Origin of the sequence: Citrobacter sp. Cc139 (genome assembly GCF_030334645.1) — a bacterium.
In the GTDB taxonomy this organism is placed as follows: domain Bacteria; phylum Pseudomonadota; class Gammaproteobacteria; order Enterobacterales; family Enterobacteriaceae; genus Citrobacter; species Citrobacter werkmanii.
The window spans coordinates 1-40842 of the sequence record NZ_JAOWDM010000070.1 but is presented as its reverse complement, the minus strand read 5'-3'; the positions used below and the strand labels follow the sequence as shown (position 1 = coordinate 40842).

The 40842-nt window shown below is 49.1% G+C and carries 56 protein-coding genes and 1 tRNA gene; 35 read left to right on the top strand and 22 right to left on the bottom strand.

Features of this window, described 5'->3' with window-relative positions:
* A partial coding sequence (locus tag OGV69_RS07090) for a DUF4113 domain-containing protein (RefSeq protein WP_286469218.1) occupies window positions 1-157 on the top strand: 157 nt, incomplete at its 5' end.
* Here the strand turns inward: OGV69_RS07090 and OGV69_RS07085 are convergent.
* The 11 genes from OGV69_RS07085 to rluE form a co-directional block, all read right to left on the bottom strand.
* A complete protein-coding gene (locus tag OGV69_RS07085; protein ID WP_286469217.1) occupies window positions 150-821 on the bottom strand; it encodes an SOS response-associated peptidase in 672 nt (223 codons plus the stop codon). The two genes, OGV69_RS07090 and OGV69_RS07085, sit on opposite strands and share 8 nt — an antisense overlap.
* A gap of 166 nt (window positions 822-987) precedes the next feature.
* The gene (locus tag OGV69_RS07080) at window positions 988-1497 is read right to left on the bottom strand and encodes a redoxin family protein (RefSeq protein WP_069325360.1); all 510 of its coding nucleotides are present in this window, start codon (window positions 1495-1497) and stop codon (window positions 988-990) included.
* A gap of 107 nt (window positions 1498-1604) precedes the next feature.
* Complete coding sequence (locus OGV69_RS07075) at window positions 1605-2483, bottom strand: helix-turn-helix domain-containing protein (RefSeq protein WP_069325361.1); 879 nt, start codon at window positions 2481-2483, stop codon at window positions 1605-1607.
* A gap of 30 nt (window positions 2484-2513) precedes the next feature.
* Window positions 2514-3470 carry a hypothetical protein gene (locus OGV69_RS07070; RefSeq protein WP_069325362.1) on the bottom strand — a complete coding sequence of 319 codons (957 nt, stop codon included), beginning with the start codon at window positions 3468-3470 and terminating at the stop codon, window positions 2514-2516.
* Window positions 3471-5447: an inverse autotransporter beta domain-containing protein gene (locus OGV69_RS07065; protein ID WP_286469216.1), complete on the bottom strand. Its 1977-nt coding sequence runs from the start codon at window positions 5445-5447 to the stop codon at window positions 3471-3473.
* Window positions 5448-5524: 77 nt separating this feature from the next.
* Window positions 5525-6364, bottom strand: coding sequence for a ZirU family protein (locus tag OGV69_RS07060; protein ID WP_069325364.1), 840 nt, complete (start codon window positions 6362-6364; stop codon window positions 5525-5527).
* Between the two features lie 921 nt (window positions 6365-7285).
* Complete coding sequence (gene purB / locus OGV69_RS07055; protein WP_038639900.1) at window positions 7286-8656, bottom strand: adenylosuccinate lyase; 1371 nt, start codon at window positions 8654-8656, stop codon at window positions 7286-7288.
* A 3-nt stretch (window positions 8657-8659) separates the two neighbouring features.
* Window positions 8660-9301 carry a high frequency lysogenization protein HflD gene (gene hflD, locus OGV69_RS07050; protein ID WP_032940122.1) on the bottom strand — a complete coding sequence of 214 codons (642 nt, stop codon included), beginning with the start codon at window positions 9299-9301 and terminating at the stop codon, window positions 8660-8662.
* A gap of 34 nt (window positions 9302-9335) precedes the next feature.
* A complete protein-coding gene (mnmA, locus tag OGV69_RS07045; RefSeq protein ID WP_069325365.1) occupies window positions 9336-10442 on the bottom strand; it encodes a tRNA 2-thiouridine(34) synthase MnmA in 1107 nt (368 codons plus the stop codon).
* A 53-nt stretch (window positions 10443-10495) separates the two neighbouring features.
* Window positions 10496-10957: an NUDIX hydrolase gene (locus OGV69_RS07040; RefSeq protein WP_038639907.1), complete on the bottom strand. Its 462-nt coding sequence runs from the start codon at window positions 10955-10957 to the stop codon at window positions 10496-10498.
* A 9-nt stretch (window positions 10958-10966) separates the two neighbouring features.
* Window positions 10967-11590, bottom strand: coding sequence for a 23S rRNA pseudouridine(2457) synthase RluE (rluE, locus tag OGV69_RS07035; protein WP_069325366.1), 624 nt, complete (start codon window positions 11588-11590; stop codon window positions 10967-10969).
* Between the two features lie 201 nt (window positions 11591-11791).
* Here rluE and icd point away from each other — a divergent pair, with 201 nt between their 5' ends.
* Together icd and OGV69_RS07025 are read left to right on the top strand one after the other, a co-directional pair.
* Entirely contained in the window at window positions 11792-13042 is a 1251-nt protein-coding gene (gene icd / locus OGV69_RS07030; RefSeq protein WP_038639915.1) for an NADP-dependent isocitrate dehydrogenase, read from the top strand.
* Window positions 13043-13158: 116 nt separating this feature from the next.
* On the top strand, window positions 13159-13986 hold the full coding sequence (locus tag OGV69_RS07025) for a putative phage abortive infection protein (protein ID WP_069325367.1): 828 nt from the start codon (window positions 13159-13161) through the stop codon (window positions 13984-13986).
* 36 nt (window positions 13987-14022) lie between these two features.
* Here OGV69_RS07025 and OGV69_RS07020 read toward each other — a convergent pair whose 3' ends face one another.
* The 11 genes from OGV69_RS07020 to OGV69_RS06970 all read right to left on the bottom strand — a co-directional run bounded on the left by OGV69_RS07020 (window position 14023) and on the right by OGV69_RS06970 (window position 20123).
* Entirely contained in the window at window positions 14023-15150 is a 1128-nt protein-coding gene (locus OGV69_RS07020) for a site-specific integrase (protein WP_069325368.1), read from the bottom strand.
* Complete coding sequence (locus OGV69_RS07015; protein ID WP_042063986.1) at window positions 15131-15376, bottom strand: excisionase; 246 nt, start codon at window positions 15374-15376, stop codon at window positions 15131-15133. The genes OGV69_RS07020 and OGV69_RS07015 overlap by 20 nt, the downstream gene beginning before the upstream one ends.
* Before the next feature lie 42 nt (window positions 15377-15418).
* Complete coding sequence (locus tag OGV69_RS07010) at window positions 15419-15721, bottom strand: hypothetical protein (protein ID WP_069325369.1); 303 nt, start codon at window positions 15719-15721, stop codon at window positions 15419-15421.
* The gene (locus OGV69_RS07005) at window positions 15718-15891 is read right to left on the bottom strand and encodes a hypothetical protein (RefSeq protein ID WP_176722633.1); all 174 of its coding nucleotides are present in this window, start codon (window positions 15889-15891) and stop codon (window positions 15718-15720) included. The genes OGV69_RS07010 and OGV69_RS07005 overlap by 4 nt, the downstream gene beginning before the upstream one ends.
* A 1-nt stretch (window position 15892) precedes the next feature.
* Window positions 15893-16291 (bottom strand): hypothetical protein, encoded by a 399-nt coding sequence (locus OGV69_RS07000; protein WP_069325370.1) that lies wholly within the window; start codon window positions 16289-16291, stop codon window positions 15893-15895.
* The gene (locus OGV69_RS06995; protein ID WP_069325371.1) at window positions 16288-16491 is read right to left on the bottom strand and encodes a hypothetical protein; all 204 of its coding nucleotides are present in this window, start codon (window positions 16489-16491) and stop codon (window positions 16288-16290) included. Before OGV69_RS06995 ends, OGV69_RS07000 begins: the two co-directional genes overlap by 4 nt.
* Window positions 16488-17036 (bottom strand): hypothetical protein, encoded by a 549-nt coding sequence (locus OGV69_RS06990; RefSeq protein ID WP_247672855.1) that lies wholly within the window; start codon window positions 17034-17036, stop codon window positions 16488-16490. Before OGV69_RS06990 ends, OGV69_RS06995 begins: the two co-directional genes overlap by 4 nt.
* On the bottom strand, window positions 17020-18060 hold the full coding sequence (locus OGV69_RS06985; RefSeq protein WP_069325372.1) for a ParB-like helix-turn-helix domain-containing protein: 1041 nt from the start codon (window positions 18058-18060) through the stop codon (window positions 17020-17022). The genes OGV69_RS06990 and OGV69_RS06985 overlap by 17 nt, the downstream gene beginning before the upstream one ends.
* Complete coding sequence (locus OGV69_RS06980; protein ID WP_247672854.1) at window positions 18060-18419, bottom strand: hypothetical protein; 360 nt, start codon at window positions 18417-18419, stop codon at window positions 18060-18062. The genes OGV69_RS06985 and OGV69_RS06980 overlap by 1 nt, the downstream gene beginning before the upstream one ends.
* A 344-nt stretch (window positions 18420-18763) precedes the next feature.
* Window positions 18764-18840 (bottom strand) — tRNA-Arg (locus OGV69_RS06975).
* Between the two features lie 623 nt (window positions 18841-19463).
* Window positions 19464-20123: a LexA family protein gene (locus tag OGV69_RS06970; protein WP_072284236.1), complete on the bottom strand. Its 660-nt coding sequence runs from the start codon at window positions 20121-20123 to the stop codon at window positions 19464-19466.
* 92 nt (window positions 20124-20215) lie between these two features.
* On the opposite strand from OGV69_RS06970, the gene OGV69_RS06965 reads away from it, so the two are divergent.
* From OGV69_RS06965 to OGV69_RS06810, 32 genes are all read left to right on the top strand, one after another.
* Complete coding sequence (locus OGV69_RS06965) at window positions 20216-20413, top strand: Cro/CI family transcriptional regulator (protein ID WP_032207801.1); 198 nt, start codon at window positions 20216-20218, stop codon at window positions 20411-20413.
* A 25-nt stretch (window positions 20414-20438) separates the two neighbouring features.
* On the top strand, window positions 20439-20903 hold the full coding sequence (locus OGV69_RS06960; protein ID WP_032207800.1) for a YmfL family putative regulatory protein: 465 nt from the start codon (window positions 20439-20441) through the stop codon (window positions 20901-20903).
* 240 nt (window positions 20904-21143) lie between these two features.
* Window positions 21144-21356 (top strand): DUF4222 domain-containing protein, encoded by a 213-nt coding sequence (locus OGV69_RS06955; protein ID WP_061549227.1) that lies wholly within the window; start codon window positions 21144-21146, stop codon window positions 21354-21356.
* Entirely contained in the window at window positions 21313-22296 is a 984-nt protein-coding gene (locus OGV69_RS06950) for a phage replication protein O (protein ID WP_069325374.1), read from the top strand. The genes OGV69_RS06955 and OGV69_RS06950 overlap by 44 nt, the downstream gene beginning before the upstream one ends.
* 2 nt (window positions 22297-22298) lie before the next feature.
* Window positions 22299-22742: a hypothetical protein gene (locus OGV69_RS06945; RefSeq protein WP_069325375.1), complete on the top strand. Its 444-nt coding sequence runs from the start codon at window positions 22299-22301 to the stop codon at window positions 22740-22742.
* Complete coding sequence (locus OGV69_RS06940; protein ID WP_069325376.1) at window positions 22742-23410, top strand: MT-A70 family methyltransferase; 669 nt, start codon at window positions 22742-22744, stop codon at window positions 23408-23410. The genes OGV69_RS06945 and OGV69_RS06940 overlap by 1 nt, the downstream gene beginning before the upstream one ends.
* Complete coding sequence (locus OGV69_RS06935; RefSeq protein ID WP_069325377.1) at window positions 23397-23615, top strand: hypothetical protein; 219 nt, start codon at window positions 23397-23399, stop codon at window positions 23613-23615. Before OGV69_RS06940 ends, OGV69_RS06935 begins: the two co-directional genes overlap by 14 nt.
* Before the next feature lies 1 nt (window position 23616).
* Window positions 23617-23937 (top strand): LexA family protein, encoded by a 321-nt coding sequence (locus OGV69_RS06930; RefSeq protein ID WP_069325378.1) that lies wholly within the window; start codon window positions 23617-23619, stop codon window positions 23935-23937.
* Window positions 23934-24302: a RusA family crossover junction endodeoxyribonuclease gene (locus OGV69_RS06925; RefSeq protein WP_008323290.1), complete on the top strand. Its 369-nt coding sequence runs from the start codon at window positions 23934-23936 to the stop codon at window positions 24300-24302. The genes OGV69_RS06930 and OGV69_RS06925 overlap by 4 nt, the downstream gene beginning before the upstream one ends.
* Window positions 24303-24411: 109 nt before the next feature.
* On the top strand, window positions 24412-25203 hold the full coding sequence (locus OGV69_RS06920; protein WP_069325379.1) for a KilA-N domain-containing protein: 792 nt from the start codon (window positions 24412-24414) through the stop codon (window positions 25201-25203).
* Between the two features lie 7 nt (window positions 25204-25210).
* Window positions 25211-26200: a DUF968 domain-containing protein gene (locus tag OGV69_RS06915; RefSeq protein WP_069325380.1), complete on the top strand. Its 990-nt coding sequence runs from the start codon at window positions 25211-25213 to the stop codon at window positions 26198-26200.
* A 14-nt stretch (window positions 26201-26214) separates the two neighbouring features.
* The gene (locus OGV69_RS06910) at window positions 26215-26793 is read left to right on the top strand and encodes a DUF1133 family protein (RefSeq protein ID WP_069325381.1); all 579 of its coding nucleotides are present in this window, start codon (window positions 26215-26217) and stop codon (window positions 26791-26793) included.
* Between the two features lie 142 nt (window positions 26794-26935).
* Entirely contained in the window at window positions 26936-28327 is a 1392-nt protein-coding gene (locus tag OGV69_RS06905) for an ATP-binding protein (protein WP_069325382.1), read from the top strand.
* Between the two features lie 93 nt (window positions 28328-28420).
* Window positions 28421-28807 carry a phage holin family protein gene (locus OGV69_RS06900; protein ID WP_003833974.1) on the top strand — a complete coding sequence of 129 codons (387 nt, stop codon included), beginning with the start codon at window positions 28421-28423 and terminating at the stop codon, window positions 28805-28807.
* Window positions 28794-29075, top strand: coding sequence for a phage holin family protein (locus OGV69_RS06895; protein WP_074458562.1), 282 nt, complete (start codon window positions 28794-28796; stop codon window positions 29073-29075). Before OGV69_RS06900 ends, OGV69_RS06895 begins: the two co-directional genes overlap by 14 nt.
* Complete coding sequence (locus OGV69_RS06890; protein WP_069325383.1) at window positions 29075-29692, top strand: glycoside hydrolase family 19 protein; 618 nt, start codon at window positions 29075-29077, stop codon at window positions 29690-29692. The genes OGV69_RS06895 and OGV69_RS06890 overlap by 1 nt, the downstream gene beginning before the upstream one ends.
* The gene (locus OGV69_RS06885) at window positions 29689-30228 is read left to right on the top strand and encodes a DUF2514 domain-containing protein (RefSeq protein WP_069325384.1); all 540 of its coding nucleotides are present in this window, start codon (window positions 29689-29691) and stop codon (window positions 30226-30228) included. Before OGV69_RS06890 ends, OGV69_RS06885 begins: the two co-directional genes overlap by 4 nt.
* Window positions 30229-30257: 29 nt before the next feature.
* Complete coding sequence (locus OGV69_RS06880; protein ID WP_069325385.1) at window positions 30258-30482, top strand: hypothetical protein; 225 nt, start codon at window positions 30258-30260, stop codon at window positions 30480-30482.
* A gap of 96 nt (window positions 30483-30578) precedes the next feature.
* Window positions 30579-30941, top strand: a complete 363-nt coding sequence (locus OGV69_RS06875; protein ID WP_069325386.1) for a hypothetical protein — start codon at window positions 30579-30581, stop codon at window positions 30939-30941.
* Window positions 30942-31051: 110 nt separating this feature from the next.
* Window positions 31052-31255 carry a hypothetical protein gene (locus OGV69_RS06870; protein ID WP_069325387.1) on the top strand — a complete coding sequence of 68 codons (204 nt, stop codon included), beginning with the start codon at window positions 31052-31054 and terminating at the stop codon, window positions 31253-31255.
* A gap of 383 nt (window positions 31256-31638) precedes the next feature.
* Window positions 31639-32184, top strand: coding sequence for a terminase small subunit (locus tag OGV69_RS06865; protein WP_000453624.1), 546 nt, complete (start codon window positions 31639-31641; stop codon window positions 32182-32184).
* Entirely contained in the window at window positions 32159-34081 is a 1923-nt protein-coding gene (locus tag OGV69_RS06860; protein ID WP_048220759.1) for a phage terminase large subunit family protein, read from the top strand. The genes OGV69_RS06865 and OGV69_RS06860 overlap by 26 nt, the downstream gene beginning before the upstream one ends.
* The gene (locus tag OGV69_RS06855) at window positions 34081-34287 is read left to right on the top strand and encodes a phage head-tail joining protein (RefSeq protein ID WP_003034782.1); all 207 of its coding nucleotides are present in this window, start codon (window positions 34081-34083) and stop codon (window positions 34285-34287) included. Before OGV69_RS06860 ends, OGV69_RS06855 begins: the two co-directional genes overlap by 1 nt.
* The gene (locus tag OGV69_RS06850; protein WP_003826190.1) at window positions 34284-35876 is read left to right on the top strand and encodes a phage portal protein; all 1593 of its coding nucleotides are present in this window, start codon (window positions 34284-34286) and stop codon (window positions 35874-35876) included. The genes OGV69_RS06855 and OGV69_RS06850 overlap by 4 nt, the downstream gene beginning before the upstream one ends.
* On the top strand, window positions 35857-37194 hold the full coding sequence (locus OGV69_RS06845) for a S49 family peptidase (RefSeq protein WP_048220760.1): 1338 nt from the start codon (window positions 35857-35859) through the stop codon (window positions 37192-37194). Before OGV69_RS06850 ends, OGV69_RS06845 begins: the two co-directional genes overlap by 20 nt.
* A gap of 9 nt (window positions 37195-37203) precedes the next feature.
* Complete coding sequence (locus OGV69_RS06840; protein WP_048216148.1) at window positions 37204-37536, top strand: head decoration protein; 333 nt, start codon at window positions 37204-37206, stop codon at window positions 37534-37536.
* A 68-nt stretch (window positions 37537-37604) separates the two neighbouring features.
* The gene (locus OGV69_RS06835) at window positions 37605-38630 is read left to right on the top strand and encodes a major capsid protein (protein ID WP_003034798.1); all 1026 of its coding nucleotides are present in this window, start codon (window positions 37605-37607) and stop codon (window positions 38628-38630) included.
* Between the two features lie 45 nt (window positions 38631-38675).
* Window positions 38676-39080, top strand: a complete 405-nt coding sequence (gene gpFI, locus OGV69_RS06830; protein ID WP_069325476.1) for a DNA-packaging protein FI — start codon at window positions 38676-38678, stop codon at window positions 39078-39080.
* 11 nt (window positions 39081-39091) lie between these two features.
* A complete protein-coding gene (locus tag OGV69_RS06825) occupies window positions 39092-39445 on the top strand; it encodes a head-tail joining protein (RefSeq protein WP_048216150.1) in 354 nt (117 codons plus the stop codon).
* Window positions 39446-39454: 9 nt separating this feature from the next.
* Window positions 39455-40009, top strand: coding sequence for a phage tail protein (locus OGV69_RS06820; protein WP_003034808.1), 555 nt, complete (start codon window positions 39455-39457; stop codon window positions 40007-40009).
* Complete coding sequence (locus tag OGV69_RS06815; RefSeq protein WP_003826202.1) at window positions 40006-40404, top strand: phage minor tail U family protein; 399 nt, start codon at window positions 40006-40008, stop codon at window positions 40402-40404. Before OGV69_RS06820 ends, OGV69_RS06815 begins: the two co-directional genes overlap by 4 nt.
* Window positions 40405-40411: 7 nt before the next feature.
* Window positions 40412-40842: phage tail tube protein (locus OGV69_RS06810; protein ID WP_286469215.1), on the top strand; the 431-nt coding region annotated here is incomplete at its 3' end.

The following is a 40842-nucleotide window of genomic DNA, read 5'->3' as shown; positions in this document are numbered from 1 at the left end:
GAAATTGATGGAAGTTCTGGATCATCTGAATGCAAAGGAAGGAAAGGGGGCGCTTTATTTCGCCGGACAGGGGATCCAGCAACAATGGGCGATGAAGAGAGAGATGCTGTCACCACGATACACGACCCGCTATGAGGACCTGCTTCAGGTTAAGTAACAGGCTTAATTAAATCTGCTCCCTGATTTTTCACATTCCCGACAGCACGCGTTACGGCATGCCATATAAATTTATCAGCCGACACGGAACCGTCGGCCGCAATTTCCGCAGCTTCTTTCCCTCCAGTATCCTGACTCATCCATTCGCGAGCGGCTTCTGGTGAAAGTACCAAAGGCCGCCTGTCGTGAATATCTACCAGCCCTTTGTCGGCCGCAGCTGTCACTATCAGGAAACCTTCTGCTTCATCTCCACGTTCGAATGGTGTGCTACCGATCGCCGCCATAAAAATCGGCTGACCGTCTGCCCGGTGAATAAAGTAAGGTTGTTTCTTGTCGCCTTCCTTTTTCCACTCAAACCATCCATCAGCAAAGCAAATTGCGCGGCCATGCTGCCAGAGTGGTTTAAACATTCTGCTGGTGGCTGCAGTTTCAGTCCGTGCGTTAATGAGCGGCGGTTTATCCCACCAACCGGGGGCGTATCCCCAGATAACTGGATCAAGATGCAACTGCTCATCACGTTCGCTCAGAAGCAGAACTTTTGTTCCTGGTGCTACGTTGTATCTTCCGATGGGTTCTGGATCGTATGGAATGTCGCGTTCTGATTCATTAGCGAGCAAGATAAGATAATCTTCACGCGTCATTGACTGTGCAAAGCGTCCACACATAAAAACCTCCAGCCACATGTCAGACTGAAAGTATAGAGGAGATATACAAAAGAGCCCGCAATTTGCGGGCTTTAAAGTGATAAAAACACCAATAGGGGGATCTTTCATGGTTACCATATCTACCATGAAAAAAAGTCCGTAATCGGTTTATTTCCGTGCGCCAAAACTACGGAAGCCAGGTGATATCTTTAGGTACGGAGACGCGAGTTACTATATTCAATTCATCGCATTCTATAATAGCTCGTGCGAAAATACTGAGCTCATTGATTTTCAGCCCTGACTGCTCTAGGAATTGGCGATTGGCGTAATCTGAAACGAAGATGATTCCAGGATGTGGTTTATTCTCACGGATAAATCGTGATTGGGCAAAAGGGGTGTCCATGCTTAAAACATATAACTCCAGTTCTTCATTTTGTCCCGCTTTTAGTTCCTGACTCAGAGCATTAACCTGCCATTCACAAACTGGTGTGTCGAGGGATGGAACAATAACGATTCGTTTCTTGACTCCACTTATGCAATAACCCGAAGTTAAATCATGTGCGACTAACCCCTGCGTATTAGGTAGAATATTTCCAACAAACATAACGCCTGGTTTTAGTGTCAGGTTGACTTCGCCAAAACTGACTGAGTGTTCATGGCCAAAATTAATATATTCTTTTGCTTTTTTAGGTGTCATTATAACTCTCCATATTTATTGCGAACTAACCCCAACAGTGAAGGTGATTTTGATTCTGTAGTTGAATAACAGGAATAACCAATGTGGAGTGTGAGTTTTATTGTTAGTTAGGCTGTATTTTTAACTTTTTGTAATGTCACAGGTACATAGTATGTCATTGACAACGTATGTTTTTCGCTATCGTTTAAATTCCCTCCATAATGGAAATGTTCAATATCCTCCCCCGCGCGCCTTAGTATATTATTTTGAGGAAGCACGGCCATATAAATTTTCTGAGCAAATTTACTATATTCATCTTGGTTACCATTAAATTCAAATTGTGCGTATAGTCCTCCAGAAACAACTTTTTTCATAGTAAACTCACTCTTAGTGTTATCTTGTTCCGTTGTACCTACAAACATTTGAACATTTAACATCATATCCTGTTGTTTACAGGGTAAAAATTCATATGCACAAATAATATCTCTACCAATATCCTGAAGTTCTGTTTGGATGCTCTGCCAGCGTATGGATTTTTGTATGATGGGTAGAGAGATCAGCGATTTCTGATAGTTCACACAATAACCATAAAGTACTTGCGAAGGTCGTTGGCACAAGGTAAATTTAGGTGGTGATTCCCTCAGTTCATCTTGAGGAATTAAAAGTCCTTTCAAATCCCATTCTTCCATTTGACGGTATGTTCGAGGGTTTACGCCGAACAATTTGCTAAATTCCCGACTGAAACTCTGAACTGAGTCAAATCCTGCGTCTAGAGCAATATGGGTGATACTTTGTGACGACAAACGGACCCTAATTGCAGCTCGCCTTAATCGACGAGTGCGAATATATTTACCAGGCGTCATTCCTACAACTTTTCTAAAAATAGTATGGAGGTGGCGTTCAGTATAGCCAGCTTTGGCAGCGATATCGGCCACAGTCAGATTCTCATCAATATTATTCTCGATATGTTTCAAAATAGAATGAACAACACTAGTAGCAAGTTTCATAAAATTCAATACCTGGGATTCTTATTTTGCTTAGTTGACCTTGAGCATAACAGACTTATTCCATAAATATCCTAGGGTAGATGAAATGTAATATGGGGACGAAATGTAATGTATTCTTAGATTGCTTGTTGATATCTGTATCTTGATCGAGTATTCATTATTATTTCTTTCTAAATCTGATACGATAACACCTTCTGTCGTATGGTTTTTGTGCTTAGAAAATATTAGTGTATTTTTTAATTCATCTGGTAGTTTAAATCGCAGGTAACCTGTTTCGCCGTTCTGCATTCTAAAATCAGAACGTTCAGCGCCATCCACGGTTAGTACCGGTGTTATAGAACCCTTGAAAGATGAAGAAATTACCCGGTCTGTTTCGAATTCCCAAAAAAGGCTTTCATCTGGTAACATATTGTGGCCAGACTGTGTTTTTCTTCTAAAGACAAACCTTAGACGGTAATTTATATCATCGGTTGAAACGTAATAATAAGGTGAGTTATCTTGCTTAACTTCCCTGTCCTGTTCACCTGCAATCGGGAAAATATTACCACTATCATCAATCCGAAATATGGAACGAAGATTAATTACGGTTTCTTGGTCATCCATTGCAAGAAATTTATTGTCAGGATCGCTGTTGGGAGAATTAACTGTTGTGCCTGGAAATAACCCAGGGAATAGAGGTAGATTATAGCCTTTGTAAGAATCTGGACTTACCCCATAGAAATCTGTGTCATCTGCGCGTAGGACATAATTGAACCTTGGTGCATTGGGACGATGTCCGACACTAGGGTGCATAGTCTGAGCAATTACCAGACCAATATTTTCAGCGCATACGTTAGATGCAAAACTTACATTGAATGATAACAGAAGCAACCCTACGACGCGTTTCATATTGCAACTCTTTTTATTAATTAGCCCTATATTGATAGTTTTGACCGGAGATTGGGGTGTGATAAATCCCTCTGCTTTGAATGAGTCTTTTCTCAACATTTAAATATCCTTTTCCGCTGTAATCCGTACACGAATCAATTTGTTTTGTAGAGACTGTCCTTCATAAGTAGCTGGCAATTGCCATAAGCTATCCGTGGCACCTTTCACACTCGTCCACTGCAAACCATCTACCGAAAACTCCCACTGGTATATAAAATCCGTCTGGCATGCTTTTTCCGCTTCGCACACAGGGCGAGCTTTAAGTACGGAGCCGATAACGGGGGCCTCTGTGCTACCGTTAAGTAAGATTGTTCCCGGTGTAAAGTCGATGCCGAGGTGAGTTATCTGAGAAATTCCAGTTTTTTTCTGAGTGATAAGGACAGAAGTAGTAACGTTGTCTCGCCCATTCAGACCAGTAGCACTTATATCTAAAGTAAAATCTGCGCGAGTGGAGATAAGCTCTTCCTGGGTGGTCAGTTTTACGCGCTCCACCCAGTGACCATCGTGTTCCTCTCCTCCAAGTGAACGAACAGATACGGTCGGGTCACTGGATCTGTAACTAACTGATTCAGGCTTTAGAGAGATCCACTCTTTTTCTGAGCGCTCACGAACATAATGCCATTCAACTACAACAGAAGAAGACTGCTGCGTTAACGGTGTGCCTAGAATGAACTTGCCGTTCTGATAACTAGTATCTGGGTTAATCACATTGATGTGATTGCGATAGCTGGTAGCATCAGGAAGTACCGTAACCGGGATTCGCTCCGAAGTGGCAGTACTTCCACGATTATCGGTGACTCGCAAATAAAGACTTAGCTCCTGACTTTCCGTGGCACTCAACGGTAAGTTAGGCAGTTTCAGTCCGCTGTTGGCTGAAGTCGGATCTTTAAGACCGCCTAATAACTCGGTATCCCCAATCCACTCCACGCGGGTTATCGGATAACGGCTGTTGATTGTGGCGGCGAGACTAACGACGCTGCCGGCTGTACCAACTACCGGTGGTGCTGAAATGCGGATTCGGCTGGCCTGCTCTCGATATTCCATGACCATGTTGTAGTTTCGATCAACAAATGCAGCCCGGTTGAGGCTCGATAACGCAGGACGAACCTTTGTCGTATCTAATTGCTCGGACAACGGTGTGCCGAAGGTATAATTGATCTGAAAACCTCCGTCTGCCTGAGTTCCACTATTGCCTGCGTCACGGTAGCCACCACGAAGCTCGAACAGCGGGACCGGACGCCATGACAGTGCTCCTCCAATAGCTGAAGGGTTTCGACCTAACGTATCGTTACCCAATATGTCTACCTTATTCCCAAAGTATTGCTCATAGCTGAGCTCAGCGGTGAACCACGGGAAGTCGGGTAACGTTCCTTTTGCCCGGAGATCAAAGCCTCGGGCGGGGCGCTCATCATGCAGCTTGAGGGAATCTGACGACTTCCATCCAGTCAGCGGGAAGTAATAGTTGCTGGAGAGCGATAACGTTTCATGCCCGGTCTCCACTCCCAGACTAGCCCGCATATGATTATGAGTAATATCCGCATCGATAAAGGTATTAATACCTGATAGCAAATATCCAGTCTGGTAACGATAACCTATCCCGGTGCTTACGAATGTGCGGCCATTAAAGCTGCTACTATCATGATCGCGCAGACCAAACTGCCCGAATAGTAAAGAGGATGTACTGTGTCGTAACGGAACCAGAAGATCCAATTCAGCGGAACGATAGCGGGTTCCGTCTTCAAGGCTAATACCTCCACGTAACTGACTTTCGGGAAACGCGGCAGATAAAGTCCGCTGGATCGCCTGATTGGAAAATTCTTGTGGAATAGCCTGTAGTTGTGCGCGTGCGTAGTCATTCAGAGTCCCCTCTTGTAATGCAGGGGCCAGAGAACTGACAGTGCTAGCAAGCCAGCGGTCACGATCTAAAATTTCACGGTTTTCAGATAATGGTGCCGTTGCCATCGCGGGAAATGCTGCCTGGGCAATAACAGGAGCCCAAGCGACCCTGCGCATCAGATGGTTGGGTCTGGTAGTCACGTAGTGCCTCCTTTTAGATTAACAACCCCGACATCCTGACGGGGTTATGATTAACGAGCGGGTGTATCCAGAGCGGTTTAGCGGCGAGTCCGCTCTTTGGATGCTGGTGGAGTGGTTACCTTCGGTGACACTTCTACGCGGAATAGCTTGTTTTGCTGGTTTCCCTGAACGACATGCTCGTGTGCGTCGCCGCCAACAGGGGTGAAATCAGTCCATGAATTGCTGCCGTTGTCGGCGATCTGCCATTTAAAGTTGTAGCTATCTGGAGTACAGGCTTTCGCATCCACAGCAGCTGGGCAGGTTAGTTCTGCCGTAATTTTTTTACCAACAATTGGAGTGCCCTCTGTCGTTGTACCGTTCAGATCAATGGTCGGGGTTCCCTCAGTTTTCAGAACAACTGACGTCAGTTTTCCTGCGATCGTGCCATCTGAGCTGCCTGGGCCTTCCACTCCAGATGTAGTGGTAGTCAGCAGCACGATAGTCTGGTCCATGGCTTCAAAAGGGAGTGTGGTCTTTTTGTCAGTAAGAATGCGGTAGCGGACCTTAATTTTTTTTCCTGTCGCGGTGCCTGGAATAGTGAATGTCAGTCCTTTCCCGATTGCTGTAGTAAGTGCGGTACTTTCGTTATCGACAATGAACCACTCAATATCGGCTGCCATCGAGGCAAGATCCAGTTTCGCCTCATCGCCGGCGTCTGGGTCAGTAAAGAACACATCTGTAATTCTCAGTGTTTCTCCTGTAAGCAAAGTGCCGGTAACGCTTAGTTTTTTATCCTGTGTGGTAGCGACAGGACGGTGGCCTACTGCAGCGATTGTTGCATCTGAAATCAGGCTATTTGCCCTTGGGGCCGCCATCGTATTAAGTGACACCATTGATGTCAGAACAGAAATAGCCAGTAATGTCTTTTTTAGGTGCATAAGATCCCCTCCGTGTTATTTTTATAAATTCCGACGGATAAATAAGTTTATTTTTAGTGTTCAGAAACCGTGTTAAAACAAAGCGCACATATAGTCTTGAGGAGCCTATCTAAAAAATAACCACCTAAACCAGGTGCGTTGGTTCCTGATGAGGTGATCTTAAGGTTTTGCAAACTGCAAAACTTAGCTTTTTCTGAAATTGGTAGATTTTGTATTATTTACCATTGTCATTATCACGATAAGGTCGTAATTGAAGGCATAGGCAGTGATGACTGATAAATTGAACTGTAAATATTGCCACGGGAATTATAATCGTACTTATTATATTCAGCCGATCTTGAAAAATTAATATATTGAGATATCTTTCATTGATGTTTCCCTTACTCGGTTATCAACGTAAAAGTACATAGATAATCATTGAGTTAAGAAGCATTAGTTGCCAGTAAAATATATGTAACCTGTTAAGTTTTTAGTTCTTTACCAACTGCTTGTAGTTAAATTTCTCATCAGCTGATGCGCGAGAGGGTTAGTTCGAACCTGTTAATCAGAACGTAAAAAAGATTTTGAGCACAACTTTACCCACCATTTATTTTTTACATATTTGGGGGCAAATTTGGGGGCAAAAATCAGTCAGGGGCATGATTTGGGGCGATGAAATGGCCCATATTGACCGCGATTGTCCAAAACGTTTTTTTATTAACTGATTGATTTTATGATAATTAACTGTATTTACTGAATTTACAAAATCAATTTTATAGTTTAACGCTGATTATGTGGCTGTGGGGATAAACATTTAATAAACCGGGGGAAGGGAGGCTATCACTGGCGAAAAAAGCCGGAAGGCGCTGACGCTTATCCGGCTTCAATATAACATCATCTGGAGGCCGGAACTGACGAAACCGCCGTCCGGCACAAACCCGATTACTTCAGTTCATCAACCATGGTGATGGCGCGACCAATATAGTTGGCTGGTGTCATCGCTTTCAGGCGAGTTTTCTCGTCTTCCGGCAGGGCCAGGCCGTCGATAAACTGTTTCATACCTTCGGCGTCAACGCGCTTACCGCGCGTCAGCTCTTTCAGCTTCTCGTACGGTTTTTCAATGCCATAGCGACGCATTACGGTCTGAATAGGTTCGGCCAGCACTTCCCAGTTATGGTCCAGTTCATCAAGCAGATGCTCGCGATTGACTTCCAGTTTGCTCACGCCCTTCAGCGTGGACTGATACGCGATCAGCGCATAGCCAATACCGACACCCAGGTTGCGCAGAACGGTAGAGTCCGTCAGGTCGCGCTGCCAGCGGGAAACCGGCAGTTTGCTCGCCAGGTGTTGCAGAACCGCGTTAGACAGACCCAGGTTACCTTCGGAGTTTTCGAAATCGATTGGGTTAACCTTGTGCGGCATGGTGGAGGAACCGATCTCACCGGCGATAGTTTTCTGTTTGAAATGGTTCAGTGCCACGTAACCCCAGACATCGCGGTCAAAGTCAATCAGTATAGTGTTGAAACGGGCGATGCAATCAAACAGCTCGGCTATGTAGTCGTGCGGTTCAATCTGCGTGGTGTAAGGGTTCCACTGGATGCCCAGCGACGTAACAAACTCTTCGCTGAACTGATGCCAGTCTACTTCCGGGTAAGCGGCGATGTGGGCGTTATAGTTACCGACGGCGCCGTTGATTTTACCGAGAATTTCGACCTGGTTAAGCTGGCGGTACTGGCGCTCCATACGGTAGGCCACGTTCGCCATTTCTTTGCCCAGCGTGGATGGGGTGGCGGGTTGACCGTGGGTACGGGAGAGCAGAGGGATATCGCGATACTGTACGGACAGATCTTTCACTGCGTCGATAAGCTTACGCCAGTACGGCAGGACCACTTCGTCGCGAGCGGTTTTCAGCATCAGCGCGTGAGACAGGTTGTTGATGTCTTCTGACGTACACGCGAAGTGAATAAACTCGGAAACGGCATGCAGTTCCGGGATATCAGCCACTTTTTCTTTCAGGAAATACTCAACTGCCTTCACATCATGGTTGGTCGTACGCTCAATGGTTTTGATGCGCGCAGCATCTTCTTCATTGAAGTTAGCGACGATCGCATCAAGGAAACCGATTGCGTCGGCAGCAAAAGCAGGAACTTCCTTGATCGCTGCGTGCGCGGCCAGTTTTTGCAGCCAGCGTACTTCAACCTGTACACGGAATTTCAGCAAACCGTATTCGCTGAAAATCCCGCGCAGCGCGCTGACTTTATCGCCGTAGCGTCCATCGACAGGGGAAACGGCGGTCAGTGAGGATAATTCCATAGATCACAACTCCGGGGTTAAATGAGCAAGAATTTGTTTTGCCTGAGTCGTCAGGCGATTACGAGAAAACATGAGTTGCAGACGGCCTCCACCAACCTGATGCCAGAGCACTGCTGCACGAATGCCAGCCAATAGCGAAGCGCGTACTTTGGCCTGAACCTGCGGGCTCTGAAGGATGGCAGGAGAACCCGTAACCTGAATACGCGGGCCGAGTGGGCTGATGACGTCAACATAAATGCCGGCCATTGCGCTCATCAGCGTTTCTGACTGCAAATCAAAATGGTCCAACTGGCGCTGCAAGCCGTTGATACGGTCGCCCAGCGTGTCCATAGCGCCTTTGGCAGCTGACAGCTTACGCTCCAGTACCATCAGGCTTAACGTGTAGCGGGTGAGTTCCGCATTCAGCCCCTGACGACTGCTGGCGTTGAGCACGCCGAGCAACGTTTCAAGGCCAAGTCGCAGGTTAGCTTCACTCCCGCCAAAAACCCCAAGCGTAGAGCTGGGGTTCATGTCGATGATACTGTTGAGCGAAACGTGTAACGCATCGGCATCACAATGCCCCTGGTGCGCCAGTTCTTGCACCAGGCGTGCCGACTGGCATATACCTGCCAGGGCGAGAGTGATGTCATAATAATTCTTTGCCACGTTCACTGCTTCCTTGTATCAAATGTGTAAATAATTAGACCGGCAAAGGCAGGCGTTGTTCGATAATTCCGCCGCCGAGGCAGACTTCGCCATTGTAAAAGACAGCCGACTGACCCGGCGTTACCGCCGCGACAGGTTCGTCGAAAATGACTTCAATACGTTCAGTATCCAGCGCTTTAACGGTGCACGGAATGTCGGTCTGACGATAACGGGTTTTCACCGTGCAGCGCATTGTGCCGGTGAACGGTTCGCGATCGACCCAATGCAGCTGTTGCGCCACCAGCCCAACGGACATCAGACGTGGGTGTTCGTGACCCTGAGCGACAACCAGAATGTTGTTCTCAACGTCTTTATCCACCACATACCATGGATCTTCCGTCCCTTCTTTTGTACCGCCAATGCCCAGACCTTTACGTTGGCCCAGAGTGTGGTACATCAGCCCCTGGTGCTGGCCAATCTCTTCACCGTCAACGGTGATGATTTTACCTGGCTGAGCGGGCAGGTAGCGACCAAGAAATTCGCGGAACTTGCGTTCGCCGATGAAGCAGATACCGGTGGAGTCTTTTTTCCTGGCCGTAATTAGTCCGAGATCTTCGGCAATTTTACGCACCTGTGGTTTTTCCAGTTCGCCCACCGGGAACAGGCTTTGCGCGATTTGCTCATGGCCGAGCGTGTAGAGGAAATAGCTCTGGTCTTTATTGCCATCGAGCCCTCGCAGCAGGCGGCTTTTTCCGTCGACATCCGCGCGGCGTACGTAGTGACCGGTGGCGATGTAATCGGCACCTAAATCTTCGGCGGCAAACTCAAGGAAGGCTTTAAATTTGATTTCTTTATTGCACAGAATATCCGGGTTCGGCGTACGACCCGCTTTGTACTCTTCCAGGAACAGTTCAAAGACGTTGTCCCAGTATTCTGCAGCAAAGTTAACGGTATGCAATTCAATGCCGAGTTTGTCGCAAACAGCCTGTGCATCCGCGAGGTCGGCAGCCGCTGTGCAATATTCCTCGCCATCGTCCTCTTCCCAGTTCTTCATGAACAGGCCTTCTACCTGATAACCCTGTTGTTGCAACAACCAGGCAGATACGGAAGAATCGACACCGCCGGACATGCCGACGATCACTTTTTTTGGGCTTTCAGACATAGGAATACTCACGACATTGAACTTCAAGGCGGCATATTCTAGCACGCAGCCCTTTACTTGACACCCTCTGTAAACGGCCAGTTAAATTCGCCGATCGTTGCCAGCGGATAGCGCTCTCCACTCTGGTAACAGAGAATGCTCTCGGCAACCAGCGGCGAGCGCAGATTTGGCGCTGAAAGAATCTCTTCTGCGCTGACCCAGCGACAGCAATCTATATCACTGTCATGAGGTTCAGTAGCGCACATATTGGCAAGTTCTATAGAAAACAGAAAACGCAAAAAGGGCGTTTTGTCCGGCGCAATCCATTGATGCATTCGAATGAAGTGCTGCGGTTGCGCGTTGATGCCTGTCTCTTCCCATAGCTCACGAGCGGCGGCCTGCACCAGGGTTTCGTCCGCTTCCAGGTGCCCGGCAGGTTGATTCCACAAAGCTTTGCCGTTGATGGTTTCCTCAACCACTAAAAATTTATCTTCTGCATGCACAATGCAGGCGACCGTGACGTGTGGTTTGAACATACAGCTTCCTTATACAGTTGCATCCCGCCATTCGCCGTTAGCGAGATTTTCCAGTGTGTAATCGCCCATGGCATAGCGTATGAGGCGCAGCGTAGGAAACCCAACATGCGCCGTCATCCGACGTACCTGACGGTTGCGGCCTTCATATAAGGTGACTTTTAGCCAACTGGTGGGAATATTCTTCCGTTCACGAATGGGTGGGTTTCTCGGCCACAGCCAGGCAGGTTCTTCTACCATTTGAATTCCTGCGGGCAGTGTAGGGCCATCGTTGAGCGTTACGCCAGTGCGCAGGGCTTCCAGCGCTTCGGGCGTAGGTTCTCCCTCAACCTGAACATAATAAATTTTCCCCGTGCGCTTGCCGGGCTGCGTTAACCGCGCCTGTAATGCGCCATCGTTGGTCAGCACTAAAAGCCCTTCACTGTCCCGATCCAAACGACCCGCAGCATACACGCCTTGCACGGGAATAAAATCTTTTAACGTTTTGCGTCCCGCTTCGTCAGTAAATTGTGGCAAAACATCGTAGGGTTTATTGAACAAAACCACGCGTTTTGGCTGGTTTTCTTTACGCTGTTTAGTGACTTGTCGTGAGCTGAATCGCTTAACTTGGTGATTTCTAAAAGAAGTTTTTTGCATGGTATTTTCAGATTATATCAATTGCCGCATTATAGCCTAAGAACGAGTGTCTTTCATGGCGACGAACAATAGGGTAGTATTGACACGCTCATTACAAATCATTAACAAAAAATTGCTCTAACGCAGTCGTGCAGCAGGACGCCAATGCACATGCAGCGCGATGACAGACGAGCAAACCAGAAGCGCTCGAAGGAGAGGTGAATGGAAAGCAAAGTAGTTGTTCCGGCGGAAGGTAAGAAGATCACCCTGCAAAACGGCAAACTCAACGTTCCTGAAAATCCGATTATCCCGTTCATTGAAGGCGACGGTATCGGCGTTGATGTAACCCCACCGATGATCAAAGTTGTCGATGCTGCTGTCAAGAAAGCCTATAAAGGCGAGCGTAAAATCTCCTGGATGGAAATCTACACCGGCGAGAAATCTACTCAGGTTTATGGTCAGGACGTCTGGCTGCCTGCTGAAACCCTTGATCTGATTCGTGAATATCGTGTTGCCATCAAAGGCCCTCTGACCACGCCAGTTGGCGGCGGTATTCGCTCTCTGAACGTCGCTCTGCGTCAGGAACTTGACCTGTATGTCTGCCTGCGCCCGGTGCGTTATTACCAGGGTACGCCAAGCCCGGTAAAACACCCTGAACTGACCGACATGGTTATCTTCCGTGAAAACTCCGAAGATATCTATGCGGGTATCGAGTGGAAAGCGGACTCCGCAGATGCTGAGAAAGTGATTAAATTCCTGCGCGAAGAAATGGGCGTGAAGAAAATTCGCTTCCCGGAACATTGCGGTATTGGCATCAAGCCGTGTTCTGAAGAAGGCACTAAGCGTCTGGTTCGTGCGGCGATTGAATACGCCATCGCGAACGATCGTGATTCTGTTACCCTGGTACATAAAGGTAACATCATGAAGTTCACTGAAGGCGCGTTCAAAGACTGGGGTTACCAGTTAGCGCGTGAAGAATTCGGTGGCGAATTGATCGATGGCGGCCCGTGGGTGAAAATCAAGAACCCGAAATCCGGCAAAGAAATCGTGGTTAAGGACGTTATCGCCGATGCATTCCTGCAACAGATCCTGCTGCGCCCTGCTGAGTATGATGTGATTGCGTGTATGAACCTGAACGGCGACTACATCTCTGATGCGCTGGCAGCACAGGTGGGTGGTATTGGTATCGCGCCGGGCGCGAACATCGGTGACGAATGTGCGTTGTTCGAAGCGACTCATGGTACTGCGCCGAAGTACGCAGGCCAGGATAAAGTGAACCCAGGTTCCATCATTCTGTCTGCTGAAATGATGCTGCGCCACATGGGTTGGGTTGAAGCAGCTGACTTAATTGTTAAAGGTATGGAAGGCGCAATCAACGCGAAAACCGTGACCTATGACTTCGAACGTCTGATGGACGGCGCTAAGCTGCTGAAATGTTCAGAGTTTGGCGATGCGATCATCGAAAACATGTAATCCAGATTCTGGGTTGTATGAGAACGGGAGCTTAACGCTCCCGTTGTTTTTGGATAGACTGCTAACGGTTAGCAAAATTTTATCAAAATAATTTATCAAAATTTCATGGAATGATCATGGTACGATTTTTATTAACAGCAATAGGTGGTGTAGTTGTAATCTGTGCTTTATACGTTATTGGAATCCTAAATAGTCCTCGAATATTCGGTGAGCTAGAATTTACGCAAAGCGGCACTTTTGGCGATTCATGGGGGGCATTAACTTCAGTCTTTTCTGCGTTGGGATTTTGTGGTGTACTTTGGACACTGAAGACTCAAAATGACTCTATACGGAAGGTAGAGGATGAGAATAGTAGAAAAGAAATTAATGAGCTAAAGAGGGATTTTGAGAATTCATTTTTTAATATGCTGAATTTGTTGCAAGTAATTATTAACGATATGAAAGTGGTTAATAAGAACACCAAAGTGATTAATGCAGAGGGACGTGGGGTTTTTCTTTATTTCTTTAAGTCGTTTAGACGTAAAGTATTGAGTGAAGGGGAATACCGTGTTTCGAAAAAAAATAATGCAAGAGAATTAAAAAACATAGTTAGTACCCTTGGTGGAAAGTATTCCAGTCATTTTCAAAGTCGCTCGCAAAATTTGTCTCATTACTATCGTTTTTTATTTAATATATTCAAGTTTATCGATGAGGCAGATATTGATGATGTTTCAAAGAAAAAATACGCTAATATTTTAAGAGCACAGATATCCAACTATGAATTAATAATGTTGTTTTATAATTCACTGACAATTGAAGGTGAGAAATTCAAATATTACTTTGTTAAGTATGAAGTGTTGGATAACCTACCAGTAATAAAGCTTATATATCAAAATCATGTATTGTTAGTTGATAAAGCGTGCTGGGGGGATAACAATTTAGCGTTAGACATAATCCGCAATTAAATATAATAGGATGCCTTTGTAAAAAGGCATCCTATATTATATGTTGATTTTAATCCAATCTTTGCCGCGATCATCGTGATAACGAGCTGTCTGAGTTGGTGATTTATGCCCAAGTAACTTTTGCGTATCGATCCCCTGGGCTTCATAAAGACGTTCTGCTAGCGATCGCTGTTCGTGAAACGTTGCCGGCGTGCCATCACCCCATTCAATTTCAGCTTTATCACGTGCTTTGCTAAAGTTCATCGTCAGGGTGTTAGCTTTTACCTGTGCTCCACGTTCTGCTTGTGATGTTGATCTAAAAAAGTGTACGAGGTAGGGGCTTACTGCGTAATCTCGGCAGCGGGCTACTACATCACGTAAACTCCAGTTAATCGCATTAAGGCGAAGAGAAAGAGGAATAGCTATTTTGCTGCCAGTTTTTTCCTGTTCGATATGTAGATGATTATCCCAGATATCGGTAAATTTCATTTTGGATATGTCCCCAAGACGTTGCCCGGTCACAAGGGCAAGCAGCATAGCATTTCCCATATACTGATGTTTCTTATCTGCGATATCGAAAATCTTCAGCCACTCGTCGAGGCTAAGTCGTTGTCTGGTAATCTTGCGCCTGGGCTGTTTAGTAGCAAGGGCAGGGTTGTGACCAGATGGTACTTCACCGTAGTGTTGGGCCTCTTTGAATACATCGATCAGAACTGAGCGAACAACTTGTGCCATTCTTGGTTGGCCTGCAGATAGATACTCTTCAAGAATTTGAGCAATATCCCTGACATCAACAGAAGATATTAGCTTCATTCCCGCACGTTCTTTGAGAAGTGCAACAGGCTTGGCTTTTTGTTTATACGTATTCTCCTTGATATCACCTGAAGCGAATCTTTCCTCCTGAATTTTCCAGTATCGCTCAAGCCAGGTAATAGTCGTAATTGCTTTACCCTTGCTGGTAGCGATTCGATCGCTAATAGCCAGTACCTGTCTTGAACGCTGCTCAGCAAGTCTCGCGTTCGCTTCAGTAGCAATTGCTATAGCCTCCACTTCATCAGTACCCAAGCTGTGAAATTTCCCTGTCACAGGGTGTTTGTACCTCCAATAAACTTTATTGACCTTCCGACTATAGAGTGGATAAAGGTTAGGTACTGATACATTATTTTTACGTGGTCTCGCTGCCATCGCTAAGGATCCTTTGCAATTTTGGTGAGTCAGATTTCTTGATAACCGGCGCAGCAAGTTCTCCAACCAATTCCGCGTCCTCTCTAACTCTCCAGAGCCTACCTTGCTTCATTGCTGGTGGAGAAAAGAGATTTTGCTTAGCGTAACGGCGCAATGTTGAGACGCTAGGTGGATTACTTCTGTATTTATCGGTTGCCCATTCTTCAAGAGTTAACATCTGAATCATGCGTTATTCTCCATTTAACCCGGCTGCACCCGGAATACGAAATTATAAATTATCGCTGGTTAGCTTTGGTGGAACAGCATAGAGCGGCCCGGGTGAGACATCAAAACGGCGCCAGCGTATATCACAGGTTCTTTCTTCACCTTCTTTGTGCCAGTCAACGACATCTGCCACTGGCTCGGCGTTCCTACCTGCCAACACCTCATCTACTACCTTCAACATATCCGTGAGAATGTAAGCTCTGTTCCCGCCGTTTGAGTACTGGGTATCATGCTGCAGGTGTTCACGTATATGGTGCAGGCGCTCGAGTGATACAGGACCGTGCGCCGGGTGGTTGTTAGTTGTCATGGGGTAACCTTCCTGAAACTGCGTCTGATATCATGGTCCGCATAGCAGCGAGACGGCTGGTTATTCTCGTCTTTGTAGACCAGCACAAAACTTTTACCATCTTTAGAAATGTATTCGATGATGAATCTGTTACTGGTGTGGATGCTCTCGATAACGTCACCTGTTTTCATCTCACTCTCCCTTCACGCCAATGCCAGTGCTATTCCCATTCAGCGCTTCTCTTAAGCACCGAACGTATGCCGGTATGTAACAGTCATTAGGATTTGCGATTGCCTCAAATAAAGCCTGCGCTTGTCGCTTGATGTTGATATCCCGCGCCTCCAGTTCTGCTATGCGCTTCTCTGCGGCTTCCAGCGCATCAGTTGTGGTACTGTCATTCAGCAACCACGACTTGAGAATTTCATCGCCTTCGTACTCAAACAGCTCTTTTCCGGTTTCGTAGTTATGCCAGTTCAGGTTTGCATCCAAGCTGGCCAGCATTTCGTATGTGTCTCCTTCGCCGTCCCAGTTATTGCGGAACAGGATTGCGTAAAGCCCAGGCTTCAGCGCCTGTTTGTTGAGTGCTGTCATTGGGCTGCCTCCTGCTTCTGCTTGTTGTATACGGCCCAACTCAGAGCATCGAGCTTGTCACGGCCTGCTTTGTCGTACATGTGGATGCCGTCTTTGCAGACGTGCTCCTGCTTAACCTGTTCTTCAAGGGTGCTTATCTCTTCGTAAGACAGGGTTGCCAGTTTCAGGCGATTCCAGCCGAAGTTGCGGATGCGTGTCATGACTGCACTCCTTTGCGAATTTCCTGCGCTAACCATTCCAGAGCCATCACAGGCACACCGATGTGACCTGCGCCTTCGAACTTCTTGCTAAGATGCTCGATTGCAGCATCCACACCCTGCGCCCGCACTTCAGCCAGGAAAGCGTCTGTGACTGGGGTTTCTGGCTCGTAACCATCGGCGCTGACGTAACGGGTAACCTCCTCTTCGTAGAAAGTTTCCGACTCGATATGTGCAACATGACAATCGTTGATGATGAAATTTTTCAGCCCCGCATTCTCCGCTGCCAGCACCCTGCACTTTCTCTCGGCGTTAGCGAGCTGTACTGCCATGTCTGTGAGTTTCAGTTCAAGATTGTGAATAGTCGCGTCTGCTGCCCGGAACTCGCGCTGGGATTCCGTTAAATTTGAGCAGGCGTTTTGAATTGAGTAGGCCAAAATGGCAGTATCACGATCATCTGATTCTTCAGCTTTAACCTGCAACTGAACCGCCAGGCTGAAGAGATCAGCAATTTGAGTTTCTGTCATACGGTTATTGATCGTTTGCATTGGTATGTACCTGCTGAAGTTTGTGCTGTTTAACGAAGTGGGCCACTGCTTTAGACTGGCTGGCGATTATTTTTTTATCGCCTAAATCCAAGGTGACGTTCTTCCCGCGATAAATAATCGCAGAGCCGATTTCCTTACCGTCCAGCTTCACATACAGCACTTTCCCGATAATCTCTGTCGTAGGGATTGGCTGTGAAAGGCGATAGGTTTCGCGAGCTTCAGCAATGGTTTTATGTTCGTCGATTATCGACAGGGCTTCAGCCAGTGCAGTGCCTTGCAAAGTGAACACGCCTTCATCGCTAATCGTCGCCATGGCCATTAACTCCACAAAACGGCGAGCACTTTTAATGTTGAGTTCAGGCGCGATAGAACTGCGCGTAACCTTTGTTTTTCCCTGGGCGGCGGCTACGGCTTTATCGTGCTGGAGAACCTCACCAGCTTGTTCGCCAAACTCGCGAACGCGGTCAACAGCAACATCAACAGATACGGCACCAGATTTAACTTCCTGCTGAACGTCATAATTAGCGGTGCTCAGAGTGAGCAACTTCTCAACGGTCGCTACAGACTTATTGACCAGCTTTGCAATCTCGCTGGTGGTCTGGTTGAAAGCGTTATGAAGCTCCTGAATAACAGCAGCCTGTTCAATATCGGAAAGGGGGAGTTGGTTATTACTGGTCATGATGCGAGCCAGACGCTGCACATCGCTACCGTTGAACGGCATGATATGAATACGGTCTACTGGCTTACCAGCTTCAGCACAACGTGCGTAGCAGCGACGACGACGGTGGCCTTCAACTACCCACACACCGCCTTCATCACGTGCGATAACCTCCAGCGGAGGAACGGTGCCACCGTTCATCAGATAGTTAAACAGGTCGTCATCTGCCTGGCGGGTACGTTCGTCGTCTTCACGCTTGTTGAAACCTTCACGCACGTGGATATGTTCAAGGCTGATAAACATCCCTGTATCGGTGCGCTTGATGGTCCCGTCACGGGACATCTGTTTGAATGAGTTGGCGGCCATCACTTAGCCCCTTCATTCATCACAACATTAGTTACCGGAGTTAACTCACGCAGTTCGCGCTGGGCTTCCAGAAGGTGCATGTTGCTGCGTGTTTTTGTGTGTCTTTCAACGATGCGATCGCATTCTTTTGCCCAGCAGATAACGTCATCGCGTAAAACTGTATTTTCAACAGCCAGTGCTTTTCGCTGCTCCATTGACTCGCACAGTGCGACACCCTGAACATCGTAGCGGTTCGCCAGTTCATTCATCAGCCACTGGGAAGCAGCTGGAAGGAGAGGGGCGGCTTTACGGGCTGCATCGATCAACTGCTCTCTGGTCATACGTGGTTGTAACTCAGTGACGTTCTGTGTGGTCGTCATGGTTAGTTTCTCCGTGTTATATGCGCCCTGCACGGCGCTGAATTTTGGTTGCACGAATCCCTCGCCAAAAGGCGAATAAAAGTTTGGGTTTCGTTTCAGTAAATGCCCCATGAAGAGGCACTTAGTGAAACGGGCGACTGCAATCGCCGGTTAGTTTCTCCACTCAATTGAAAGCGCGTTCCGCTGGTTTTGGATTTAACGAACTGGCACTTAATGACAAGGGACAGAACGCGCTTTCAGTTGAGTAAAAAGGGCGGCACCAGGGACTTCAAAGGTTGGTACTGGTACCGCCAAGACTCCACACAGCTTTCTTACTTCCTTGGACCACGATGGATATGTGATTCTGGTGCAGCATGCAGGGTTCGAACCTGCGACCCACGGCTTAGAAGGCCGTTGCTCTATCCAACTGAGCTAATGCCACAATGGGAATAGCATTCTGATTCGCGACAATCATAGATAACGTTCTGGGACCGTTAACTACTGAATGCTATTTCCGTTGTGTTCGTGGGGTCTACTTCCCTCCTGTCACGGTTCTTTCCCCGCGTCATCATGTGTTCATTCGGTACATGAAACCCATTTGCCGGGATTCCACCGACTCCCATCTGTTTTTAAAGCCACTCAGATATCGTCTGGGCTTCGCCGTCTACTTCCGGCTGTCACTGCCGTCGAGAGTGCTGGCATCTCACTGACCTGATAACTCCTAGGATCAACTGGAGTGGTTGTTATCGCGACCAAAGCGCCACTGTCCAGGACATTTAAAAGGACCGTCTCCAAGTGGTAACTCTTCCAGTCCCGGTAAGAACCCTGCGAGATGCTTACCGGGACCGCCTTATGCTCCCTAAAAAGATGGCTGCCACAAATTGTGGGAAGTGACAGCCATTACAGGATACCGAGGCTTCACCAGATGAATGTAACTATGGGTTCGTCTGGTGTGTTTTAAATGTACCTTTAGTTACCATGACGGTCAAGTAAGTTAATGTACTTTTTGTTACCTTGGAGGTGAAAAAAATGCCAGAATGATATCTGGCATTAGAAATGAGTTACTTAGATGTTCTGCGTTATCTGAACAACTTTTCCTACAATGCGGCAATTGCCATCAATGGGGATCGGCTTAAAGGCGGGATTAAGCGGCATGAGATATGAGTAAGGGCTATCCCAAACAAGTTTCTTCACAGTCGCTTCTGCTGAACCATCAAGTATTGCTACGACAATTTTCCCATACAGGTCATCAAGTTGTCCGTAATGTGGCTCAACAATAACGATTGAGCCCTCCGGAATTGATGGAAGTCCATGTGGGTTAGTCATTGACTCACCACGAACTACCAATCCGAAAACTTCATCAGAAACGTTTGCTGTGGTTTGAGTCCATGAAATCACATCAGTAAGCCTTGAGCATGCATAGGTATCAGTCCATACCCCGGCCTGAACAGCAGAGATAATAGGAACGGCGGTAGGTGGCTTCAGGTATGGGATAACTTTGGTGTCATCTTGAGTCTCATCACCCTTGCCGTAAAGAATCCATTCAGGAGTGGTCTGTAAAGCCATCGCTAGTTGGTGAAGGTTTTCTCCGTCAGGCTTAGTTGTACCGTTCTCCCATTTGGTAACGGACACTCTACTCACCCCAAGGCGTTTAGCCAGGGTCTGCTGAGTTATATCGAGCTGGACTCGCCGGGATCTTATTCGGTCTTTCATCTCTGTTTTCATGTAACCAATGTTACATTGATTCCTTGTAACTGTTGTTTGCTATTTAATGTACCTTTTGTTACCTTTAAGGCGTGAGTTAACCAGGAGGAACCATGCTTAAAACTGACGTCATAGAACACTTCGGAGGGGTATCAAAAACCGCGAGTGTTTTGGGAATTTCCCATCCTGCAGTGTGCCGATGGGGTGATGTGATCCCTCAGAAGCAAGCTTTTGTTATCGAACGTATCACTAAAGGCAAGCTTAAATACGATGCCAGCCTTTACCAAAAGTCTACAGACACAGCAGCTTAAACATAACTACCAAAGGAAAAACAAGATGGTAGAGCAAACCCTGAAGGAAGTAGTGAAAGCGATGTGTAAGGCGTACCCCGGAGGCCGTCAGGCTATGGCAGGTGCGTTAGGCATGTCAGAAACCCAATTCAATAACAACCTTTATGAGAAAAACGGTTGTCGTTTCTTTGAAGTCACTGAGCTGGAAGCGATGGAGGACATTTCCAACACGTCATTCGTTGCCGACTACTTTGCCAAGCGTCGCGGCGCACTGCTGGTGGACGTACCAAGCCTGGAAGATCTGGACCGAGTTGACTTGTTCAGTCGAGCAATGCGTACAGCAGCTGCAAGAGGGCAGGTTGATCAGATTATCCAGAAGGCGCTTGAGGATGGAGTGATTGAAAAGCATGAAGCCGAAGAAATTCAGGAACACCACCGCCGTCATCTGGCAGCGCGTGAAGAAGAAATCCGCGCGATTGTGGCCTTATTCAGCCGCCGTCAAAAGAAGTGACGCCAGCGAGTGTGCAGCTCCTGGCGTCGTGGCGTGTCGTATTCAGTGGAGAAACTAACGCATGAACAGTGTAACAACACAGTACCGCAGGTCGCAACTTATTGCTCGACCTATGCCGGGTGGAAAAGGTCCGGCGCAGTTCGTGTATGGGGTAATGGTATCCGGATGCTTTGAGCCTGTCTGCTACCAGTTTGCCGATTGGGTTGTAGGTGATTTCAACGGCCAGGCGGAGAAGGTCGAATGCGAGCACTCAACAGACGGTTTAAAGACAGCTACGGAGTCCCAGTCAGGGTTATCCGGTGGGAGCCAGAAACTCAACGGGTTATATACCTGCGCGACGGATACGAGCATGAGTGCTTCAGTCCTCTCGAACAGTTTCAGCGTAAATTCAGGGAAATAGAGGATCAGAATGAGCCTGTTAATGACATCCCGGCCAATAGTAATAAATCCTGACCTTGCATACAGCATTGGCCTGAATGAGGCGATTGCTTTGCAGCAGATTAATTACTGGCTGCAAGAAACCAAATCGGGCATGGAAAGTGATGGTGTTCGCTGGATTTACAACACGACAGAACAGTGGCTGGAGCAGTTCCCGTTCTGGTCTGAGTCGACCCTGAAGCGTACCTTCACCCGCCTGAAGACACTCGGTGTGCTCAAAATTGAGCAACTGAACAAGTCCCAACGCGACATGACCAACTTCTACACAATCAACTATGAAAGCGAGCTTTTAGATGAAGTCAAAGTGACCGAATCGAAGAGGTCAAAATGCGCTCTTCCATCAGGTCAAAATGACACGATGGAAGAGGTCAAAGTGACACACTCCATCAGTTCAAAACGAACCGCTGTCATCAGGTCAAAATGCACTGATGATCTTACAGAGAATACAACAGAGAGTACTACAGAGAATAAAACCCCTTCTTGTCCGGAAGCTTCGCAACCGGACGCTTTGGTTAATCCAAATGATTTTCTGTCTCGTCATCCAACAGCGGTGGTTTTCAGTGCAGCAAAACGTCAATGGGGAACTCAGGAAGATTTAACCTGCGCAGAATGGATCTGGGGAAAGATTATCCGACTGTACGAACAAGCCGCTGAGTCTGACGGTGAGCTGGTTCGCCCTAAAGAACCTAACTGGGTTTCCTGGGCTAACGAGGTTCGTCTGATGTGCACTCAGGATAATCGCAATCACCGCCAGATCTGCGAGCTGTACGGTCGTGTAAATCGTGATCCCTTCTGGTGCAAAAATATTCTCAGTCCTTCGAAGCTGCGTGAAAAATGGGATGAGTTGTCTCTGAAGTTATCAGTGTCAGTGAGCAAACATGAGGTTCGAGAGGACCCAATGTTTAAATCCAAATACGAGTGCGATACACGCATTCCTGAAGGATTTAGGGGGTAGCTATGAGCATTCTGAAAATGGTCCAGATGTTTATTGCCATGAACCCCGGCTCCACGACCAGGGACATCATCGAAGGTCTGACCCAATACAGCCAGGACCAGCTTCAACTCACTGTTTGCCGCCTGTATGGTTCTGGGATGGCAACGCGTAAACGCGACGGTCGACAATTCCGTTACTACGCGGAACCGCCAGCAGATTGCCATTTCGAAGTGTTTGAACCAACTCCTGAAGTCAGCGCCCTGATGGAAACGGCGAAAGGCCTGGAGTCGAAAGGTCTCTTTCACCGTGCCGCGACGATTTACATGGAGGCGTTCAGCGCATCAGCCATTGAATCAGAGCGAGCAGCAATACTGGCAGAACGTCAGCGCTGTCTTGGCCTGGCTAAGCCAGCAGTTATTACCGAAGACGGATGCTATCTGGCTGGTCGATTTTGGGGAGGCCGTTAATGAACTATTCACTGATTTACGCCGATCCACCGTGGGAATACGGAAACACCATCAGCAATGGTGCAGCGGAAAACCATTACGGCACGATGAAACTCATCGACATAAAACGCCTGCCTGTCTGGGAGCTGGCTGCGGAAGATTCCGTTCTGGCCATGTGGTTCACCGGTACACATACCCGTGAAGCGATCGAACTTGCTGAGGCATGGGGTTTTAAGGTTCGGACCATGAAGGGATTCACCTGGGTGAAGTTCAACTCACTGGCTGAGCAGCACATCAACAAAGCGCTTCAGGCTGGTGGAGTAGAGGACTTTTACGACTTCCTCGACCTGTTAAACGCTCAGACTCGAATGAACGGTGGCAACCATACCCGCGCCAATACCGAGGATCTGCTAATTGCCACAAGAGGGAAAGGTCTTGAGCGTCAGGACGCGAGCGTAAAACAGGTTATCTACAGCCCACTCGGCGAGCACAGTCAGAAGCCAGCAGAAGCGCGTTACCGCTTGGAGAAATTATACGGCGATGTGTCACGCATTGAGTTGTTCAGCCGCTGCGCGGCCCCCGGCTGGCATCACTGGGGAAATCAGGCAGAAAACCCTGATGTAATCATGTCTCCTGGTTACGTTGGTAAACCTGATCCGCTGCTGGAGGTGGCTTATGCAGGACGTTGAAGCACGTAACGCGCTTCGTAACATCGCCAGAAGATGCAACGAGGAAATTACCGCTAAACGCAAGGCTAATCCTGGTATGAATTGTGACGAAATAGCCAGGCCAATTTTTAACGGTGCTATAGGGATGGTTAAGCAGCTTGGCTTTACGCCATCTCATTTGTATCTCGAAGTCGGGATTTTGAACAAGCGGATTAAGGAGCGCTGAAGTGAACAAACTTACCGTGAGACAAAGTGAAGTACTTGGTTCGATCGTGAACTATCAGCGCCGGTTTGGATTCCCTCCAACGATATGTGAACTGGCTGGGCTGATTGGTTGCTCATCACCGAACGCTGCAGCGGAGCATGTGAAGGCCATAGTGAAGAAGGGATATATCTCAGTTGCGCCTGGAGTTTCCAGAGGGATTACCGTTATTTCAGCAAATGATGAGGTAGACGCGATATCGATCATCAAGTCACTCATTAACGGTGATAGCGATTCAAGAGAACGCGCCTTGTCATGGCTGGAAGCGAGAGGTGTCCAGCCATGAAATTAACGTTGCCATTCCCGCCAACAGTTAACACCTATTACCGGTCCCCTGACCGTGGAGCGTTAAAGGGTAAGCATCTGATCAGTGAGATGGGTAGGAAGTTCAAGAAGAACGTTTACGCATCTGTTGTTGAGCAGTACGGCGGTATACCTAAACCAGTTAACGTCAACGTTGAGGTAAACATAGTTCTTTTCCCGCCAGATAACAGACGGCGGGATCTGGACAACTACAACAAAGCGCTGTTCGACGCACTGACGAATGCCAGAGTCTGGGAGGACGACAGTCAGGTTAAACGGATGGCTATCGAGTGGGGACCGGTAGCAAAGCCCGGAAGAGTAGAAATCAATATTAATCACTATAAATAACTGTTCAAACATACAGGTGACAATGCAAGCACATTTCGAAGTCTGTAAAATACGAAAACCGGCGTAGTGGGGTGCAGTCCGCTTCGCATTTCAATAAGTGGAGAAGGTTATGAATCAGTTGATGGTAATTGATGGTGTATCCGTAAGTCGTGACGTTGTTGGTCGTTATAGCCTCAATGATCTTCACCGAGCAGCGGGTGGACTTGATAAACATAAGCCAGCTTTCTGGCTTCGAAATGAACAAACGGAGCAATTAATAACCGAGTTGCAAATTTGCAACTCGGATGTACCTGAGCCAGTAAGTGTTATTAGAGGCGGAAAATTGCAGGGTACATATGTTTGCCGTGAATTAGTTTACTCATACGCAATGTGGATTAGCGCAGCATTCAATCTGAAAGTGATCAGGACGTTTGATGCCATTCAAACATCAGGAAAATCTGCAGGTGCATCCGATCGTGTTCAGGCTGGAGTAATCTTGCTTGAATCTGCTGCAAAACTGCTCAATCTTTCGAACTCATCCAAACTTGGCGCTTATCAAAAGCTCCAGCAGGTAGCAGGTTTACCTGATCTAATGCCGCATTATGCTATTGATGCTCCTGTAGGAGCCCTGGACGGTTCCAGTCGTCCGACACAATCACTAAGTGCTCTCCTCAAAGAAAAAAATATCCGCATCACAGCGAATCAGGTTTATCACATGATGTCCAGGCTTGGCATTGTTGAGCAAAAAGAGCGCTACAGTCGCACCGGTGTCAACGGCGTTAAAAAGTTCTGGTCGCTAACTGCGAAAGGTTGCATGTACGGGAAGAACATCACCAGTCCAGCTAACCCAAGAGAAACACAGCCACATTTCTTCGAATCTAAGTTTGGCGAACTACTAAAAATTATCGACATCGTAGCCTGAGGTAACAGTGAGAGCTCTACTTACACCTGAAGTTGCACCGATGACGGGGGTAGTGATATTTCGCCCAGGCAGTGAACTGATGCATCTGTTCAGACATGGGCGTGTTCTTATCGAGCCACAGGCAGAGTCTATGGCTGAGTTACCGTCTGGTCTGCTGCCTGAGACAGCTCAGGAGCTTCAGAACGATCCGTTGATGCGTGATGTCTTCGAAAATCAGAAGGTAATACATCGTGCTGGTGGACTGAATTCACTGGATGCCTGGCTCGAAAGAAAACTGGAATGTCAGTACCCGCACAGCGAGTGGCATGATCGCAACTACACCATCACCCGGCATGCGCCTGGCTCAATCCGCACGTGCTGGGGCTGTGACTTAAAAATTCGTGAGCAGTTCACTGAAGGTCTGGCGGGTATAGCCCGTGAAAACCTGGTATCTTGGCTACTGAAGGTTGTAAACGGTCAATTAGGTTTCAGTGAGGACCACATTCTGACGCTGCCGGAGTTTTGCTGGTGGATGGTCAGGAACGACCTGGCTGATGAGATACCTGAAGCCGTAGCCCATAAAGCTCTTCGTCTGAATGAAGATACTCACCAGTCGGTAACACGTGAAAGCGATATTGTTCCAACATTACCTGCTCAACAACTGGTACAGGAGAAAGCGAAAAAGATAGTGGCGATGAAGGTAGACCCGGAGACACCGGAATCCTTCATGCTTAAACCCAAGCGTCGCCGCTGGGTGAATGAGAAATACACGAGATGGGTTAAGGCCCAACCGTGCGTCTGCTGTAACAAGCAGGCTGACGACCCCCACCACCTGATTGGCCACGGGCAGGGTGGAATGGGTACAAAGGCACACGACCTGTTTGTGATTCCTCTGTGCAGAGAGCATCACGACGAGTTGCATGCTGATCCTGTGGCATTTGAATCGAAATACGGTGACCAGCTGGTCCTGGTGTTTCGGATTATAGATCGTGCGCTGGCAATCGGCGTACTGGCGTAAGTGGAGAACGCTAAATGATTAATCCTTCTGAAGTTGGTAAATCTGGTGAAATGGTTCGTCTTCGTACTCTGGAAAGCATCTGGATACAGGGTAAGTTGCGCATGTGGGGCCGTTGGTCTTACATCGGCAGTGGTAGTGGTGGGAACATGTTTAACCAGCTACTGGCATCAGGAAAAATCACCAAGACAGCTATCAATGATGCGCTGCGCCGTATGAAGAAATCAGGGATCACCAAGCCTGAACTTGAAGCGTACCTGCGTGAAATCCTCGACAGCAAAAATAAAAGCGGCCTGGCGTTCTGTTCAGACGAAGAAGGGTTGTTAGTGGATGGTGTCATTGCGTCTGTACTGATGAATGATGATTACCGATCACTCTATAGCGTGATTGTCGATCGCCATCGCCTACGCAAGAGCAAGCTGCAGATGGCCAATGAATTGCAGGCTAAACATCCTGACTGGCCGCTGATCACCTGTCGTCGACGCATTGACACTTGGCTAAGTCTGGCAGAATCGATCCTGTACGCTCCAGTTTGTGACGCATTCGGCACAAATAGCGACAGATTTAAGTTGCATAGTGAGCAAGAAAGTGCTTAAATTGTGGTAGGCTCGGGGCGTTAAAGCGAACTGAGCAACACAACATTAAGAACCCGCCATTGAGCGGGTTTTTTGCTTTCAGGAAAGACTACCAAGAAAAATTAATGGTATAGTTTTCGAAACTAAATTCTGGAGAATAAAAATGCTTTGTGGCGGTCTCTCTTTGCGAGACTTTATGCATAAGCTGCATAAGGTTTTGCGGCCAACAGGTCCTGTTGTTTCAATGGAGTTGTTATTTGGCCGTGAAAAGCATGTTACTGATCTGGAACTGGCACTTTACGCAACTGGCAGGCATGCATTTATTTATGGTGATCGAGGTGTAGGAAAAACATCATTAGCTCAAACTGTCGCATTTAAGCTTCAGGAAGAGAACGACCCAATATTGGTTGGTTGTGAAAAAGAATCCACATTCTCTAGTGTAATGAATGACATTATTTTGCGGGGCGTCCCACAAGATAAGAAGGTGGACACACAAGGCTGGTCTATAGGTCTGAATGTCGCTGGTATTGGTGGCATTAATGCGGGTAAAAATGAAAAAATAAATAATACTGAAATAAATATTGATTCGGTTTCCGCCGCTGTTCGCGCATTACAGTTTTTAACAACAGTACACTCTAAAGTTCCATATATTGTAATTGATGAGTTTGACCAGATAGAGTCAGACGTAGAGCGACAGAAGTTTGGTTCACTTATCAAGCAATTAGGTGATCAGGCATGTGAAGTTAAATTGATTTTCACTGGAATTGGTGACTCACTAGTAACATTAATTGGTGGACATAAATCCAGCGAACGCCAGATTCATCAGGTCCATCTTGATAGTTTGCCTTGGAATGGGCGCTTCCAAATCATTGACAATGCTTTTGACGAGTTCGGCTTATCCGTTGAAGAATCTGTTCGTTATAAAATTGCAGGTCTTAGCGATGGCTTTCCAAACTACATTCACTTGATTTGTGAGAAAATTCTTTTAACCTGTCAAAGCTCAATGAGAGAATTTAATGTTATTGATTACTCACTATTTATCAAAGGGTTAAATGATGCAATTGATTCGGTGTCAGAGACATTAAGGCAAAGCTATACTGATGCAACTGAAGGGCGTGATGAGTCGTATAAACATATAATTTGGGCAATGTCAGATATGGCGGACCTCACTCGCCATAAAACGCACATTTCAGAATCCTACGTCAAAATATGCAAGTCTCTCGATGTGAACCCACTAGATAAATCCACATTTGAACGGAAGTTTAGTGCGCTAAAAAAACCAGCTTTTGGCTGTATCATCATACCTGCATTAGGGAATCGTCCTGCCTGGTTCCGTTTTCGTGAGAATATGCTACGTGGTTACATTCGCATGAGAGCAGAGCAACACGGACTTGAATTAGACTTTCAAAATTACCGAGTCGCAGGGGAACACTCAGCTCGTGCAATTGGTAAATATGCAGCTTATAAGCCATTAACTAACGTTGAAGGCCGCGTCGCTAAATTGAGAGGCGATGATGATTGGCTTGAAGATCAAAAAAACGAATTAAGAAAGTAGCACAATATTAATAGGTTAATCAGGCTGCCATATGGCGGCCTTTTTTATTCCCCTCATTCCTGAGAGGACTCACAGCAATAAAGAGGGGGCTAAATGTCTGATCCGATTTCCGGTACTGGTCTGGCTGGTGGTGTCCTGACGGGAGCCAGCGTCTATGGATTTCTGTCCGGAACCGATTATGGCGTGGTGTTTGGCGCATTTGCCGGAGCTGTATTTTACATTGCAACGGCTGCGGACCTTAGCGCAGCACGTCGGCTGGCGTATTTTGTCGTGTCTTACATCGCCGGGATAATCTGCTCTGGGCTGGTGGGTTCAAAGCTGGCTGACTGGACTGGTTACAGTGATAAGCCTCTGGATGCCATCGGTGCCGTAATCGTTTCGGCTTTAGCTGTCAAAATTCTGACGTTCCTGAACAACCAGGATGTCGGCTCGCTGGTGGCGCTGATAACGCGCCGGGGAGGTTCAGGTGGTACTAAATGACCCGTCTGCAACAATCAACGCGCTGCTTTGCACTGGGGTAGTGCTGACCCTGATGTTTTATCGTCGCGGCGAATCTCGACATCGACCATGGATTTCTCGCTTAGCGTGGCTGCTTACGGTCATCTACAGCGCCGTTCCGCTGGCATATCTGTGCGGTATCTATCCTTATTCATCGTGGGCCACTATCGGGGCCAACATTATTTTCCTGTCTGTGCTGGTTGCCGTCAGAGGCAACGTGGCACGCCTGGTTGATCATCTGAGGCAATAATGAACCAATCACAATTTCAGCAGGCGGCTGGTATCAGCGCCGGGCTTTCTGCACGCTGGTTTCCGCACATTGATGCTGCAATGAAAGAGTTTGGAATCACAGCAGTTAACGATCAGGCCATGTTCATTGCACAAGTTGGGCATGAATCTGCTGGTTTTACCTCGCTGGTCGAGAGCTTCAACTACTCGGTAGACGGGCTGAAGAAAACCTTTGGTAAACGCCTGACGCCGTATCAGTGTGAAATGCTGGGGCGTGTAGATGGTAAGCAGGTGGCCCACCAGCCGCAAATAGCCAATCTGGTTTATGGTGACCGCATGGGGAATAACAGCCAGGGTGACGGCTGGAAATATCGCGGTCGTGGCCTGATTCAAATCACTGGCCGCGAGAACTACGCCAAATGCGGTGCGGCGCTGAAGCTTGATCTGATCAGCACACCAGAGTTGCTGACAGAGGAGAAGCATGCAGCTCGTTCTGCTGCCTGGTATTTCACATTACGTGGTTGCTTGATGTATTCAGGTGATGTTGTCCGTGTAACGCAGATCATTAACGGTGGCCAGAATGGACTGGCCGACAGAAATAGTCGTTATAACAAAGCGCGGGCGGCGTTGCTGGTATGACAGCTGTCTTTGCTTTTGTTAAGGCGCGGTGGAAAACAATCATTGTTTTGCTGATGTTGGCTGGTGCATTTCTTGCTGGGAACGTCTGGAGTGAGCGGGGCTGGCAAAAGAAGTGGGCTGACCGTAATAGCATGGAATCTTCACAGGAAGCAAACGCGCAGACTGCCGCACGCTGGATTGAACAAGGGCGCATAATTGCCCGTGATGAGGCTGTAAAAGATGCACAAGCACAAGCCGCTAAATCTGCTGCCACTGCTGCTGGCCTGTCTGCCACTGTTAGCCAGTTGCGCACCGAAGCAACAAAGCTTGCCGCCCGCCTGGACGCCGCAAAGCACACCGCAGATCTTGCCGCTGCCGTCAGAAGCAAAACAACCGACACCACTGCCGGAATGCTCGCCAACATGCTCGGAGATATTGCAGCAGAAGCTCAGCGATATGCTGGAATCGCTGACGAACGCTATGCCGCCGGAGTGACATGTGAACGCATTTACGACTCGGTGAGAGAGTCAAATAACAATCCCGTAGCCTCGCAATAGCGGGGCTTTTTGCTAATTGAGGTATCCAAATGACCGTTCGCGCAAAATTTCGTTGTCACTTCATCCAGAAAGCAGAAGACGATTCACACCGCACAATCCACATGAGCCCTGTGACCACAGATACCCCAGAAAACAAAACCTGGTCAAAGTACACACCTGGCGGTCTGTTGCAGATACACATCTCCAACCCAGCAGCATTCGAACAGTTTGAGCAGGGCAAAGAATATTACCTCGATATTCAGCCAACTGAATAAGCCATTCCAAAGCTCATCTGCGGGTGGGCTTGATAATGGTTTGTTGAGCTAATTAACTATTGTGATGATAAAATCCTATCCTTTATAGGAGGGGATATGTTCACTTGGATGATTGCTCACGAAGGATTAGTAAAGATTATAGCTTCCGCACTTTTAACATTTGGCTCAATCGTACTCGCCTTTAGGGTGAAGTCATTAATCGGGTTGATTGCTGATGTTCTTAATGCACACGAGAAAGCTCTTGGCGAGATAAAAGAAATTAGCGAAAACCCGAAATGGAATAATGCAGGCCGCTTAAGCGCTACTGTAGATGCGGCGCTTAAAAATGGAATGGCAGTGGCTATAGATAGATTTAACGCCAGAAAAGGCGCTGCACTGCTTGTTGTTGGTTTTGGCTCACTGGCTTTAGGTGGGGGCCTCAACGTTGCGATTGGCATATTGATGAATTTTTTCAGTTGAGCGACCGCCTCCGGGCGGTTTTTTATTGTCATTACCCTTGGCATTACCGCAGGTATTCACTGAGTGCCTGCGATAATGCTATATATGCTACTCCAGAGAGCGGAGGGGCAATGAACATTAAAAAATACTGGTTTTTTTCATGGGTCGCTTATGACTCATTAACGGGTGAAAAGTTACTCGAATATTCCGGTTCTGATACTTTCACCTCTGAGGAGGGTGTTAGTGCTGTTGAAGTGTTTGAGAGTTTAATGAGTGACTTTGAATCAAGAAGAGAAAATCTGAAAATACATTGCATAGCATTCAATCCTATCTAATTAACAAGCCTCGCATATGGACTGACCCTATAAAGTTGGACAGTTCACGGTTTTGCCGTGCGACAGGCTCACGTAGGGCAGCATGATGGAATGCTGCCCTGGTGGTGTTATCTGGCAGCAGTGTCGTTGATGATGGCATGTAAATGATAATTAATATCGTTCGCGGGTCCTTTCCGGCGATCCGGCCTGTTACGGGGCGGCGACCTCGCAGATTCTCGCTATTTATGAAAATTTTCAGGCATTTGCCATTTCCGTTCTTCTTCTCGCTAATTCATTGTTTTAACTGAAAACACCCCCTGAAAAGAAAGGAAACGATAAGCCTTAAAAACGGTTAAATAGCCAGAGGGCGTTTCCTTTCTCTGTTTTTGTGCATGGAGTGGGCTATGGAGGTCAACAAAAAGCGGCTTTCTGAAATATTTGGGGTCAGCGTGCGAACCATTCAGAACTGGCAGGATCAGGGAATGCCTGTAGCACGTGGCGGTGGAAAAGGTAATGAGGTCCTCTATGAATCTTCCGCGGCTATCGAATGGTATTCCGCACGCGACGCGGCGATTGAGAATGAGAAATTACGGAAGGAGGTGGAAGACCTTCGTCTTGCATCGGAATCCGACCTTCAGCCTGGTACGATTGACTATGAGCGTCACCGCCTCACCCGAGCGCAGGCAGATGCCCAGGAACTAAAAAATGCAAAAGATTCCGCTGAGGTGGTGGAAACCGCATTCTGCACGTTCGTGCTGTCGCGGATGGCCGGAGAAGTAGCCAGCATTCTTGATGGAGTTCCTCTGTCGGTTCAGCGGCGCTTCCCGGAGCTGGAAAACCGACATATTGATTTCCTCAAGAAGGACATCATTAAAGCCATGAACAAAGCAGCTGCGCTGGATGAAATAATACCGGGGTTGCTGAGTGAATATATCGAACAGTCAGGTTAAGGGGCTGCAGCACTCTGCGCGCGCGGGTCTACTTTCGCTGTACCGACCTGAGCCGCAAACGGCGGTTGAATGGGCAGACGATAATTACTATCTCCCCAAAGAGTCGGCCTACCAGGAAGGGCGCTGGGAAACGTTGCCATTTCAACGCGCGATCATGAATGCGATGGGTAACGATTACATACGTGAGGTCAACGTTGTTAAGTCTGCCCGTGTTGGCTATTCAAAAATGTTGCTGGGTGTTTATGCGTATTTTATTCAGCACAAGCAGCGAAATTCCCTTATCTGGCTGCCTACTGATGGTGACGCCGAAAACTTTATGAAGTCGCATGTTGAGCCGACGATTCGCGATATTCCGTCACTTCTGGCGCTGGCCCCCTGGTATGGAAAAAAGCACCGGGACAATACGCTCAGTATGAAACGCTTCTCCAACGGTCGCGGGTTCTGGTGTCTGGGTGGTAAAGCGGCGAAAAACTATCGTGAGAAATCGGTCGATGTCGCCGGTTACGATGAACTGGCGGCATTCGATGAAGATATTGAGAAAGAGGGATCCCCGACGTTCCTGGGTGATAAACGTATTGAGGGGTCTGTCTGGCCCAAATCTATTCGCGGCTCAACGCCAAAAACAAAGGGGACCTGCCAGATTGAGCGTGCTGCCAGCGAGTCCGGGCATTTCATGCGTTTTCATGTTGCCTGTCCGCACTGTGGTGAAGAGCAGTACCTTAAATTCGGCGACAAAGAGACCCCGTTCGGGCTGAAATGGACACCGGGCGAACCCTCCAGCGTCTTTTACCTGTGTGAACATAATGCCTGCGTCATTAAGCAGCAGGAGCTGGATTTCACTGAAGCTCGTTACATCTGCGACACCACCGGGATCTGGACGCGCGACGGTTTATCCTGGTTTTCATCAACAGGCACCGAAATCGACCCGCCAGACAGCGTGACGTTTCACATCTGGACGGCATACAGCCCGTTTACCACCTGGGTTCAGATCGTTAAAGACTGGCTAAAAACGAAAGGGGATACAGGAAAGCGTAAAACCTTCGTGAACACCACTCTGGGCGAAACATGGGAGCCTAAAATTGGTGAACGGCCTGACGCGGAGCTCATGGCCGAACGCAAAGAGTTCTTCGGGGCATCCGTACCGGAGCGTGTTGCTTATCTGACAGCCGGGATCGACTCCCAACTGGATCGATATGAAATGCGCGTCTGGGGATGGGGGCCCGGTGAGGAAAGCTGGCTGATTGACCGGCAGATCATTATGGGCCGTCATGATGATGAAGCGACCCTCGTCAGGGTGGACGAGGCGATTAACAAAACCTATCTCCGAAAGAATGGCGTGGAAATGTCGGTATCCCGTATCTGCTGGGATATCGGCGGTATTGACCCCACCATTGTCTACAATCGCTCAAAAAAGCATGGTCTGTTTCGCGTGATCCCAATTAAAGGGGCTTCCGTTTACGGCAAGCCTGTGGCGAATATGCCGCGCAAACGCAACAAGAACGGCGTTTATCTGACGGAAGTGGGGACTGATACCGCAAAGGAGCAGATTTATAACCGCTTCACACTTCAGCCGGAAGGGAGTGATCCTCTTGCCGGTGCCGTGCATTTCCCCAATAACCCCGAAATTTACGATCTGGCTGAGGCACAGCAGCTTACTGCTGAGGAGCAGGTTGAAAAATGGGTGGACGGGCGTAAGAAAATCGTCTGGGACAGCAAAAAGCGACGAAATGAGGCGCTGGACTGCTTCGTGTACGCGCTGGCGGCCCTGCGGATCAGTATTTCGCGATGGCAACTGAATCTTGATTCACTGCTCGCGAGCCTGCTGGAGGAAGAGGGGAACCGGACCAATAACAAAACCCTGGCTGATTATGCCAGGGCATTATCTGGAGATGAATAATGGCGACACAGACTGATCTGGATGCCGCCCGCGCTGCGTTGCACGATCTCATGATGGGAAAGCGGGTGGCAACGGTGCAAAAAGACGGCCGGCGGGTTGAGTTCACCGCGACCTCCGTCAGTGACCTGAAAAAATACATTGCCGAACTTGAGTCACAGGTTGGCACCACTCCACGACGCCGGGGACCGGCAGGATTTTACGCATGAAAACACCTGCTTTGTTAGGACCGGACGGTAAAACCGCTCTGCGGGATTATGCCGGATATCATGGCGGTGCTGGTGGCTTTGGCGGTCAGCTCCGCGCCTGGAACCCACCGAGTGAAAGCGCAGATGCTGCGTTATTGCCTAATTTTTCCCGTGGTAACGCGCGCGCTGACGACCTGGTCCGCAATAACGGCTATGCGGCAAACGCGGTACAGCTCCATCAGGACCACATTGTCGGGTCATTTTTCCGGCTCAGTTATCGCCCCAGTTGGCGTTTTCTGGGCATTGGAGAGGAAGAGGCCCGGGCGTTCTCCCGTGAAGTTGAGGCGGCCTGGAAAGAATTTGCGGAGGACGATTGCTGCTGCATTGATGCGGAACGTAAGCGTACATTCACCATGATGATCCGCGAGGGTGTTTCCATGCATGCGTTTAACGGTGAGTTATGTGCACAGGCCACCTGGGACAGTGATTCCACGCGTCTTTTCCGCACACAGTTCAAGATGGTGAGCCCAAAACGCATCAGCAACCCCAATAATGCCGGAGACACGCGAAACTGTCGGGCAGGTGTCAGAACAAATGACAGTGGCGCCGCGCTGGGATATTACGTCAGCGAGGATGGCTATCCGGGGTGGATGGCGCAGAAGTGGACCTACATCCCGCGTGAACTGCCCGGCGGCCGGCCTTCCTTTATCCACGTATTTGAACCCCTGGAAGATGGGCAGACACGCGGTGCTAACGTGTTTTACAGCGTCATGGAGCAAATGAAAATGCTCGATACACTGCAAAATACGCAGCTCCAGAGTGCGATTGTCAAGGCGATGTATGCCGCCACGATTGAAAGTGAGCTGGATACGCAAACTGCGATGGACTTTATTCTCGGCTCAGACAGTAAAGAGCAGCAAAGCAAGATGACTGGCTGGCTGGGGGAGATGGCCTCGTACTATACCGCGGCGCCGGTTCGTCTCGGCGGCGCGAAGGTGCCGCATCTGATGCCGGGCGACTCCCTGAATCTTCAGTCAGCGCAGGATACTGATAACGGCTATTCGACGTTTGAACAATCTCTGCTGCGCTACATTGCTGCAGGGCTGGGTGTGTCGTATGAGCAACTCTCTCGCAACTATTCGCAGATGAGTTATTCCACCGCCCGCGCGAGTGCTAACGAGTCCTGGGCGTACTTTATGGGGCGCCGCAAATTTGTTGCCTCCCGCCAGGCCTGTCAGATGTTTTTATGCTGGCTGGAAGAGGCCATTGTTCGCCGGGTGGTGACACTACCGTCTAAAGCCCGATTCAGTTTTCAGGAGGCGAGAAGCGCCTGGGGAAATGCAGACTGGATCGGCTCCGGGAGAATGGCCATTGACGGTCTGAAGGAGGTGCAGGAGGCTGTCATGCTCATTGAGGCGGGGCTGAGCACCTATGAGAAGGAATGCGCCAAACGCGGGGAAGATTATCAGGAAATCTTTGCCCAGCAGGTTCGCGAAACGATGGAGCGCCGCGCAGCGGGACTTAAACCGCCAGCGTGGGCGGCTTCGGCCTTTGAGTCTGGACTGAAAAAATCGAATGAGGAGGGGACCGATGACGCCAGAGCTGCGTAATCTCCCGCACATTGCCAGTATGGCCTTCAATGAGCCACTTTTACTTGAACCCGCCTATGCGCGGGTTTTCTTTTGCGCGCTCGCTGGTCAGTTAGGTATCACCCGTCTGACCGACACCGTGTCGGGCGTTACGCTTGGCGCAGAGCAGATGGCTGAACCGCTGGCACTCTTTGGTGATGATGAGGACATGGGGCCAAAGCCGGCGCGAAGCTACCAGGTCACTGATGGTATCGCGGTGCTGCCGGTTTCCGGGACGCTGGTCAGTAAAACCCGCTCACTCCAGCCGTATTCGGGGATGACGGGGTACAACGGCATCATCGCCCGCCTCCAGCAGGCAATCAGCGATCCGGGTGTAGACGGCATTCTTCTGGATATGGATACGCCAGGTGGAATGGTGGCGGGTGCCTTTGACTGTGCGGACATCATCGCCCGCATGCGGGATATCAAACCCATATGGGCGTTAGCCAACGATATGAACTGCAGCGCTGGCCAGCTGATTGCCAGTGCGGCATCGCGTCGGCTTGTGACGCAGACGGCCAGAACGGGATCCATCGGGGTCATGATGGCCCACAGCAATTACGGCGCTGCCCTTAAAACCAGCGGCGTTGAGGTCACGCTGATTTACAGCGGCGATCACAAGGTGGACGGGAACCCCTACGAGAAATTACCCAAAGAGGTACGTGCAGATTTTCAGGCGCGTATCGACGCTACCCGGCAGATGTTCGCTGAAAAGGTGGCAGGTTATACCGGCATGTCGGTTCAGGCCGTTCTTGATACTGAAGCAGCTGTGTTTTCAGGCCAGGAATCAGTAGACAACGGCCTGGCGGAGCAGCTGGTCAACAACATGGATGCGCTGAACGTTATGCGCGATGCAATTAATAAACGAACGATGATTTCCCGAGGAGGAAGCATGAAAGGTACTACTGCATCCGCAGATACCACTCAACCAGCAGCATCTGCTGACCAGACCGTGACCACCGTTGACGCGCCTGCTGTGGTCGTTACTGACCCTGCCGCGGGCGCAACTGTTGATATCAGCAGCCAGGTGGCAGCGGCGGTCGCAGCCGAAAACGGTCGCATTATGGGGATCCTGAACTGTGAAGAGGCGAAAGGGCGTGAATCACAGGCGCGTGCGCTGGCAGAAACGCCGGGAATGACCGTGGAAAGTGCCCAGCGCATTCTTGCCGCAGCACCTCAGAGTGCTCTGGCGCGCACGGATACTGCGCTGGATCGTCTGATGGAAACCGCACCCGGCACCGTCACGGCAGGTAACGCTTCTGCTGAGGCGGGTGACGATTTGTTAAATACGCCTGTTTAAGAGGTCAACATGTCTAACACTGAACAATTTACGCACAATCAGCCCCTCGGGAACAGTGATCCGGCGCATACCGGTTATGCACCCGGTGAACTGACGAAAGCAGTACCGGCGATGACGCCTCTGATGCTGGATGCCACTTCTGGCAAGCTGACCGTCTGGGATGGCCAGCATGCTGGGGCTGCCTGTGGCATTCTGGCTGTTTCCTCGGACCAGAGCAGCACTGAGCTGGCATTCTATAAGTCCGGCTCTTTCCGTATTGAAGATGTGCTCTGGCCGGATGCGGTGACAGATGAACACATCAAACGCAACGCATTCGCAGGTACAGCCATCAGTATCGTCTGACATCCGACTTAACACTAACCATCATCCACAGAAGCCGCCTTCGCGGCTTTTTTTTACGGGAAACATCTATGTCAATTTACACAACTGCCCAACTGCTGGCGGTCAATGAGAAGAAATTCAAATTCGATCCGCTTTTCCTGCGTATTTTCTTCCGTGAAAGCTACCCCTTCAGCACCGAGAAGGTGTATCTGTCGCAAATCCCGGGCATGGTCAACATGGCGCTGTACGTCTCTCCTGTTATTTCCGGCAAGGTTATCCGCTCCCGTGGTGGCGCAACATCAGAGTTTACGCCGGGTTACGTCAAGCCCAAGCACGAGGTAAACCCGCAGATGACGCTGCGCCGCCTGCCGGATGAAGACCCGCAAAATCTGGCTGACCCGGCCTACCGCCGCCGTCGCATAATCCTGCAGAACATGAAGGATGAAGAACTGGCGATTGCTCAGGTGGAAGAGAAACAGGCTGTGGCTGCTGTTCTCAACGGTAAATACACCATGACCGGCGAAGCGTTTGAACCGGTTGAGGTGGATATGGGACGCAGTGCCGGAAACAACATCATCCAGGCAGGTGCTGCGGCCTGGAGCACCCGCGACAAAGAAACCTATGACCCTACTGACGATATTGAAACCTATGCGCTGAACGCCAGCGGCGTGGTCAATATTATCGTCTTTGATCCGAAGGGCTGGGCGTTGTTCCGTTCATTCAAAGCGGTAAAAGAGAAGCTCGACACCCGTCGCGGTTCTAACTCTGAACTGGAAACGGCGCTGAAAGATCTGGGGGAAGCGGTCTCCTATAAGGGAATGTATGGCGATGTGGCCATCGTCGTTTACTCCGGGCAATACATTGAAGACGACACCAAAAAGAACTACCTGCCGGATTTGAGCATGGTGCTGGGTAATACCCAGGCGCGCGGTTTGCGCACCTACGGCTGCATTCAGGATGTTGATGCCCAGCGTGAAGGCATTAACGCTTCCACGCGTTATCCGAAAAACTGGGTACAGACAGGCGATCCGGCGCGTGAGTTCACCATGATCCAGTCTGCACCACTGATGCTGCTGGCTGACCCGGATGCGTTCGTGTCTGTCAAACTCGCCTGATGTCCATTCTGTGGCCCTGCGGGGCCCTGTTCCGGAGTTGTTCTTATGACAGAAAAAGAAAAGTTGATTGCGCGGCTTAATGAGCTTGGCGCGCAGCTTGGTCGGGAAGTGAATACCAGTGGCACCATTCAGGAGCTCTCTATGCGCATTGCGGAGCTGGAGGAAGAACTGGATGAAGGCACGGATACCGATAGTGTTGAAAATGGTGGCGTGAGTGATGGTAGTGCATCCACCGGCGCCGTAGACCCCGTGCCGCCAGTGGATACTGTATTAAGCGGTAGAACAGATGACGCGCTGACGGCAGTCGAAACGCTGGTCACGCTGCACATTGAGGCGCTGCACGCGACCCGCGATGAACGGGTATCTATTGTGGAGGCGGGGACCGTGATCCGCGTGACAGAAGCGGATGCGGACAGCCTGGTTGCACTTGGGCTGGTCCGCGAGCACTAACAGGGGGCTGTGTGGCTGATTTCGATAACCTTTTTGATGCTGCAATAACACAGGCCGATGACACTATTCGGCAGGTTATGGGGACTTCTGCAACAGTAACGTCCGGCGCTATTTCTGGCGTCACGTTGAGTGGTGTTTTCGATGATCCGGAAAATATCGGTTACGCCACACCCGGCATCCGTGTCGAGGGGACCAGCCCGTCGCTGTTTGTGAAATCAGCAACGATTGTGCAGCTGGCGCGGCTGGATACGCTGGATATTAACGGAAAACCTTTCTGGGTTGATCGTATTGGCCCTGATGACTGCGGATCCTGCCATGTCTGGCTCGGTACGGGTTCTCCTCCCACAGCAACCCGACGCCGTTAAGGGGAAACTATGTCTTTAAAAGGGCTTGAACAGGCTATAGCAAACCTGAACAGTATCAGCAATACGGCGGTTCCGCGTGCCTCAGCGCAGGCTGTTAACCGTGTCGCCACCCGGGCAGTCAGTAGAAGCGTTGCCGTTGTCTCGAAAGATACGCGGGTGCCACGCAAGCTGGTAAAACAACGCGCCAGGATAAAACGCGCCACGGCGAAAAAGCCGATGGCAATGATTCGCGTGAACCGGGGCAACCTGCCCGCGATAAAGCTCGGTACCGCCAGCGTACGGTTATCCCGCAGAAAACGGGACAAAAAAGGGGCCAATAGCGTGTTGCGAATTGGCCCTTTTCGTTTCCCTGGTGGTTTTATTCAACAACTGAAGAATGGCCGATGGCATGTGATGCGACGGACATCCAGACCCCGCTACCCGATTGAAGTGGTCAGCATTCCACTGGCAGCGCCACTGACGACCGCATTTAAAGATGAGCTGCCGAAGCTCATGGAATCGGATATGCCCAAAGAACTTCGGGCATCCCTTAAAAACCAACTCAGGCTGATTCTGAAACGATGAAACACACTGATATTAGAAAGGCCATTATTGATGCGCTGGAGAGCCATATTGGTAAAGACGCACTCTATTTTGACGGACGTCCAGCGGTACTGGAGGAGGGGGATTTTCCGGCGGTCGCTGTCTTCCTGACGGATGCCGGGTATACCGGCGAAGAACTGGATGCTGATATCTGGCAGGCCACGCTGCATATCGAAATCTTTTTACCGGCGCAGGTACCCGATTCCGAGCTCGATGACTGGATGGAGTCACGTATTTATCCGGTGCTTGGCAATGTGCCAGGACTTTCTCTGCTGATCAATAACATGGTGCAGCAGGGGTATGACTACCAGCGCGATGACGATCTTGGGCTGTGGAGTTCGGCTGATCTGAAATATTCCATTACTTACGAAATGTGAGGACGTAATGACTACACCAAACCCACTGGCGCCGGTAAAGGGTGCCACCACCACGCTCTGGATTTATTCCGGATCGGGTAACCCCTTCGCCAATCCATTATCGGATGTTGACTGGACGCGCCTGGCAAAGATTAAAGACCTGCAGCCCGGTGAACTGACTGCCGAATCAAACGACGACACCTATCTGGACGACGAAGATGCCGACTGGACTGCTACCGCGCAGGGGCAGAAATCGGCGGGGGAGGCCAGTTTTACGCTGGCCTGGAAACCTGCCGAGAGCGGGCAGCAGGATCTGGTTCGCTGGTTTGATGACGGTACCGTGCTGGCGTACAAAATCAAATACCCGAATGGCGCCACCGATGTGTTCCGTGGCTGGGTAAGCAGCCTGGGTAAAACGGTGACGGCAAAAGACACCATTACCCGTTCTGTCAAAATCAG

Coding starts and splice junctions, on each gene's coding strand:
- OGV69_RS07085 (WP_286469217.1), bottom strand. CDS start 821: ATGTGTGGACGCTTTGCACAGTCAATGACGCGTGAAGATTATCTTATC.
- OGV69_RS07080 (WP_069325360.1), bottom strand. CDS start 1,497: ATGACACCTAAAAAAGCAAAAGAATATATTAATTTTGGCCATGAACAC.
- OGV69_RS07075 (WP_069325361.1), bottom strand. CDS start 2,483: ATGAAACTTGCTACTAGTGTTGTTCATTCTATTTTGAAACATATCGAG.
- OGV69_RS07070 (WP_069325362.1), bottom strand. CDS start 3,470: ATGTTGAGAAAAGACTCATTCAAAGCAGAGGGATTTATCACACCCCAA.
- OGV69_RS07060 (WP_069325364.1), bottom strand. CDS start 6,364: ATGCACCTAAAAAAGACATTACTGGCTATTTCTGTTCTGACATCAATG.
- purB (WP_038639900.1), bottom strand. CDS start 8,656: ATGGAATTATCCTCACTGACCGCCGTTTCCCCTGTCGATGGACGCTAC.
- mnmA (WP_069325365.1), bottom strand. CDS start 10,442: ATGTCTGAAAGCCCAAAAAAAGTGATCGTCGGCATGTCCGGCGGTGTC.
- OGV69_RS07040 (WP_038639907.1), bottom strand. CDS start 10,957: ATGTTCAAACCACACGTCACGGTCGCCTGCATTGTGCATGCAGAAGAT.
- rluE (WP_069325366.1), bottom strand. CDS start 11,590: ATGCAAAAAACTTCTTTTAGAAATCACCAAGTTAAGCGATTCAGCTCA.
- icd (WP_038639915.1), top strand. CDS start 11,792: ATGGAAAGCAAAGTAGTTGTTCCGGCGGAAGGTAAGAAGATCACCCTG.
- OGV69_RS07025 (WP_069325367.1), top strand. CDS start 13,159: ATGGTACGATTTTTATTAACAGCAATAGGTGGTGTAGTTGTAATCTGT.
- OGV69_RS07020 (WP_069325368.1), bottom strand. CDS start 15,150: ATGGCAGCGAGACCACGTAAAAATAATGTATCAGTACCTAACCTTTAT.
- OGV69_RS07015 (WP_042063986.1), bottom strand. CDS start 15,376: ATGATTCAGATGTTAACTCTTGAAGAATGGGCAACCGATAAATACAGA.
- OGV69_RS07010 (WP_069325369.1), bottom strand. CDS start 15,721: ATGACAACTAACAACCACCCGGCGCACGGTCCTGTATCACTCGAGCGC.
- OGV69_RS07005 (WP_176722633.1), bottom strand. CDS start 15,891: ATGAAAACAGGTGACGTTATCGAGAGCATCCACACCAGTAACAGATTC.
- OGV69_RS07000 (WP_069325370.1), bottom strand. CDS start 16,291: ATGACAGCACTCAACAAACAGGCGCTGAAGCCTGGGCTTTACGCAATC.
- OGV69_RS06995 (WP_069325371.1), bottom strand. CDS start 16,491: ATGACACGCATCCGCAACTTCGGCTGGAATCGCCTGAAACTGGCAACC.
- OGV69_RS06990 (WP_247672855.1), bottom strand. CDS start 17,036: ATGCAAACGATCAATAACCGTATGACAGAAACTCAAATTGCTGATCTC.
- OGV69_RS06985 (WP_069325372.1), bottom strand. CDS start 18,060: ATGGCCGCCAACTCATTCAAACAGATGTCCCGTGACGGGACCATCAAG.
- OGV69_RS06980 (WP_247672854.1), bottom strand. CDS start 18,419: ATGACGACCACACAGAACGTCACTGAGTTACAACCACGTATGACCAGA.
- OGV69_RS06970 (WP_072284236.1), bottom strand. CDS start 20,123: ATGAAAACAGAGATGAAAGACCGAATAAGATCCCGGCGAGTCCAGCTC.
- OGV69_RS06965 (WP_032207801.1), top strand. CDS start 20,216: ATGCTTAAAACTGACGTCATAGAACACTTCGGAGGGGTATCAAAAACC.
- OGV69_RS06960 (WP_032207800.1), top strand. CDS start 20,439: ATGGTAGAGCAAACCCTGAAGGAAGTAGTGAAAGCGATGTGTAAGGCG.
- OGV69_RS06955 (WP_061549227.1), top strand. CDS start 21,144: ATGCGAGCACTCAACAGACGGTTTAAAGACAGCTACGGAGTCCCAGTC.
- OGV69_RS06950 (WP_069325374.1), top strand. CDS start 21,313: ATGAGCCTGTTAATGACATCCCGGCCAATAGTAATAAATCCTGACCTT.
- OGV69_RS06945 (WP_069325375.1), top strand. CDS start 22,299: ATGAGCATTCTGAAAATGGTCCAGATGTTTATTGCCATGAACCCCGGC.
- OGV69_RS06940 (WP_069325376.1), top strand. CDS start 22,742: ATGAACTATTCACTGATTTACGCCGATCCACCGTGGGAATACGGAAAC.
- OGV69_RS06935 (WP_069325377.1), top strand. CDS start 23,397: ATGCAGGACGTTGAAGCACGTAACGCGCTTCGTAACATCGCCAGAAGA.
- OGV69_RS06925 (WP_008323290.1), top strand. CDS start 23,934: ATGAAATTAACGTTGCCATTCCCGCCAACAGTTAACACCTATTACCGG.
- OGV69_RS06920 (WP_069325379.1), top strand. CDS start 24,412: ATGAATCAGTTGATGGTAATTGATGGTGTATCCGTAAGTCGTGACGTT.
- OGV69_RS06910 (WP_069325381.1), top strand. CDS start 26,215: ATGATTAATCCTTCTGAAGTTGGTAAATCTGGTGAAATGGTTCGTCTT.
- OGV69_RS06905 (WP_069325382.1), top strand. CDS start 26,936: ATGCTTTGTGGCGGTCTCTCTTTGCGAGACTTTATGCATAAGCTGCAT.
- OGV69_RS06900 (WP_003833974.1), top strand. CDS start 28,421: ATGTCTGATCCGATTTCCGGTACTGGTCTGGCTGGTGGTGTCCTGACG.
- OGV69_RS06890 (WP_069325383.1), top strand. CDS start 29,075: ATGAACCAATCACAATTTCAGCAGGCGGCTGGTATCAGCGCCGGGCTT.
- OGV69_RS06885 (WP_069325384.1), top strand. CDS start 29,689: ATGACAGCTGTCTTTGCTTTTGTTAAGGCGCGGTGGAAAACAATCATT.
- OGV69_RS06880 (WP_069325385.1), top strand. CDS start 30,258: ATGACCGTTCGCGCAAAATTTCGTTGTCACTTCATCCAGAAAGCAGAA.
- OGV69_RS06875 (WP_069325386.1), top strand. CDS start 30,579: ATGTTCACTTGGATGATTGCTCACGAAGGATTAGTAAAGATTATAGCT.
- OGV69_RS06870 (WP_069325387.1), top strand. CDS start 31,052: ATGAACATTAAAAAATACTGGTTTTTTTCATGGGTCGCTTATGACTCA.
- OGV69_RS06865 (WP_000453624.1), top strand. CDS start 31,639: ATGGAGGTCAACAAAAAGCGGCTTTCTGAAATATTTGGGGTCAGCGTG.
- OGV69_RS06855 (WP_003034782.1), top strand. CDS start 34,081: ATGGCGACACAGACTGATCTGGATGCCGCCCGCGCTGCGTTGCACGAT.
- OGV69_RS06850 (WP_003826190.1), top strand. CDS start 34,284: ATGAAAACACCTGCTTTGTTAGGACCGGACGGTAAAACCGCTCTGCGG.
- OGV69_RS06845 (WP_048220760.1), top strand. CDS start 35,857: ATGACGCCAGAGCTGCGTAATCTCCCGCACATTGCCAGTATGGCCTTC.
- OGV69_RS06840 (WP_048216148.1), top strand. CDS start 37,204: ATGTCTAACACTGAACAATTTACGCACAATCAGCCCCTCGGGAACAGT.
- OGV69_RS06835 (WP_003034798.1), top strand. CDS start 37,605: ATGTCAATTTACACAACTGCCCAACTGCTGGCGGTCAATGAGAAGAAA.
- gpFI (WP_069325476.1), top strand. CDS start 38,676: ATGACAGAAAAAGAAAAGTTGATTGCGCGGCTTAATGAGCTTGGCGCG.
- OGV69_RS06820 (WP_003034808.1), top strand. CDS start 39,455: ATGTCTTTAAAAGGGCTTGAACAGGCTATAGCAAACCTGAACAGTATC.
- OGV69_RS06815 (WP_003826202.1), top strand. CDS start 40,006: ATGAAACACACTGATATTAGAAAGGCCATTATTGATGCGCTGGAGAGC.